This window comes from Rhizobium mesoamericanum STM3625, assembly GCF_000312665.1.
Taxonomy (GTDB): domain Bacteria; phylum Pseudomonadota; class Alphaproteobacteria; order Rhizobiales; family Rhizobiaceae; genus Rhizobium; species Rhizobium mesoamericanum.
The window spans coordinates 1,720,753-1,778,423 of the sequence record NZ_HF536772.1 but is presented as its reverse complement, the minus strand read 5'-3'; the positions used below and the strand labels follow the sequence as shown (position 1 = coordinate 1,778,423).

Genomic DNA, 57,671 nt, shown 5'->3' with positions numbered 1-57,671 from the left:
CTGGGACGTACACCACGGCAATGGTACGCAGGACATCTTCTGGGACGACCCTTCGGTGCTCTTTTGCTCCACGCACCAGATGCCGCTTTACCCCGGCACCGGAGCGAAAGAGGAGAGCGGCAAGCACGGCACGATCGTCAACGCGCCGCTCTCGCCCAATGTCGGCAGCGATCACTTCCGTGAGGCGTTCAAATCGCGGGTTTTGCCGGCACTCTTCGACTTCCGCCCGGACCTGATCATCATCTCCGCCGGCTTCGATGCGCACCACCGTGATCCGCTGGCGCAGATCAATCTCGTCGGAGAGGATTTCGACTGGGCGACCGGGCGATTGCTCGAGGTGGCCGACCAAAGTGCTGCAAACCGGGTCGTCAGCCTGCTGGAAGGCGGCTATGATCTCGAAGGCCTCGCCGAGTCGGCTGGCCTGCATATTCTTAGAATGATGAAGGGTTGAGTATGACTGACAGCGCCAAGCCGGAGGTTTCCGGTCTTTCCTTCGAGAAGGCTGTTGCCGAACTCGAAAGCATCGTGGCCCGACTGGAACGCGGCGACGTGGCGCTGGACGAATCGATCGAGATCTACGAGCGCGGCGAAGCGCTGAAGAAGCATTGCGAAACGCTACTTTCGGCCGCCGAAAACCGCATCGAGAAGATCCGCCTCGACCGCGCCGGCAAGCCGCAGGGCGTCGAGCCCCTGGACGGCGCATAAGCAAAACTCCAGCCAAACCGTTATCATCCTGAAAAGAGCGTGGCTGTTCGGGCGATAAGTTTTCCTGGTCCGCCATCATCAATCGGGCTAGCGTAGAACCAATGCTCATCGGAGATCTGCGATGTCCTTTTTCCCCGGTAAAGACCCTCTGCCCGGCGACGCTTTCAGCTGTGACGCGATCGAAAATCTCATCATTCCGCGCACCAGTGACATCGGCGGTTTCGAGGTGCGGCGAGCGCTGCCGACGCGACAGCGGCGGTTGGTCGGGCCGTTCATCTTCTTCGACCGCATGGGGCCGGCGATCCTGAAGCCGAACGAGGCCCTCGATGTGCGGCCGCATCCGCATATCGGGCTTTCGACGGTGACTTACCTGTTCGACGGCGAGATCCGGCACCGGGACAGCCTAGGCACCGAGAAGGTCATCCGCCCTGGCGACATCAACTTAATGACGGCAGGACGCGGCATCGTCCATTCGGAGCGCACGCCAGACAATTTGCGTGGCCATCCGCTGTTGATGTCTGGCCTTCAGACCTGGCTTGCGCTGCCCGATGACAAAGAGGAGATCGACCCCTCCTTTGCGCATACCGAAAAGAGTGACATGCCAGTCATCGACGAACGCGGGGTGCGCGGGCGCGTCGTCATCGGATCGTTCGAGGGAATGTCATCGCCGGTGAAGGTGTTCTCGGACACTCTCTATGCCGATGTCAGTCTGGAACCCGGCGTGAAGTTTCCCTTCGCGGCGGGCCACGAAGAACGGGCCGCCTACGTGCTATCAGGCGAAGTGGTGATATCCGGCGATAGATTTTCCGCCGATCAGCTGCTGGTTTTCCACCCCGGCGATGCGATCACGCTCGAAGCCGGCAGCAAGGGATGTCATCTGATGTTGTTCGGCGGAGCGGCGCTGAACTCGAAACGCTACATCTGGTGGAACTTCGTTTCCTCCTCTAAAGAGCGCATCGAAAAGGCAAAGGAAGAGTGGCGAACTGGCAGGTTTGACATTGTTCCGGGGGACGAAGAGGAATTCATACCTTTGCCAGAAGGCTGAACTCCTTTAGAGAGGAATTTCAGCCGTTCTTGAAATCGACTTTTTTCACCGCAATTTATGGCTTAAAGGCATCCTGCCCAAGAAAGACAAGAAAGAGCGCCCACCCGTGACACAACCGCCGAAGACGCCGCTGCTGGACAAGGTTTCCTATCCAGCCGACCTCCGAAAGCTGGAGGATCGCGACTTGCCCCAGCTTGCGCGCGAGGTTCGGGATGAAATGATCGATGCGGTATCCCGCACCGGCGGTCATCTTGGCGCCGGCCTTGGCGTGGTGGAATTGACGATTGCGATCCATAGCGTCTTCAACACGCCCGATGATCGGCTGATCTTCGATGTCGGGCACCAGTGCTATCCTCACAAGATTCTGACCGGACGTCGCGATCGTATCCGTACGCTGCGACAGGAGGGCGGTCTTTCGGGCTTCACGCGGCGCGCGGAAAGCGAATACGATCCCTTCGGCGCCGCGCATTCCTCGACGTCGATCTCCGCTGGCCTCGGCATGGCGGTTGCTTCCGAACTCGACAAGACCGACCGCCGCGTGATTGCCGTGATCGGCGACGGCGCGATGTCGGCCGGCATGGCCTACGAGGCCTTGAACAACGCGGGTGCGCTCGACGCCCGGCTGATTGTCATCCTCAACGACAACGACATGTCGATTGCGCCGCCCACCGGCGCGATGAGCGCCTATCTCGCGCGCCTCGCGTCCGGGCGCACCTATATGGGCTTCCGGGATTTCGGCAAGAAGCTGACGGCCTATCTCGGCAAGAACGTCGACCGCGCCATCACCCGCGCTGTCGAACATGCGCGGGGCTACGTGACCGGCGGGACCATGTTCGAGGAGATGGGTTTCTACCACATCGGCCCGATTGACGGTCACTCCTTCGAACATCTGCTGCCAGTGCTGCGCAATGTCAGGGACAACGCGAACGGCCCGGTGCTGATCCATGTCGTGACGCAGAAGGGCAAGGGCTATGCGCCAGCCGAAGCTGCGGCCGACAAGTATCATGGCGTCAACAAGTTCGACGTCATCACCGGCGCGCAGGCGAAGGTGAAGCCGAACGCACCGAGCTACACAAGCGTATTCGCCGAAGCGCTGGTACAGGAAGCCGAGCTCGACGACAAGATCGTCGGCATCACCGCCGCCATGCCGAACGGGACCGGCCTTGACAAGCTTGCAAGCGTCTTCCCGTCGCGGTGTTTCGATGTCGGCATCGCCGAGCAGCATGCGGTGACGTTTGCCGCCGGCCTAGCTGCCGAAGGTTTCAAGCCGTTTGCCGCTCTTTACTCAACCTTCCTGCAGCGCGCCTATGACCAGGTAGTGCACGACGTTGCGATCCAGGGCCTGCCGGTTCGCTTCCCGATCGATCGTGCCGGTTTTGTCGGTGCCGACGGGCCGACCCATGCAGGATCGTTTGATACGACGTTTTTGGCGACACTGCCCGGCTTCGTAGTCATGGCAGCGGCCGATGAGGCCGAACTGAAGCACATGGTGCGAACGGCGGCGGCCTACGATGCCGGTCCAATTTCATTCCGATATCCACGTGGCGAAGGCGTCGGCATTGAGATGCCGGTGCGCGGCGAGATCCTGCAGATCGGCAAGGGCCGCATCGTCAAGGAAGGCGCGAAGGTAGCACTGCTGTCCTTCGGCACACGCCTGGCCGACTGTCTGCTTGCCGCCGAAGATCTTGATGCAGCGGGTCTTTCAACGACGGTTGCCGATGCGCGCTTTGCCAAGCCGCTGGATCATGATCTGATCCGCCAGCTTGCCCGCCACCACGAAATCCTGATCACCGTCGAGGAAGGTGCTGTCGGCGGCTTCGGCAGCCAGGTCATGCAATTCCTGGCCACGGACGGTCTGCTGGACAATGGCCTGAAGATCCGCTCGCTTGTTATGCCCGATATCTGGATGGAACAGGCAAAACCTGAGGTAATGAACGCCCATGCCGGGCTCGACCGCGCTGGGATCGTTTCGACCGTCTTCAAGGTGCTCGGACGTCCGGCAGCCTTTGGTGTCGGCGCGACCGGCTAACCCGATCACCTTCATCAAACTGGAAAGGCCCCGGAAACCGGGGCCTTCTTTGGTTTGTTCCGTGCCTTCAGCTCAAAATTCCGTCCAGTCTTCCTGAACAGCGGCGGCCGTTGCAGCCTTGCCGCCAAAGGCCTTGGCGACGGTGCGCGTCAGAGCGCGAGCCGGCGAAGCTACGGGGCGCGACGCCGCACCGGCAACCGCAGCCTTCGGTGCGTCGGTGCGTGCACGGCCGAGATTGAACTGAGCTAGCAGATCGTCGAGAGCTGCTGCCTCTTGCGCGAGTGAGTGGCTGGCCGCCGTCTGCTCTTCGACCATGGCCGCATTCTGCTGTGTGCCCTGATCCATGTTATTGACGGCCGTGTTGATTTCCTGCAGTCCAATCGACTGCTCCCGCGTTGCGGTCACAATTGCACTGACGTGCTTGTTGATCTCCTGCACGGCACCGACAATCTCTGCGAGCGCCTTGCCAGTTTCGTCGACGAGCGACACACCGGCATTGACCTGCGTGCCCGAGGTGTTGATCAGCGCCTTGATCTCCTTTGCGGCATTCGCGGAGCGCTGAGCCAACTCGCGGACTTCTTGCGCCACGACAGCAAACCCCTTGCCCGCCTCACCTGCACGGGCTGCTTCGACACCTGCATTCAGCGCCAACAGGTTGGTCTGGAAGGCGATGTCATCGATCACACCGATGATGTTGCTGATCTCACCGGACGATTTCTCGATTTCCTGCATAGCAGAGACGGCCTTGCGGACGACGTCGCCGGACTTTTCGGCGCCGAGGCGCGTGCGCTCGACAAGTTGACCGACATCCTCGGCGCGCTTGGCGGAGTCGCGAACGGTCGTGGTAACCTCTTCGAGCGCTGCCGCGGTTTGCTCGACGGCAGCAGCCTGCTGTTCGGTGCGGCGTGCAAGGTCGTCGGCAGCCGAGCGGATTTCACCGGCGCCGGCATTGATGGCGGATGCATTACGGCCGACGGACTGAAGCGCGCCCTGCAGCTTCTCGACGGCGTTGTTAAAGTCGTTGCGCAAGCGATCGAATTGCGATGAGAACGGCGTCGTGATGCGAACGGCGACATTGCCGTTGGCGAGATCCGACAAACCGCCGGCAAGGCCTTCGATCGCGAAGCGAAGTTCGGCTTCCTCACGCGCCTTCTGTTCGTCGCTCATCTGGCGTTGACGCTCGGCATCGCTGCGCATGCGATCCGTTTCATCGGAGAGGCGAAGCTTCTCAATGGCCGCGTCCTTGAAGACCAGAACCGACTGCGCCATGCGGCCAACCTCGTCCTTTCGGTCCAGGGCCGGAACGTCGATATTGATCTCGCCGCCTGAAAGGCGACCCATCGCCGAGGTCATGCCGACGATCGGCCGGACGATGCTGCGCGACAGCATCCAGGCAAGCAGGACGGCAGCAAGGCCAGCGGCGACACCACCGACTAGCAGCGTGGTGGTGAGATCGCTGCTGGCGTCCGCCTGAATGGCAGCAAGGGCGTCTGAGTCTTCGCGGGCAGCAGCCTTGATCTTGGCGGACGCCTGGCGGAAGCCATCGAGCTGGCCCTTGGTTTCGTTGACACCGATCTTGACAATCTGGTCGACCGGCATGTCGGTTTCCTTGCGAGCCTTGGACTGCGGCTCGGCAAGCTCATGGAAATAGAGATCAGCAGCCTTCTGCATGCCATCGATCTGCTGGATGAATTCGCTCTTACCGGCTGCGGTTTCGCGTGCCGCAGCGATCGCCTTCAGCATGCGCTCGCGGTTGGCAAAGATGTCGCCATAGGTGCTGTCGCTGCGGAAAAGCAGGAATCCCCGCAGGTTTACCGCCTGTTCGAGCATGGCTTGCAGGGCGTCATCGATCTGATTGACCAAACGCTCGGATTTCTTCTGACGCTCGGAAGCGGCCGCAACGGCGCCTGCTTTCGAGTAGACAAAGGCGGAAACGGACAGAAAGATAAGGATCAGCACTGCGAATGTCGCAGCGAGCTTACCATTTAGGGACATGCGGCTAGCAAACATCAGTCAATCTCTCCTGACGGCCCACGGCCATGGGGAAACGGCACGCCAAGGCATGCCCGAAAAATTCGGCGGATGGGAACATGATCGGCAAATTGGGGAGGAAGCCATCATGGCGGGGAAGCGGCCTCACGAGCCACTGCAATCCGCCCGACCCTATGGCGGCAGACTTTAAATTTGCTTAAGGTTGTGCGACGCGGCATCGTTCTCTTTGCTGAGCGGCTGCGAGGTAGTTCAACTCTAAATTACCAGCCGGATCTTCACTTTTCTTCCGAGGGTGTATCAGGCCATTGGGAGAGTGTTTATGCGTGTCCTTATTGGGGTTACCGCGATAACGGTGACGATGGCCCCGGGGGAAGCAGCGGAAAAGATGACCGGCAAGGAACTGCCCACGCTCCTTGCCAAGGTAAGGAACTGACCGTGGAAATGATGGTTGCCAAGAGAGACCTCGGAACGAATTCTTGGAACTAGGCCTCGCCTTCGCCGGCTTCCAACAAAAGGCTTGCAACTGCTGGCGTTGCCCGTCATGGACAGCGCATGTCAGATCAGAACACGCAACGCCTCGACCAGCTTCTTGTTAGCCTTGGTCTCTTCGCCAGCCGCTCCCGCGCGCGCGATGCCGTGCAGCGCGGCACCGTAAAGGTCGGCGGCAAGGTGGTGACGAAGGCCGGCGCGCTGTTTGGCGAAGACTCCACCATCGAAATCGACGATCCGGCGCAGGACTATGTCTCGCGCGCTGCGTTGAAGCTGGCCGCCGCGCTGGATCATTTCAGGCTCGACCCGTCAGGACAGCACTGTCTCGACGTGGGCGCATCAACCGGCGGCTTCACGGAAGTTTTGCTGGCGCGCGGTGCCGAACACGTCACTGCAATCGACGTCGGACATGGCCAGATGCATCCTCGTATATCGAACGATCCTCGCGTGACCAACATCGAAGGACTGAACGCTCGCAACCTGAGAGCCGAAGACCTCGCGCACGCGGTCACCTTCGTCGTGTCGGACGTCTCCTTCATCTCGCTGAAACTGGCGTTGCCCCCTGCCCTCAATCTTGCGGAAGAGGGAGCCGTCGCAGCTCTTCTCGTCAAACCACAGTTCGAAGCCGGGCGCTCTGCAATCGGCAAAGGCGGGCTTCTCAAGGACCCGTCTTCGGCGCCTGATGTCGCAGCAGAACTCGAGCGTTGGTTCGTCGAGGATATGGGCTGGAACAGCCTTGGTCTCATCCCCTCCCCGATCGCCGGTGGCGACGGGAACCAGGAATTTCTACTCGCAGGAACGAAACCGTGAGCACGCAAACAGTTACGATCGAAAAGCTTGGCGCCCAGGGCGACGGGATCGCGCATGCAGACGGAGGGCCGATCTACGTGCCCTTCACCCTACCGGGTGAAACCGTCGCCATCGCACGCCTCAAAAGCCATGGTACGCTAATGTCCATAGCAACTCCATCGGCGGATCGTCAGGACCCGCCGTGCCGCCATTTCGGCCCCGACGGTGTAAACGGAAGCTGCGGCGGATGCAGCCTGCAGCACATGAACGATGCGACCTACCGCCGCTTCAAGCGGCAGCTCGTCGTCGATGCGTTGAAAACAAAGGGGCTGACGCCTGACGTTGCCGATCTAGTCGCCGCACATCCCGGCGAGCGCCGCCGCGTCGTCTTCGCTGCGCGGCGGACTGAAAAGGACATGCTGATCGGTTTCAATCAAGCTGAAAGCCACCATATCGTCGCTATCGACGAATGTCCCATCTCGTCGGCGGGCATCATGGCCAAGCTGCCGGCGATCAAGGCGATTGGGGCAGCACTTGCCATTGGCGCCGAAGCGTTCCGCATTACCGTATTGGAGACCCTTTCGGGCCTCGATCTGGCGGTCGACGGCATCAAGAAGCTCACCGACCAGCAACGTCGCAAGGCAATCGAGACCGTACTTTCCCTTCGGGGTATCGCCCGCGTCTCGCTCAACGACGAGATCCTCGTCGAACCGTCCAAGCCGATTATCGATTTCGGCGGCGTCAACGTCGTCCCCCCGCCCGGCAGCTTCACACAGGCAACCAAGCCGGCGGAAGATGCAATGGCAGAGTTGGTACTGGCGCATGTCGGCAAGGCAAAACGCATCGCCGATCTTTTCGCCGGCGCCGGCACATTCTCGCTCCGCCTTGCCCGCGTCGGTCGCGTGCATGCGGTGGAGAGCGAGGACAAGCCGCTCTCAGCACTCGATCATGCCGCCCGCAACACGCAGGGGCTGAAGCCTGTCAGTGTTGAGAAACGGGACCTTTTCCGGCGACCGCTGATGACCTCGGAGCTGAAGGTCTACGACGCCGTGGTCTTTGATCCGCCGCGCGCCGGCGCCGAATTTCAGTGCAAGGAACTGGCGCGCTCGAACGTGAAGAAAGTCGTGGCGGTCAGCTGTAATCCCGTGACGCTCGCCCGCGATCTCGCTCTCCTCGTCGAGGGCGGTTATCGGATCACCGGTGTGACGCCGATCGACCAATTCCTGTGGACGCCCCATGTCGAGGTCGTGGCTACGCTGGAAAAATAATAACCGGTCGCCGTGCGCCCAGGGCCAACCGCAACGTGGAGGAAGTCGTGATCTTTGCAACAAGATCGCCGGCTCTGGAAGCTCCCCGTCATCCCTGTCGCGAGCCACCTAATTGGGGACATTCCAGTATCAGTAAAAGGCCCAGCATTTCTAAACTGACCTCGAAGATTTTCCAACTTTCGGGGGCAGTTCATTCTCGGACGCTTTTGTGCTGAGCTTTACGTGCGTCAGGCGGCGCGATTGCTATGGGCGGCAGCCTGGGACGCGGTCTTCAGAGTGAACTGGCGGAGCAACTGCATCAGCTTCGCCGCTTCTTGTGCTAACCCATGGCTCGCTGCAGTCTGTTCCTCAACCATGGCGGCATTCTGCTGCGTGCCCTGGTCCATCGTGTTGACGGCAGTGTTGATCTCGGCAAGTCCGGTCGATTGCTCGCGGGTCGCGGTGACGATCGCATCGACATGACGGCTGATCTCCTGGACCTGGCCGACGATCGCCTCCAACGCCTTTCCGGTGTCGCCAACGAGCGCGACGCCCGACCGGACCTGAGCGTTGGAGGCGCTGATCAGGCTCTCGATTTCCTTTGCGGCCTTGGCCGAACGCTGCGCCAGTTCGCGGACTTCCTGAGCGACGACGGCAAAGCCCTTGCCGGCTTCACCGGCACGTGCAGCCTCAACGCCGGCGTTCAGCGCCAGCAGGTTGGTCTGGAAGGCGATGTCGTCGATCACGCTGATAATATTGGCGATCTTCTGCGACGACTGCTCAATCTCGGTCATCGCGATAACCGCCTTGCGAACGATGTTGCCGGACTCTTCCGCGCCGGAGCGTGTACGGGTGACCAGCGTGCCGGCTTCTTCCGCGCGACGAGCCGTGTCCTTGACGGTCGTCGTGATCTCTTCGAGTGCTGCTGCCGTTTCCTCGATGGAGGCGGCCTGCTGCTCGGTGCGGCGCGCAAGACCGTCCGCGGCCGTACGAATTTCTCCGGCGCCTGCGTCGATCGCATGAGCATTGTCACCGACCTCCTGTAGAACCGCCCGCAGCCTGGCAATGGAAGTATTAAAATCGCTGCGCAGGCGATCGAGATGATCAGCGAAAGGTGTCTCGATCGTCTGCGTAAGATTACCGTCGGAGAGCGCGCCCAGCGCCTTCGCAAGCGCATTGACGGCATGCTGGATTTCCGCGGCTTCGCGAGCTTTCGATGCTTCGTTGCGCGATCGCTCCTGCTGCACCTGTTCGCGGGTGTGCTCGGCGCTGCGTTCGAGGTCGAGGCGTGCGAAGGAGTTGTCGCGGAAGACTGCAACGGCGGCCGCCATGTCGCCGATCTCATCCTTGCGCCCCGCATAGGGAACGGCGGCATCGAGCTCGCCGTCTGCCAGACGGGCCATGCGTGTGGCGATTTTCGAGATCGGCTGTGAAATACGCTTCCAGGCGAGAAAAGCGGCAGCGACTGCGACGGCCAGCGCGACAGCGAGGCCACCGACGATTGACAGGACGCCTGCGCTGTAGTTGCCGGCCGCGGCGGCGAGCGCCGCATCGGTCGACTGCCGGTCCTTTGCCAGCATTCCGTCAACGAGGGTCTGAATGTTGTTGGCGGACATCGAGAGTTCGCCACGATAGAGAATGTTTGCCTGGCTGCGCTTATTATCAAGCGCAAGGGCAATGATCTTGTCGGCAAGCGCGGCATCATTGGCGAGCGCCTTCCGCAGCCTATCAAAATTCTGGCTCATGTAGTCGCTCTTCGGCTGCTTTTCGAACACGTCGATCGCCGTGGCTAAACGCTGGCGGCGGGCCTTTAGCGTCGTTTCTGCATTGCGGAAGTCCGTTTTGCCCGTGGCAAGGAGGTAGTCGGCGTAGCTGCGACGAACGTCGTTCAGCGTCGTGACGATCGCATGAAGCCGCTCGCTGTTCGGAATGTTCTGCGCACCAATCTGCCGGGTATTGGCTTGCAGATTGGTCAGCGAGAACGCCGCGATCGCACCCTGTACCAAGGCGATGAAAACAAGAGACAGGAAGAGTAGTGGAAGGAGCGTTTTTATCTTTATTTTGGACATGGGGGCGGTCTCGCGCGGCCAAAGTGACAAGGCCCAACCGATCTGGATCGATCGCTTGCGTGTCACTCGCCTTGGTGATGGACGATATCGGTCCTGCGTCATGCATTGGATCTCACTAGAGACGAAGATCCGTAAAATTTGATTAAAAGTAATATTAATGCGAGCGCGTTCGCCGCGTAGCTGAGCCGCTGGCCTCATGCAAACAGAAATGCCCGCGACAAGCGGGCATCCGATTAGGTCCTGACGTTCAAACTTTCCGGCGTTAACGGCGCATGAAAGCTTCGAACGCGGCCCTCGCTTCAGTACTGTGGAGACGCTCGAAGAAATGCCGTGCCTCATCATCGATGCGGGCAATGATCTCCTCGCGGTCGCCGCGGATCAGGTTACGAGCTATCTTGAGCGCTTCCGGCGGCTTGGCTGCAAGCTTGGCGGCGGTTGCGAGCGTCGTGGCTTCGACCGCATCGGGTGCTGATACCTTCCAGACAAGTCCCGCGTCGCGTGCTTCCTCGCCGGAGAACCCCTCGCCAAGAGCCAGAAGCGCGAAGGCGCGCTGATGCCCCATGATACGCGGCGCAAGGAGGCTGGACGCAGCTTCCGGAACGAGGGCGAGATCAACGAACGGGGTGCGGAAGTGGCTGCGCGCTGAGGCGATCGTCAGATCGCAATGCATGTGCATTGTGGTTCCGATACCGATTGCCAGCCCGTCGACACCGGAGACGATCGGCTTTTCGGAACGGACCATGGCATAGAGAAATTCGACGATCTCTCGGGGCATCGCGCCGCCCATCGCAGCAGCAAGGAAATCACCGAGGTCATTGCCGGCCGAAAAACAGCCTTCGGTGCCGAGAATGGCCGTCGCCTTAATCGTCGCATCGGCATTGGCGGCAACCAATGCGTCTGTGATTTTCCGATACATCGCGCGGGTGATGGCGTTCTTCTTTTCCGGCCTGTTGAGCCGGATGATCTGGATGCTGGGGTGAGGGGCATTCTGCTCGACGATAACCTGCTCTGTCATGGTGGTTCCTTAGGCAAGAATGGCTTTTGCGGCCGCTAAGCTTGCCGCACCATTGATGACGCGGTCTTTCAGCGCCGTTACTTCCGAAAGAAGGTTTTCTGCAGCAAAGCGGCAAAGCGCGATGCGCCCTTCGGCGCCACCATCTAGCGCCTGAGCGAACCCGCCCTTCGCCAGGTAGCAACCGGTCAGAACAAGGCCGAACATCCGTTGATATGGCGTCGCGCCGGCCAGCGCCTCTGCGACCTTGCCCTCGCGAACCTGCGCCAGCAGCCAATCGGTCGCTTCACCAAGGTCCGTTATGGCGGCATCGAGTCGGTTCGCCGTCGCGCTGAAGCCGTCCAGGTTGGTATGGCGAACCTCATCGGCGATCTGCTTCAATTCGGCGAGGAAGGCGTGCACCTGCTCTCCGTTCGAGAGCGTCAATTTGCGGGTGACGAGATCGATTGCCTGAATGCCGTTCGTTCCCTCGTAAATCGGCGCAATGCGCGCATCGCGCAGGTAGCGCGCCGCCCCCGTTTCCTCGATGAAGCCCATGCCGCCATGGACCTGAATGCCGAGCGAGGCAACGTCGACGCCGACATCGGTGGAAAAGGACTTGGCGATCGGAGTCAGCAAGGCAGCGCGCTCCTGCCAATGCTGTTTGCGGTCCGAAGCACGATGCGACATGTCGATGGCATGGGCGCAGGCGTAGGAAATCGCGCGCGCGCCCTGAGTCAGCGCCTTCATCGTTAGAAGCGTCCGAATAACATCGGGATGTTCGATGATCGGGCTCATGCCGCCGCCCGTCCAGCCCGGTGCCCTCCCCTGAGTACGCTCTTTCGCATAGGCGGTGGCCTTCTGCGTTGCCGCTTCGGCAACGGCCACGCCCTGCATGCCGACGGCAAGGCGAGCGTTGTTCATCATCGTGAACATGCAGGCGAGGCCCTTGTTCTCTTCGCCGACAAGCCAGCCGATGGCGCCCTTCTCGGAGCCGAACCTACCGTCGCCATAGATCATCGTGCAGGTTGGCGAGCCGTGGATGCCGAGCTTGTGCTCCAGCGAATGCGCAAAGAGATCGTTGCGAGCGCCGAGTGATCCGTCGGGATTGACGAGAAACTTCGGCACGAGAAACAGGGAGATGCCGCGCGTTCCGGCCGGCGCATCCGGAAGACGGGCGAGAACCAGGTGAACGATGTTATCAGCGGCGTCGTGCTCGCCCCAGGTGATAAAGATCTTCTGGCCGAAGATGCGGTAGCTGCCGTCATCCCGGCGTTCCGCCCGCGTCTTGAGCACACCGAGGTCGGAGCCGGCATGCGGCTCGGTCAGGTTCATCGTACCTGTCCATTCACCGGAGACAAGCTTCGAGAGGTAGGTATTCTTGAGGTCGCCGGAGCCGTGACTGTTGATCGCTTCGATCGCTCCCATGGTCAACGTCGGGCAGAGCGCGAACGCCATCGATCCGGAGTTCCACATTTCGAGCGCCGCTACGTTCAGCATGTGCGGCAGCCCCTGACCGCCGAACCCCTCCGGCGCCGTCAGGCCGTTCCAGCCGCCAGCGATCCATTTCTGATACAGGTCCCGCCAACCATCCGGCGTCACCACCTTACCATCAACGAGGCGCGAACCCTGACGGTCGCCAGTCTCGGCAAGCGGTGCCACTTCATCCGTGGCGAATCGTCCCGCTTCATGAAGGATGGCATCGACGAGATCTTCGCCGAGATCGCCCAACAAGCCTGCCTCTATTGCACTCCCCAAGCCGGCAACATGCTTCAGGGTGAACGCAATCTCCTCGACGGGCGCCTTGTACATCAGTGATCTCCTCGTATTGCAGACCGTCGAGCGGCAACGCCCTCCGGCACCTCCAGGCGCAGAGCTAATTGATTTTTACGTAAACGTCAATTTCAAACTTTCCGAGACACAATGCACGGGATAGTAATGCATGCCCTGCATTATTGCGCACTTGCACAAACAACCGTCATAGAAAATCTCTATGGACACTGACCGCGATCGCAAAGAGGACCGGCGTACCAATGGATACTTTGCCCGCCAATATTCCCGGACTCGTGTGGGCATACCGCTTTCCGCCAGAGGGCGGCAAGGCAATACGCCTCCCAAACAGCGCGCCACAGGCCGAGCTGACCAATGGCGGCGGCTTTTACTGGCTGCATCTCAACCTTGCCGATGCCCGCGTTCCCGGTCTGCTCGACAGCATTGAGGGCTTGAACGACGATGCCAAGGCAGCCTTGATCACCCGCGACACGCATGCCGCGATGACTGTCGACGAACAGATGCTCTACGGCACACTTGTCGATTGCCAGCGGGAGTTCGATCACGAGACCGCCGATCTCGGCTGGCTGCACTTTGCGATATCGGATCGCTTCATCATCACGACGCGGCTGCAGCCACTCCGCAGCATCGAACGTGCTCGCGCACTTCTGGAAAAGAACCCGGCAAAATTCGAACGGCCCGTCGACCTATTCGAGATCCTGGTGATCGAGTTCCAGCGAACCCTGATCTCCATCGTCATGGAAATGACGGATGAGCTCAACGTTATCGAGGACTTCGTCTACGACAACTCGCCACGCGACGAGCGTCGGCGGTTGGCGCCGGTCCGACGCACGGTCGTCAGATTGCACCGGCACCTGAGAACCGTGTTGGCCCTGATGCGTCGCGCCGCCGCCTCGCATGATGACGAAATGCCCTTCGGCTTCGATGATGTTGCCGCACGACTGACGAGCCGCCTCGAAACCGTCGATCACGATATCTATGCACTACAGGATCGAGCGCGTTTGCTGCATGAAGAGATCGATTCGAAACTGTCTTCTGAGACGAACCGCCATCTCTACATACTGTCGATCATGACGGCGTTCCTGCTGCCGCCAACCCTGGTGACGGGTTTCTTCGGCATGAACACCACCAACCTACCTTTTGCCGAAGGCAGCGGTGGCACGGAATACGCCGTGGCCCTCATCATTGCGTCTATCCTGCTAGCATGGTGGCTACTGAAACGCGTTCGCATTCTTTGAATGTAGAAGACCCGGCGTTGCTGCCGGGCCCTGAAATGCGAGCCTGTGTCATTCAATAGTACGGTGAAACGCACGGCTGACGTGGGCCATTGTATGGCTGGAAGGGATTGTCATAGATCCGATAGGAACGATGGCGTCGCGCTTGGCACCACGCCACGTGGCCCGATGCCCGCGTGGGCACCGGCGCAGGAGCGACATAGGTCGGCTGCGAGGCGATCGCACTCCCGATCACCGAACCGGCACCAAAGGCAGCAAGCGGGAACCAGTATCCGTTGTAGTAGCGGCAACCGCTTCGATAATAGGAATAACCGCGATAGCCACCATACCAGCCAGGCGGTAGGCTTGGCGATAACGTGGATAGTAACCGGCGCGATAACCGGGACAGTAGCCCGGCCGGTATCCGGAACGACAACAAGGGCCACGGCAGTACTGTACGTTCAGGATGTCGCCAGATTGTTCTACCTTCGGCGACACAGGCATCTGCTCCGCCTGCGAGGGCATATAGCCAATTGCGAGCGCGACGAAAGAAACGGCAGCGATCGCTATCTTCTTAAAAAAATCAGTTATGGCCTCTCCACGTCCAGGTTGGAATTCGCGCACGATAAGGCCTAAGACTGTGAAAACGTTCCGATGACCCGTTTTCATATGGTTGGCGCGACTTTCTGTTCTTAAGTGATCGCGAATTAACTGGACTTTAACCGCCTTTCACCACGCTCATTCCATGAGGCAATCCTGGAGAAATCTTCTGCTTCGTGTAGTGGTTCCGGCGCTTGCCATGGGAGCGCCGGTTCAGGCCGCGGCCAACGACATCCTTCCCTGGAAGAACCCCAACAATGCGCTCATCATCGATGCGTACGAACTGAACACGATCGATTGGGATTCCCTACTCTCAGACAAACGAATCGCCGCCTTTATTTCGAAAGCTTCCGACGGACTCCCGGAGAGCTACTCTTGCACCGGCGACCATGCAGGAGACACGGTCGCGCATTGCAAGACCATGTGGCGGAAGTATGCGGTGAGCCGCGAGCTCTTTCAGACGCGCCGACTCGTGGCGCGAGCGGCGGGACTCCTATGGGGCTCCTATCACCTCGCACGCCCCGGCAATCCTGTCGACCAGGCCAACCATTTCCTTGAATACGCCGACCCCAAGAACGACGAGATGATGATCCTCGATCTCGAGGGGATCGATCCCGAAAAATTCATGTCGTTGGAGGACGCGCAAATATTCGTGGGCCATATCAGGGCGAGAACCGGACGTTACCCGGTTCTTTATACCAATCATAACACCGCCCGATACATCGCCGCCTACCGCAAGGACTATCCTGTGCTGGCACGACTGCCGATCTGGTATGCGCGGTACAAGCCCGACGTGAAGGGCGTATTCCCGATGGGAAACTGGGACAACTACCTAATGTGGCAGTTCTCGTCCGGCGCGAACTGCAGCAAGCGCCACTGCCCGTACCGGGTGCCCGGCACCCTGACCGATATCGATGTCAATGTCGCACCCATGAGCCGAGCGGAACTGGTAAGGGTATGGGCTCGGGGCACCCTTCTGCCGGCCCGCGAACCCGACCCGCCGCTCATTCTCGCCAAGATCGAGATGGAACCGCACGCAAGGCCGGGGACCGTGAATACCGCCGCCATTGCCACGGACGCTATCGTTACCTCCTCGATCCCGCAGAGTGCAGTGGTCCGTACCCGTCGGGACTTCTGAGGCGCTTTCCTCAAAAAAGATCGGATGATAGAGGCCCGCAGCGGCCTCCCTGCACTGAAGTAGCGGGATATCGGTCGCCGTCCCGTTCAGGGGACGAGTGGGCAGGTACTCCCGAGGCGGGGCTGGACGTCAGCTCAGGCTGGCAGTTTCGGAAAAAAGATGGAGGTGACTCTCCATCCGACCCGATCATGAAGCGGTCGCGCGCCGACTTCGAAGAGAAGCTAGACCCCTGGCGGGCACCCATCATCTCCCGGGGCTCAAAAAACCGTTATTCGTCAACCATCAAGACAACAACCGACGCCGCACCTTGCAGCCTCGGAGAGAATGTTCCTTGCTTGACAAACCCAACCCAAAAAAGAGAAGACCCCGCCTCTCTAGGAGACGAGGTCACTCGGGAGACAACTTTCTCAGGTCAAGCGACGACGGAAAGCTTCGCCTGGTCACCCTGCAGGCGATTGACCATGAAGTTTGAGTACCATTCGAGGAACTGCATGACACCGCCCTCGTGCAGCATCGAATAGGGGCCGGGCTCGTAGGCCGGCGAATGGATGCCGAACGCGTTCTCCTCGACGATGCGACGGTCCTGATCGTTGGTTTCGGTCCACACGTGCGTGAGTTCGGCGAGGTCGTAATCGACGCCCTCGACTGCATCCTTGTGGACAAGCCACTTCGTCGTGACTGCCGTTTCATTGGCGCTCAGCGGCAGCACGCGGAAGGAAATCGCATGATCGCCAAGAATGTGGTTCCACGTCGTCGGGTAATGGAACAAGAGCATGGTACCGATGCGATCGATCGTCACGTCTTCCGAGAGAGGTCGCTGGACAGCGCGCTTGCCGGACATGGTGTAGCTCTCTGCATCCTCAATCAATGGCATGCGAGCCGTTCGGAACTGACCATCGGGCGATATCTGGAATTTGCTTGGCAGTCCGGCCGCCTCGCAGCGCGCCCAATGGCCTGATATTTCTGGATCGTCGGCGCCACCATCGGTACCGGTGACGCTCGGCGCTTCCGGGTAGGTGCGGCAAAGCTCGGGATGGTTGGCCGCGCAGTGATAGCACTCGCGGTTGTTTTCCCAGACGAGCTTCCAGTTGCCCTTTTCAATGATGGTGCTCTGGAAGGCGACCTTCGCCTCGCTCAGGTGATGGGGCAGCATATAGGGAGCCGCCATGTCGCGCACCGGCTGGAAATCCGGCGCGTTCTGGGCAAGACAGATAAAGATGTAGCCGCCGAAGCTCTCGCAATGAACCGGCTTCAGGCCATAGCCGCTCTTATCAAAGTCGTCCCCCATATGACGAGCGAAAGCGAGCTTGCCATCGAGATCGTAGGCCCACTGATGGTAGGGGCAGACTAGGCGTACCGAGGTGCCGTGCTCCTTCGTGCAAACGCGCGAGCCGCGATGGCGACAGCTGTTGTGGAAGGCGCGGATGACGTTGTCGCGACCGCGAACGATCACAACGGGGTAATCACCGATCTGAACGGTGAAATAAGCGCCAGGCTTCGGCAGCTCGCAGTCATGACCCATGAAAAGCCAGTCGCGATAATAGATCATTTCCATATCGAGCTTGAAGTAATCCTCGTCGATATAGAATGGCTGCTCGAGACTGAAGCCTTCCTGGCGGGTCTTGAGTTGCCGCAATACGTTGCTGCGAATATCCATTTGCATATCCTCGTATGGTGGGGCCGCCGATCGAAGTCGAGAGCCGCCGGAAGCTTCGCTCCCTCTCCGTCAGGAGACTTTCTTGATAGGCATTTAAACACCGCCGGCGCGCGGCGTTTGGTTGTAAAGCGACATCGGCTTCGAAAATGACGACAGCCGGCAAAGGAGCACGGAATAAGACGTGTCATTCCGCCTCAACCATCCCCCTTCCTGGCAATCAAGGTCGATTGCGGCATGCGCGCAACCTCTTCACGCCTGGGGAATTCAGGGCGTCGCTGCCAGCGGTATCGCAATTGCGACATGACCACATTGACCGGCTCCTGCCAACCTACGACGGAGGCTGCGGTTAACACACCATTAAGCATGATTGCCTATCCTTGCCATATTAGACACGCATGCGGATACGCACCATGGCGAAGCTTCGCTATTTCGACGCCAGTACCAGCCTCAACGCCCGCAACGCGGCGCCGGTGGCTTCGCATTCGGAATTCCTGCGTACCGGAAAGATCACACGGACAACCCGGGCGCACTGGCTCGCAGAGGAACGGCGCTATCTCACGCATGACGAAGTCGCCGAGAGGACCGGTCGCAAACTCGAGAATGCGGGCGCCAAGACGCACCAGCATATCAATGGCTTCCACCGCTCGATCCAGTTTCCCAAGATGCTGTTCCATCGCACGCTGCAAGACAGCCCGCATCTCGGCTATTGCCATGTGACGGCGTCCCGGACGAAATTCGCCCGTTACGAGGAAGTCAGCTGGGCCTTCTACATCGCGAATTTCTATGCCGACATCGGCGATAACGACAATTTCTTCCACAAAATCGATGTGAAGTACTCGCGCATGTACTTCGCCGTCGCCATCAAGCCCGGCGAGCATACACCGGAGAAGATGACGATCGACCGCTCGGTCCGGGGCAATGGGGTGCTCTTCCGCACCGACGATCCGCAAATTGCCATCAAGAACGTGCTGCTGCTCGGCGCGCGCAACGAGCAGCTGCGCGAGATCATTCGTCAACTCTGATAGCGATCATTCCTCAACTCTGATTTGCGTCGTCAATCCGCTCTGATATTGATCCAATCGCCGGGAAGGCATAAGGACTGCCGGACAGCAATCCGGGCAGCGCATGGCACGATCAATCGACATCACGAAGGACAGGCAGCAGGCTGTTGAAGCCGGTTGCACAGTGCTTGGCGAAGGCTTCCCGATCGCGATCCCGACGGAAACCGTCTACGGGCTCGCCGCCGATGCGACCAACCCGATTGCGATCACTCACATTTACGAGACAAAGGGCCGCCCCCGGTTCAATCCGCTGATCTGCCATATGGCCGATCTCCCCATGGCTGAGAAGCACGCGGAGTTCGACCCCATTTCGCGCGCGCTGGCCGAAGCCTTTTGGCCCGGCCCGCTGACACTCGTGCTGCCGCTGAAGCAGGGGAGTACCATTCACTCGCTGGCGACGGCAGGTCTCGACACAGTCGGTATCCGCGTTCCGCAGGGTTTTGCGGGCGAACTGATTCGCGCCTTCGGGCGGCCGCTTGCGGCACCCAGCGCCAACACGTCAGGCAAGATCAGCGCGACCAGCGCCGACCATGTCGATGCTGATCTTGGCGAGCGCATCAGACTGATCCTCGATGCCGGTGCAAGCACCGTCGGAGTCGAGTCCACGATCGTGAAGGTGGAGGACGGCAAGCTGAAGCTCCTACGGCCAGGTGGCTTGCCGGCAACTGAGATTGAGCGCGTGGCGGGGCAAAAGCTTCTAAGATCGAAGAAGGCTTCCGCAGCTATCGAGGCGCCGGGGATGTTGGCGTCTCACTACGCGCCCGGTGCAGCCGTCCGGCTGGACGCTACGTATGTCGGTGCCGACGAGGCGTTGATTGCCTTTGGCAAGACCGCAATCACCGGTACTGATGACGCCAGGATCGTCCTCAATCTCAGCCACGACGGGGACCTTGCGGAAGCAGCGGCGAACCTCTTCGACTATATGAAGAGAGCCGATGCCAGCGGTGCCAAGACGATCGCCTTTTCAACCATTCCCGACGAGGGCCTTGGCGAGGCAATCAACGATCGGCTCCGCCGCGCCGCAGCTCCACGCGAGTAAGCAAGAAGGACCATGTTTCGATGAGCAGCCTTGCCCCTGAACTTCTCGACCGTTTCGCCGCTATCGTCGGCGAGAAGCATGCGCTTTCGAGCGAAGCGGATCTCGCGCCCCATCTGGTCGAAAACCGCGGCCTTTACCACGGCTCCTCGCCTCTCCTCCTGAAGCCCGGGTCGGTCGAAGAAGTGTCGGCGATCCTGAAGCTCGCGACCGAGACCGGGACAGCAGTCGTGCCGCAAACAGGCAATACCGGTCTCGTAGGAGGCCAGACACCACGGGAGGGCAAGTCCGACATTCTCATTTCGCTCGAACGCATGAACAAGGTGCGCGACGTCGATCCGGTCGCCAATGTCTTGGTTGCCGACGGCGGCGCGATTCTCCTGGATGTGCAGAAGGCAGCAGAGGCGCATGGCAGGCTGTTCCCGTTATCGCTTGGCTCCGAAGGTTCTTGCCGGATCGGCGGCAATCTCTCGACGAACGCCGGCGGTACCGCCGTGCTTGCCTATGGCAACATGCGCCAGCTCTGCCTCGGTCTCGAAGTGGTGCTGCCGACCGGCGAAATCTGGAATGGCCTGCGTCGCCTGAAGAAGGACAATTCGGGATATGACCTGCGCGACCTGTTCATCGGCGCAGAAGGCACGCTCGGCATCATCACCGGCGCGGTGCTGAAGCTCTTTCCGCAGCCGCTTGGAAAGCAGGTCGCGTTCGCGGGCCTCGGCTCGGTCGAGGATGCGCTTGCGTTCTTCAATCTGGCGTCCAGCCGTTGCGGTACCTCGCTGACCGGCTTCGAGCTCATGCCGCGCTTCGGCGTCGAGATTACCGCTCGCAATATCGAGGGCGTACGCGATCCTCTGGAATCGGCACATCCCTGGTACGTCCTGGTCGATATTTCCACATCCGACTCAGCCGAAACCGCGGAGCGGATGATGACGGCCCTGCTCGAACAAGGCTTCGAAGCCGGGTTGGTTCAGGACGCGGCGATCGCCTCCTCGGTCGCGCAGCAGACGGCGCTCTGGCACATGCGCGAGAGCATGTCGGACGCTCAAAAGCCGGAAGGCGGATCGATCAAGCACGACGTTTCGGTGCCGGTTTCGGCGATCCCGGCTTTCATCCACGAAGCCGGCGAAGCCGTCATGGGCGCCATGCCCGGCGCCCGCATCTGCGCATTCGGCCACATGGGCGACGGCAATATTCACTACAACATTTCCCAGCCGGTCGGCGCCGACAAGCAGGCCTTTTTGGCGCGCTGGCGAGAGATGAACCAGATCGTCCATGGCTTCGTGCTGGCGCATGGCGGATCGATCTCCGCCGAGCATGGGATCGGTCAGCTGAAGCGCGATGAATTGGCCTCGATCCGTCCGGCGATCGAAATTGACCTGATGCGCAGGATCAAGCAGGCCTTCGACCCGGGCGGCATCATGAACCCTGGCAAAGTCATCAGCGTCGACTAGAAATATTCGAGATCGTCAGCTCGACTTGCCGCCAGTCAAAATCGTCATTGCGGGCGAGCTGCTGGTGTTGTTCTTCAGATCGTACATGGCAGTAAACCGCTTCAACAACTTGTCGACCTTCTTTGAATCCTGGAGATCGTCGAGATTGACGAACTTCTTCAAGAGATCGACCTGCTTGTTGACGTCCATGCTCGATATGCCGCTCGGCAGGCTGAACGTTGTCGTAATCACCTGGAACAAGGCCTTGTCGCCGAGGATGCTGTAGAGAGAGGTAATGTCAGGCGCCTTACGGGAAAAATAGAGGGCAAGACGAACCCCATCATTGCTTTCGCCCTGTTGTGTTTCGAGCGTTTGCTGAAGATAGTTCTGCTTGGTGCGGTCTTCCGCGCCGGTATTCTGGATGGCCCCGATCTTGGCGCGCGTCAGCTCGCCCTTGCTATCGAAGTTGAAGTCGGCGACGATTTCCTTGAACTTTGCGTCTGCCTTGGTGTTCAAGTAGCTCTTCGAATCGGACGGGTCCGACGTGAAGATCTTCTTAAGGGTTGCCTTGTCGTATTTCTTGGGATCGAGACCGTTCGCTTTCAGCACGAAGCTGGTCAGCTTGTCGTTCTTCAGAAAGTCGTCAAGTGACTTCACCTCGGCCATGCCCTTGGCGAAATCCTTGACGGCGGTCGTCGCATCCTTTGCGGCCTTGTCCTTGAGAGACCCGTCTGCCATGCCCATCGTTGCGCGTGACTTATACTCCGTTGCGTATTTGGCCATGACGGCGGCCGGCAGGGCCTGTAGCTCCGACGTGATCTTGCCGTCACTCCCAAAATTGAAGGCCCGGACGAGATTGGTAATGCGGTCATCCTTGAACGAGGCGACGTAGCCGTTCGGATCGTAGGGGTCGCTCTTCAACAACTTTCGCATCGTCGATCGCGGCACGTCCTGTTCCGTGAGCCCATAGGCGCGCAGCGCCATCTGATAGGGATCAGGCAGATCGTCGTTCTTCTTGTTCAGATCTGCCGCAGCATTGGAACGGAGGAAATCGTCCACCTTCTTGATGTTGTCGTCGCTCATCCGATCCTTGTAATTGGCGACGGCCTTGTCGATTTCATCTTTTTGAACGTCATCATAGCGTGCATTGTAGTTCTGGGTGGTTAACAGCAATTGCTCGCTGCTTTGCGGGCCAGAGGCCGCTGTTGCCGATCCATCGGAGGCGAAGCTGAACGCCGCATTGACATTGCTGAAGCCCTGGGTGGAGGCAAAGCTCGGATCGGTCAAAATGCTCTTGAGAGCCGCATCACTGATATCGGCGGGTATCTGATAGGCCGCCTTGATAAGGCTCGTCAGCTTTGGATCCGCGATCAGTTGATCGACGTTGGAGATAGACCCGATCTTGTTTTGAAAATAGTCAAGATTTGCCCTTGCGGCGGAGCTCGTCGATCGAGCCTCGGCAGTGCTCTGCGCACCGGCGCCGGAGACTGTCCCGTCGGCGAGGAAATTGAAGGCCGCATGAACATTGTCGTAGCCAAGCGCCGCAGCATAGGTCGAATCCGTGAGCACACTCTTCAAATCGGCGTCGCTCAGGGTTTGCGGGAGGGCGTAGGCGTTCTTGATGTAGCGCGTCAGCTTTGGGTCGGCGATCAGATCGTCGACATTGGTAACCGTTACGATCTTGGACTGATAGTAGCTCGACGCCGCGGACGCCATGCCGGCCATCGCGCCCATCTGCTCGGACGTTTGTGCGGTGTACGAGGCGGCGGCGGAATCGATCGTTCCGTCCGAATTAAAGTTGAACGCGCTGTGGGCGTCGCCATAGCCCAATGTATTCGCGTAGTTGGCGTCGGTAAGCACCAGCTTCAGGGCGGCATTGCTGAGGTCACCCATGCTGAAAGCTGTTCTGACATAAGACGCCAGCCTGCTGTCGCCTACAAGGTCGCTGACATTCGTGATCGTTCCGATCTTGGACAGGTAGTAAGCCTTGTTATAGTCGGCTGCCGCTTGCGTCACTGTCGACGGGACTGTCAGGTTGTACTGTTCCATGACGGTGCTTTTCTGCGCGGCCGTTTGGGCCGCGCCGTTCACCGTGCCATCCGCATTGAAACTGAACTGTGCAGCGAGTGCTCTGTACTTGTCGTTGCCGTTGACGTTCACGAAGCTGTTCGGGTCGTTGACGTCGCTCGTCAGGACCTGCGTCAGGAAATCCTTCGACACGTAGGTCGGATCAATGCCGTAGGCTTTCAGCACATAGGCCCGGGCACGGCTATTCCCAACCAGATCCGAGACGTTTTGCACTGTATCGATGGCTTTGCTGTAATAGCTCGTCTCACTGGCCGCCGTCTTATTCTCGTCCGCAAAGGATTGAGTGTAGAGACCAATCAGATCGTCTTCCTGTGCATCGCTCTGGGCGTCCGCAGCGGGGGAATTGAAATTGAACGCCGCAGCGAACTCCTTGTAGCGGGTATCGGTGAGCTTGTTGGCGAAGCTGTTCGGGTCTGTCAGATCGCTTTCCAACACCTTCTTCATGAACGCCTTGGCATATGTCATGTCGTCCAGGCCATAGGACGTCATAGCATAGCTGTAGAGCCGATAGTTTCCGAGGAAATCATCTACATCTTTGACTTTGTTGATATTGTCCTTGTAATACTCAGCATCGCGCTTGACCGTTGCTTGGGAGGCAACTCGATCCAGGCTCTGCTTCATATTGCCCGTCAGCATGTTATAGGCCATCGAAGCAGAGATCATAATGCGCCCTTTTCCGGCAAAATCTTCAAAGTACGACAGATTGGTTTTGGGTCATTTTGCTATAAAAAGCTTACCCGAGACTTACCCGTGCCGCGTTGCAATATGGCACACCACCCGTTCACCCTCCGGAAACCTTGCCGGCTTCGGTTTTGATAACCATCCAGGGAGGCAAAGTTTTCTTAACCGCGATTTTTAAGCTGTCTCGAACAGGCGGCGCCTATTGTCGAGCCATAGAGGGCGAAAAGCCCCGAGGAGAAGACCGGAAACCGGCTCTCAGGTAAGACAAGGGTAGAATGAACATGAACAACACCGTTATGAAGCCCGTATGGGCTGGAACGACACTGCGTCTCGATCCGTCTCGCTTTCCCCAGCAGGTCAGCTACGCCATCCATGACTCCACAAGTGACGTCAGCATAACGATCGACGAACGTGGCGCCATCCTGCGCAAGGTTCTTCCCTCAAGCGGGCTGCCGCTTTCGATCGCACTTCCCAAACGCGCCTTCAAGGGCGTTGCCGCCCGCGCCATCGACCATGGCGACGGCGAAGTCACCGTGACGCTCGAACTTCACCACGAAGACCCCGAGCTCTGCGTACCGCTGCTGGTCGCTCACGACCTGGCGGATATTGCCGCCGACTGGCGCAGCTGGTCGGAAGCCTTCCGCATTCCGATGCTGATGGTCGAGGCCGATGGCGTTGCACGTGCGCTGGAAGAGCATCTCGGCGACCTGCGTACCAGCGCATTGAAGCCACGGCGCCGCCATTCCTACTTCGCCAATCGCCGCCCGCGCTTCCTCGTGCGCCGCACGACCGGCAAGCTCGGCGTCGCCATGAAGATCGAGGGCAAGGAAATCATCGCTCGCAGCTGAGTGTCCGACCAGTCAGGAACAAAACCCGGCCACCGTGCCGGGTTTTTCGTTTTTGTCTCCCGTATCTGATCTGGGCTCTAAGGCAAGATGACGAGCAGCGACAAGAAAAGGCCGAGGAAGATAATCAGGCCGACGCGATTGTTCGACTTGAACAGGGCCAGGCATTGATGGCCGTCGTTGATATCCAGCGTTACGATTTGCCACGCAAACATACCGGCAGCAACGAGCAGGCCGAGATAGGCGAACAAGCCGACCCCGGCGACCACGAAGGCGCAGAAGGCAAGCACGAGCGTCAGGCCATAGAGGCCTACGAGCCACTGTTTCGTCTTGTCGCCGAAAAGCCGCGCGGTGGAACGAACACCGATCAGCTCGTCGTCTTCCTTATCCTGATGGGCGTAGATAGTGTCGTAACCGATCGTCCAGACTACAGAGGCGACGTAGAGGAGAACCGGGGCAAGCGAAAGGCTGCCGAAGATCGCCGCCCACCCCATCAACGCGCCCCAGGAGAAGGCGAGGCCGAGGAAGAATTGTGGCCAATCCGTGAAGCGCTTGGCAAAAGGATAAAGCGCCACTATGGCAAGTGAAACGATACCGAGGATGACCGAGAACCAGTTCAGCTGCAGAACGACCAGCAGCCCAACCAGCGCCTGCAGGGCGATGAACACCTTGGCCTGCGTTCGCGTCACCCGACCGGATGGCAACGGCCGCGAGCGAGTGCGCGCAACTTCCATGTCAATCCTGTGGTCGACGAGATCGTTATAAGTGCACCCTGCCCCGCGCATCGCGACAGAACCAATGAAATAGAGCACAAGATGGAACATCAACTGGGTGCCGGAGAACCGCCCGAGAGGGACGGCCGCATTGGCGGCCATCGCCGCCGACCAGAAGCAGGGCCACATCAGTAGCTGCCAGCCGATCGGCCGATCCCAGCGCGCAAGCTGCGCATAAGGCCAGAGCCAGTGAGGCAGGATCCGGTAAACCCAGTTGTTCGAAGGCGCGTCCGCAACGCGCCCGTTTATTCCACCGATCTGTTGCATGCCGCCATCTAGCGATCGGGCAAGGCGCGGGTCAAGCCGTCATGCAGCCGCAGCATCAAACTCCGGAGCACCTTGCTCGCTGGAAATGTAGTCGCAGGCAAGGACAATCGCAGCATAGCTCACGCCGAGCGCCTGAAGAAATGCGGCGGCAGCCGAGATCGCGAACATGACGATATTTGGTTTTCCATCGACCAAGAGCAATGGCGAGGCCTCGAACTGAGACGCAACCACGACGAGCAGCATCGACAAAATCGCAGGTAGAACCATCCCCGCAACGAGCCGGCCAGACGTTGGGAAAAATCGAACTGCGCCACGCCGGAGAGCATCCACAAGGGAGGTCCCGCGGCCGGTGATGCTCGAGGTCGGCCAAGTTCCCAAAAGTGACAGTACCAGTGCATAGGCGACCAACAGAGCGAAAGCCAAGATCAACACGCTCGGAGACACACCCAACTCCGAGGGCAAAAACATGAATAGGGGCAGCGATATGACGAGCGCTGCGATGAGAAGGGCCAGCGTCTTGAGAAAGTAAGGAAATGTTCGTGCGAAGCCCGCGCGCCTTCCGACCTCGGCAAACGGGGCGTCGTAAATAACCGCCCCTTGAACACACATCGAGACATAGCTCCACACAAAGCTCGTTGCTCCACTGGAGGTCGTTTTGCCCGAGAGTTCGTCGAATAGGGAAAGGGCGATAGTACCCACGACGACAACCACATACATGGACCGGTTTTTGCCGATAATGCTGAAAGTCTCGCGTAGCATCCCGCCCTCCGGCCGTGCGTCTTGCCACGCACTCAATCTGAGTCGGAGCCACTCGTCAAAGTCGCAGTTTAAATTCCATTCCACCGTCGGATGACTGGCTCTGTCACATCGTGCTCGTAGCCGAGAACGCTGATGCTCGTCGTGTCCAAGATGAAGCGCGCGCCGTCCGTCGGTGGCAGGCCGAGCCAGCGGGCACCCAGGACGCGCAGAAAATGAGAGCTGGAGAAGATCAGGATCGGGGCATTTGCCTGCCGAAGCTCCGATATGATCCGATCTGCCCGTGCACCGACATCGACTGCCATCTCACCGTTCGGACAGCCATCACGAAATAGCTGCCAGCCAGGTCGACTCGCATGTATTTCCTTGGAGGTGATGCCTTCATAGGCGCCGTAGTCCCATTCGGCCAGGGCGTCCTTGATCACCGCGCCGGCACCGAAGCCGGAGAGTTCACAGGTGTTGCGGGCGCGCTGCGACGGGCTAGACCATATGGCGTCGAAACTCTTGCCCGCGAGACGCGGACCGACGCGGCGCGCCGCCGCCTCACCGTTTTCGGTCAAAGGAATGTCGCTGCGGCCGGTGTGCCGGCCGGACAGGCTCCACTCGGTTTCGCCGTGGCGCACGAGATAAATCTCGGGAAATTCATTGCTCATGTGTCGACCCCTCTCGATAAGGAAGGCACGGTTTCTGCCGCACCTTCCCGGCTGATCAGAGTATAACCTTTTCGAGCGGCGCGCGCGTCGCCTCGAACTCTTTCAGCTTCGTCTCCGCCGCAGCAATGTAGTTGCGATTATCAGGCGTCGAATACTGGTTCTTCGAAATCTGGATCTGCATGATGAAGAGTTCGTCCCAGCGGAACCCCATTTCCGAGCCGGCCAGATAGAATTCCCACATGCGGAAGAAGCGTTCGTCATAGAGCGCGACAGCCGCGGCTTTGTTCGCCACAAAACGCTCGCGCCAGTGACGGAGCGTATAGGCATAATGCAGCGGCAGGACTTCGACATCCCGGATCAACAAACCGGCCCTCTCAATCGGCGGCAACGTTTCGCCGATAGAGGGAATGTAGCCTTGGGGGAAGATGTACTTCTCGATGAAGGCGTTGGTCGCAAAACTTGGTTTCGGTCGAGCGATTGAATGCAGGACCATGACGCCGTCATCAGCCAGGAGTTCGTGCACCTTCTTGAAGAACTTGTCGAAATTGCCAATGCCAACATGCTCGAACATGCCGACCGATACAATACGATCGAACTTCTGACCGGTCATCGTCCGGTAATCCTGCAGCTCGAAGCGGACGCGATCGGTCAAACCGCGCATTTTTGAACGCTGCCGCGAGATTTTCAGCTGCTCCTCACTGAGCGTGATGCCCGTTAGATCGAGGCCGGGGGTCGCTTCAGCTAGGTACATCCCCATGCCACCCCAGCCGGAGCCGATTTCAAGAACGCGCTGGTTCGGCTGCAAAAGCAGCTTCGCAGCGATGTGCCGCTTCTTGGCGACCTGCGCCTCCTCCAGACTAATGCCCGGTGGGTTGTAATAGGCACAGGAGTATTGCCAGTCTTCGTCGAGGAACAGCTCGAACAGACGTTCCGACAGGTCGTAGTGGTGAGCGACGTTGCGCTTGTTGCGATTGACCGGAAGGCGGCTTTTCAGCTGCTGAAGGGCAATGCGACCGATCAGAAGGGCGGCCATCGGGATATCGAAGATCTCGTTGGTGGTGTTTTGTTTCACCATCGCCAGAAAATCGTAGATGTTGCCCTGTTCGAGAATGAACCGGCCGTCCATGTACATTTCGCCGAGTTTGAGGGTCGGGTCGCGGCGGATCAGTCTTTCCGCTTCCTCGTCGGCAACGCGGACGGCAACCAGTTCACCGCTGCCGTCTCCAACCATATGCGTTTCGCCATTGGCGAGAGTGAGTTTCAAATTACCCGTACGGACGATTTTTTTGACAATCGATAAGAAAGCCGACGCCATAAGTTAGGCCTCGCAATGTGACAGGATCGTCCGATCAACTTAGTATCTCTCATCCGCCTTACAAGCGCCATAATTCGCACCCCGGCGACATGGCCGCCGAAGTGTGACATTTTTGCAAATCGCGACTGCTAAGCTCTTATTTTCGCTTCATGGCCTCGGCCAATGCTGCTCCAAAAGCACCTTGGCTCTCCGGTTTTAAAGGACCTTTGCTGGGGTCTTTTTGGCCGCGCACCGGCTGGTTTCCGCGCGACTCGCCACGCGGCGCCGAAGGCTGCGAACCGTCGTCCTTTCGCATCGACAGACCGATGCGTTTGCGCCTGGCATCGACCTCCACAACGCGAACCTTGACGACGTCACCTGCTTTCACAACTTCATGAGGATCTTTGACGAAGCGATCGGCGAGCTGGGAAACATGAACCAATCCGTCCTGATGGACGCCTATGTCGACAAAAGCCCCAAAGGCAGCAACATTCGTGACCGTGCCCTCCAGCATCATGCCTGGCTTGAGATCCGAGATTTCATGAACGCCCTCGGCGAAGGTCGCAGTCTTGAAGCTGGGGCGCGGGTCGCGGCCGGGCTTTTCCAACTCGGCTAGAATGTCCTTCACCGTCGGCAAGCCGAATTTTTCATCGATGAACTGACGCGGATCGACGGCCTTCAACGCCGCGCTGTCACCCATCAGCGAACGCAGGTCGCGACCACAGGCGGCGACAATCTTCTTGGCGACACCATAGGCTTCGGGGTGAACCGAGGAAGCGTCGAGCGGCTCCTTTCCATCGCGAATGCGCAGGAAGCCGGCGCATTGCTCGAAGGTCCGCTGGCCGAGGCGGGCAACCTTCAACAAATCGCGGCGGGTTTCAAAGCGGCCTTCGCTGTCACGATGCTTGACGATCGCATCGGCGATCGAGGCGCCCAGGCCGGAGACGCGCGAGAGCAGCGGCGCCGAGGCGGTGTTGAGATCGACACCTACTGCATTCACCGCGTCTTCGACGACCGCGTCGAGCGAGCGCGAAAGCTTCTGCTGATCGACATCGTGCTGATACTGCCCGACGCCGATCGATTTCGGCTCGATCTTCACGAGCTCTGCTAGCGGATCCTGCAGGCGGCGCGCGATGGAAACGGCACCGCGAAGAGAGACGTCAAGATTGGGGAACTCGAGGGCGGCGGTCTCCGAGGCGGAATAGACCGACGCCCCGGCTTCCGAGACGATCACCTTAGTCGGCTTCGGCGCGGGCAATTCGGCGAGCATGTCGGCGACGAGCTTTTCGGTCTCGCGGCTGCCGGTGCCGTTGCCGATCGAGATCAGTTCGACATTGTGCTTGCGGATCAGCGATGCAAGCTCGACCTGCGCGCCGCGCACGTCGTTTCGCGGCTGGAAGGGATAGACGGTAGAGGTCGCAACCAACTTGCCGGTCGCATCGGTGATCGCGACCTTGACGCCAGTGCGGATGCCCGGGTCAAGCCCCATCGTCGGTCGTGAACCGGCCGGCGCTGCAAGCAACAGATCCTTGAGGTTACGGGCGAACACATGGATCGCCTCCTCTTCGGCGCGTTCTCGAAGCTCGCGCATCAGGTCGAGCGACAACGACACGGAGAGCTTGACACGCCAGGTCCAGCTTGCGACCTCCATCAGCCAACGGTCGCCGGGACGGCTCGCGCCGATCTCATAGGCGGCGGCGATCATGCGCTCGACCGGCTTGTTCGGAGAGGCGGTCTCGGCATCGGCCTCGATGGTCAATGTCAGCACTTCTTCATTCCAGCCACGCAGCATAGCCAGCGCGCGATGGCCGGGCGCGGTTGCCCAGCGCTCGGAATGATCGAAATAGTCGGAGAACTTCTCGCCCGCTGCCTGCTTGCCGTCGACCACCTTGGCCTTCAGCAGAGCTGCGCTGCGCATATGGGCGCGCAGCTTGCCGAGGAGGTCGGCATTTTCCGAGATGCCTTCAGCCACGATATCGCGTGCACCTTCAAGCGCCGTCTTCACGTCGGGCACATCGACGGTGATGTAACTTTCCGCCAAGGTCGCCGGCTCCTTCGAGCGATCCGCGAGGATGGTCTCTGCCAGCGGCCCAAGACCACGTTCGCGAGCGATCTCAGCGCGGGTGCGACGCTTCGGCTTGTAGGGGAGATAAAGATCTTCGAGCTCGGCCTTAGTCTCGGCCTTGGAAATTTTCACCATCAGCTCGTCCGTCATCTTGCCCTGGCCGGTGATGGACTCGACGATCGTATTCCGGCGCGCTTCGAGTTCGCGCAGATAGACCAGCCGTTCGGCCAGTGTGCGCAGCTGCCCATCGTCCAGACCGCCTGTCACTTCCTTGCGGTAGCGGGCGATGAAGGGCACGGTCGCCCCCTCGTCCAGCAGCTCGATCGCCGCCTTTGCTTGGTCGGGTCGGGCGTTTATTTCGGAGGAGATGACAGCGGCGAGCGAGCGGAGGTCAGCGGCCATGAGAATTCCTGCGTTTCACAAAAGTTGCGGGACCATAGCGACGAAAAACGACAAGGCAATGCCCGATGACCCAATCCACAGCAACATAGCACGGCTGGGAGCCGTTTTTTGCGGTTGTGCAGATGCGGCATTCTTTGCTAGCAGAGGCGACCGTTTTTAGCCCCGCCTTCGTGGCGCCTTCCCCAGAGAAGGCAAGGAAAGTGACATGCCAGATCTGCTCCTAGAACTCCGCTCCGAAGAGATCCCGGCCCGTCTGCAGCGCAAGGCTGCGGGCGACCTGAAGAAGCTCGTGACTGATGCGCTTGTCGAGGCAGGACTTTCCTACGAGGGTGCGCGCGAATACTGGACGCCACGTCGGCTGACGCTCGATATTCGCGGCCTGACGGCGCGTTCCGCCGACGTGCGCGAAGAAAGGAAGGGCCCCCGCACCGACGCCAACGAGAAGGCGATCGAGGGCTTCCTGCGTGGTGCCGGTCTGTCCTCCGTTTCTGAGGCGCAGATCCAGAGCGACCCGAAGAAGGGCGATTTCTACATCGCCATCATCTCCAGACCGGGCCGGGCCGCCGAAGAGATCATCAGCGATGTCATGCCGGGCATCATCCGCGATTTCCCCTGGCCGAAGCCGATGCGCTGGGGTGCGGCCTCCGCACAGCCGGGTTCGCTGCGCTGGGTCCGCCCGCTGCAGTCGGTCGTTTGCACGTTCGGAACAGAGCATGAAGAGACGGTCGTCATCCCATTCTCCATCGACGGCATCGTCGCCTCCAACGTGACCTATGGCCATCGTTTCCACGCGCCCGGTGCCATCACAGTCAAGCGCTTCGACGACTACGTCGCGAGCCTCGAAAGGGCCCAGGTGATTCTCGACGGCGAACGCCGCAAGGACATCATCCTCCACGATGCCCGTGACATCGCCTTTGCGAACGGCCTGGAGCTGGTCGAGGACGAAGGCCTGCTCGAAGAAGTCTCCGGCCTCGTCGAATTGCCTCAGGTGCTGATGGGCAGCTTCGAGGACGATTACCTCTCTATTCCGGCGGAGATCATTCGCCTGACGATCAAGACAAACCAGAAGTGTTTTGTGACGCGCCCGGTCGGCGGCGACACCTTGTCCAACAAGTTCATCCTCGTCTCGAACATCCAGGCGAGCGACGGCGGTAAGGAGATCATCCACGGCAATGGCAAGGTCGTGCGTGCGCGCCTGTCGGACGCGCTACACTTCTGGAAGCGCGACCAGGGCGATCTTCCGGATCTGGAGACGCTGCAGGCTTCGGCCGCAAAGTTCAACCTTGACCTCAAGAAGCCGCTCGACCAGCGCATGGCGAAGCTCGATGCGCTTGATGTGACGTTCCATGCCAAGCTCGGCACACAAGGCGCCCGCGTAGAACGCATCCGCGCATTGGCGGCCAAGCTCGTGATGCAGATTGGCGCTGACTACAAGCTGGTCGACAGGGCGGCGGTGCTTGCCAAGGCAGATCTTCGCACTGAGGCCGTCGGCGAGTTTCCGGAACTCCAAGGCCTGATGGGCCGTCGCTATGCGGCGCTCCAGGGCGAGGATCCTTCGGTCGCCGCAGCGATTGAGGACCACTGGAAGCCGATGGGTCCGACCGACCGCGTTCCGGAGGACAAGGTTGCGATCGCTGTCGCACTTGCCGACAAGCTCGACACGCTGACGGGTTTCTGGGCCATCGACGAGAAGCCGACAGGCTCGAAGGATCCCTTCGCGCTTCGCCGCGCAGCACTAGGCGTTATCCGCATCTTGCTCGAGCGCAAGGTCCGCATCCCGCTGCTGACACCAATTGCGTCACATATCGCGCGGATTGATAGCGACCTTGGCGTGAAGAAAGCCTCAAACACAGAGCTCCAAAACGGGGACGACCTCGTCTCACTCGGTGCTGTCGAAAGCGAATCGTCACGCGAACTCGACCTCCTTTCTTTCTTCCATGACCGCCTGAAGGTCTATCTGCGTGATCAGGGCGCGCGTTACGATCTGATCGATGCCGTAGTTACACCCGAAGCTGACGACCTCCTGATGATTGCCCGTCGCGTCGAGGCGCTGACTGCCTTCATCACCTCGGAAGACGGCAAAAATCTGCTGGTTGGTACCAAGCGTGCCACGCAGATCCTGGCTGCCGAGGAGAAGAAGGGCACCGTCATCGCTGACGGCATTTCGGAGAATCTGTTCCGGCTCGCTGCCGAAAGAGAGCTCTTGGCCGCGATCAACAAGGCCTCAGCCGAGTCTTCGGAGGCCGTCGACAAGGAAGACTTCCGCTCAGCGATGGAAGCACTCTCCAGACTGCGCGCGCCTGTTGACCGCTTCTTCGACGACGTGCTGGTCAACGACGAGGACGCTGCCATTCGTGCCAACCGTCTGGCGCTCCTGCGTCTGATCCGCGAGGCGACAGGTACGGTCGCCGACTTCTCCAAGATCTCCGGCTGAGGTAAGGCGCCGCGCCTCGGCTTGATATGCAGATGGCGCCTTATCAGCCGAGATTGTTTACAGAATTCCATTCTTGTTCAGATCTTGATTCAAGGATGGAATTTTGCCCCCGGTCAGCTCATGATGCCGAGGGTTGCGGCTGAAAGGACCGCATAACGCGCCGCCTTGGCGATCGTCACCATCAACAGGAACGTCGGAAACGGCTCGCGCAGCACGCCAGCGACAATGGTAATCGGGTCGCCAATGACTGGCATCCAGCTTAAGAGCAACGACCACTTGCCATGGCGGCGATACCATCGCTGCGCCTTGTCGAGTGCAGGCTGGCTGGCGGGAAACCAGCGTTTGTGGCGATATCGTTCGATGCCGATGCCTAGCAGCCAGTTGACGGTCGAGCCGAGGACGTTGCCTGTTGTCGCCACTGCTACCAGGACGAAGATCGGATATTGCTTCGTCACAATGAGGGCGACGAGGCCGGCTTCCGACTGCATCGGGAAAATCGTGGCTGCCGCAAACGCCACAAGGAAAAGGCCGGCATAGACCGCAAGATCAGTCATGGCCAACGCCAATGCTTCGCCGCACCCTGTTTCCCTTCAGCACATCCAATGGCGGACTGGAACTATCACGTCCTTGCGGCTATGCCAAAGCGATGAAGAAGATTCTTGTCAGCGCCTGCCTCATGGACCATGCCGTCCGTTATGACGGCCAGTCGAAGGCGCTCGCTCATCCTGCGATCGCTCGCTGGATTGAGGAACGCAGGCTGGTGACGATCTGTCCCGAGATGTCTGCAGGAATGCCGGTGCCACGCCCGCCCGCGGAAATCGAAGGCGGGGCAACTGGCGACGATGTGCTGGCTGGCAATGCCCGCGTCGTTCAAATCAGCGGCGGCGATGTGACAGAAGAATTCACGCAGGCGGCCTTGAACGCCCTCGCGCTCGCCACCGAAACCGGCTGCCGCTATGCGCTGCTTATCGACGGCAGTCCTTCCTGCGGCCCGGGCTTTGTCTATGACGGCACGTTCTCCGGGCGGAAGCTCGTAGGGAATGGCGTGACGGCCGCGCTTCTCAAGCAGTCCGGTATCGCCGTCTACTCTGATCGCGATATCGAGGCGCTTATCGCCCGGATTGCGGCCGACAAGGAAGAGGCGATCGGCTGACAGAGCACCACATCCCTCAATGGGAAACGGCCGCCGGATCGCTCCGACGGCCGTTTTCTCGTTTGATGCCTGACCTCAAGCAGCGCGGCGAACCTGTCCCGTGTCGTCGTGGCCGCCGCCAACACGGAAACCGCGAATGAGGTTGAGGAGCTCATCCGTATCATTGGCGAGCGACTCGGCCGAAGCGGTTGTTTCCTCGGCCATAGCAGCATTCTGCTGGGTCGCGGCGTCGAGCTGGTTCATCGAGGACGAGATCGAGCGCAGCGTGGTGTCTTGTTCGGAGGCGCTGTGGGCGATCTTGGCAACGATCTCATTGGCGGCCTTGATCTGATCCGAGATGCGCTTCAGCGCCTCACCGGCTTCGCCCACCAGACGAACGCCCTGATCGACCTGACCGGACGAGCGGGCGATCTGGTCCTTGATCTCCTTGGCAGCGGCAGCCGAACGCTGTGCCAGTTCGCGAACTTCTTGAGCAACAACCGCGAAGCCCTTACCGGATTCGCCGGCACGCGCAGCTTCGACGCCGGCGTTCAGCGCTAGCAGGTTCGTCTGAAACGCGATCTCGTCGATGACGCCGATGATCTTGCCGATCTCGGCAGACGACTTTTCTATACCGCTCATCGCGTCGATCGCTTGTGAGACAACCGCGTCGCTGCGGCTCGCCTCCCCGCTGACGGCATGAACGCGCTTGCTGGCCTCATGGGCGCCTTCGGCGGTCTGGCGGACAGCAACGGTCAGCTCATCGAGGGCTGCGGAGGTTTCTTCCAGGCTTGCAGCCTGGCGCTCGGTGCGCTGCGAAAGATCGTTGGAGGCGCGGCGGATCTCTTCCTTGCTGACGGCGATGTCCCCGCCCTTGGCACTGACTTTGGCCATTGCAGCCTCGAGATGCGACAGGGCATCGTTGAAGTTGTCGCGAAGGGCAGCGTACTTCTGGCCGAGATCGGCGCAACGGACCGTCAGGTCGCCTAGTGCGATCTGCTCGAGCGCCTGGCCGATGGTCGAGACGACGTGGTTCTGGGCAATCGCTTCCTCGTGCTGCAGACGCAGGCTGTTTTCGCGCTCGCCGTCGAGGGCCATCTGCTGGGCTGCCTCGCGCTCGGACATGGCGTGACGCTCCTTGACCTGCTGCTGCAGAGACTGCGTCGCCTTGGCCATCATGCCGACTTCGTTGTCCATGTCGGTGTGCGGGATGACGACCGTGACATCTTCATTGGCCACAGAGCGCAATGCATCGTGAATTCGGGTCAAAGGCGCGGAGATGCTACGGACGACGTAGACGGCGGCGGCGGTCCCGAGCAGCAGCACGACAATACCGGCCGAAATCGCCTTCCAGATCGTCGCCTGGACCTGTGCATCGAGATCATCCATGTAGACGCCGGTGACGACGACGATCTTCCAGGGGTCGAAGGCCAACGCGTATGCCGTCTTGCGATAATCTCCCGCCGCCTGGCCAGGCTTCACTGTGGAGTAGTACTCAACGAGACCACCGCCCTGCTGCCCAACCTTGACGAGTTCTTCGCGATAGAGCTTGCCTTTGCTGTCCGGCTGCCCCTTGTTGAACTGGCCAACCTTCGAGCTGTCATAGTGGAACATCATCTGGATGTCGTAGCTATAACCGAAGAAGTAACCATCGGGATCGTATTTCATTGCGCTGAGCGTAGCGTAGGCCTGCCTCTGGGCCTCTTCCTGGGTCATTGCGCCGGCGGTCGCCTTCGCCTGGTACTGCTTTAGAATGGAGACTGCGGACTGCACCTCAGAACGCAGCATATCGTAGCGTTCCTTATAGATGGCATTGACCGAGGATCGAACCTGGATGGTGGTTCCGATCGCAAACGCCACCATCAGGCCAACGACCAGCAAAATAAGCTGTCTGGAAATCTTCAAATTCTTCATCATGCCTCGCAACAGAGCTCGGTTGGGATATCCGGCGCGGTTTCCTACCGCGTATACGAGGGCTGATTGGCCCCTCTTGCTGCGAAATTGACATGCGGCTACCGGTCTGCGCTAAAACTGGCCAGTTTATTCTAAGGAATGCTTAACCTGTCTCTAGATGTTCCTGTGATGATGAAATCGGGAAGTTTTGAACAAACACAAACAGAACAATGCCCCTCATCGTTGAAGTTGGAGTGAAGGAACCAACAATTGCCGAGCCAGCGCATTTCTTGCAGTCAGCGGCAAGGTATGCCGGACGGCTTTCCGACTTTAGCGCTTGCGTTATACTTTCTGCATGATTGAGACGTCGCATGCTTTCGGAGAATTTGTTCTCGATCCCGGTTGCGGCCTGCTGCGGAACGGGCGTGCCGTCGCGCTCGGCCAGCGCGGTATCGCTCTTCTAGAAGCGTTGCTTGAAGCCCGTGGAAACATTGTTTCCAAGGATGCGCTGATGGCGCGCGTCTGGCCCGGAGTTGTCGTTGAGGAGAGCAACCTGACCGTTCAGGTCGCGGCACTGCGGAAGGTGCTTGGCCCTGCGCCCGATGGGCAGGAATGGATCGCTACAGTGCCGCGCGTCGGCTACCGTTTCGTCCGGACGATAACGGAAAGGAAACCCTCTGCGCCGCCCCCAGAACTGCGGCCGGCGCTGGCGGTCCTCCCGTTTAGCAATCTCAGCGGCGATCCAAGGCAGGACTATTTTGCCGACGGGATCGTCGACGATATCATCGCGGCATTGAGCCGGTTCCGAAGCTTTGCTGTCGTCGCGCGGGACTGCTCTTTTGCCTACAAGGGCAGCGCAATTGATGTCCGCAAGATCGCAGCGGAACTCGGGGTCACCTACGTGCTCGAAGGCAGCATCCGGCAATCGGGTAACCGGTTGCGCATCGTGGCCGAGCTTGTCAAGGCTCAAAGCGGCACGCATATGTGGGCGCAGACCTTCGATGGCACTTTTGACGAGATATTCGATTTCCAGGATCGCATCACCGAGCGCGTGGCGACACTGATCGAACCATTGATCCAGACCGCCGAGATCGAGCGATCACGGCGGGAACGGCCCGGAAGCATCGCCACCTACGACATCTACCTGCAGGCATTGGCGAAGATCTCGACCGAAATCGAAAGTGACAACGCGGCCGCCTATGCGCTGCTTATGCAGGGGCTGGCCATCGAGCCTGACAATGCGCAGTTGCTTGCCCATGCCGCATGGGCGCTGGAGCATCGTTACACGATGGGTTGGCCGGCACTCACGGATGACGATGTGGAAGCGTGTGGCGCACTGGCGCGCAAAGCGCTGGAGCACGGTGCCGGCGATGCCATGGTCATGGCCCATTGCGGTGTCGCCTTGATGCAGACGGTTAAGGACTACGATTGGGGTCCCGCAGTTCTGCAGGCAGCCGCCGAATCCAATCCTAACAATCCGATGGCCGTCGTCCGGGCGGGCCTAGGGCATCTTCATTGCGGTAATGTCAGCGACGCGCTCAGTCACTTCCACAGAGCCAATCGACTGACCCCCGGTGAGCGCGGCGCACATTTCTCACATTGCGGGATCGCACATGCCCACGTGATCCTCGGAGAATACGAGCTGGCGGTGGCCTGGGCTTCGAGAGCGCTGGCCAGCAATCCGAATTTCGAGCCAACACTATGGGTGCTCATTGCTGCGAGCGCGCATCTCGGGCGCATGGAGGAAGCCCATCGCCACCTTGCGGCGTTAAGACGACTGACGCCTGATATAACCCTCGAGCGCATCCGCGCCGGTCAACCTGGCAAATATCCGGATCGGATTGCTGCTCTTCTCGATGGGTTGAGGTTAGCGGGTATGCCCGAGCGCTAGTTTCGGATCGTTTCGGAACTTTTCCCTGAGCATTTCAGGACCGGAAGGCCTCAACCGGCAGAGACTGCCTCCCAGCAAACCGCAAGTTGGAGACGGCCATGATTACGACGCTGACCATCCTTTCCTTCGACCAGGGACGCATCTACGCCTCTTCGCCTGAGCCAGTTCCCGGCCAGATGGCTGTCGAAAGCAAAGCAGAAGCAGCCGCTGTGGCAGAGGCAGAGGAGACCAGAGGCCATCTGCGTTGGTTGGATGTTTTGATTGGGTTGCGCACACTTGCGCGTCTGCTTGCACCGACGTTCGGAAGCACCCCTTTCGGCAAGGCGCATTAAAAACGAAAAATGCGCCCCTGCTTCTCTCAGGGACGCATTTTATCCACCTCGGGGGTGGACCCCGGTCGACCAAACTTTGGTCGGGCTGGGGCAGGGAACTTGAAATCAGGGCCGAAGCTCAAACTTGGAAACGTCGAGCGGCGACGTTTGTTCCGTCACCACGGCCGCCACGCCCGCGGCTTTCGGCTTGACGTCACCGCTGATGACAGCAGCCGTCGTCGATGTCCGGTCGATGTTGTCGGCCGGCTGTGTCACAGCCGTCATGGACGCAGCCGGAGCCTTGGTAACGAAAACGATGGGCGAGCCACCCATCCAGCCTTCGGTGCGATATAGCTTCTTCTCACCGTTGACGTCGCGAATTTCCGAAGACTGCAGCGAGCCAGGCGCCAGCGTCGGTACGGTGTAGTCCTTCTTGCGCTCGACGGTTTCAAGTGGCGGGCAGCTTTTGCAGCTTTCCAGGGTGATGCTCTCGCCATTGGTACGCGCGTCCTTGCCGACCACCTCGATCGACGAGGCAAAGGCAGATCCTGCCGCAAAAACAGCTATCGCACCCCAAATAAGCCGACGCATGGAACACTCCGTCTCACGTTGAGAAGAGACTAGCGCGGCTTTGTTTCCATCCCGTCAGGGGAAAGGGTAAAAATTTAGAGAACTGACCCGATTTCGGGTTTGCTCACGCTTTTTCGCGTTCGACGGCGCGCCAGCCGATGTCTCGGCGGCAGAAGCCGTTGTCCCAATCGACCTTGTCGAGCAGCGCATAGGCACGCGTCTGCGCCTCGCCGACTGTCTTGCCCGTCGCAGTGACGTTCAGCACGCGGCCGCCGGTCGCAACCAGCGCTCCATCCTTCAGGGCTGTACCGGCATGAAACACCTTGGCGCCCTCGCCCGCTTCCGGCAAATGGCGGATCAGTGTGTTCTTGTCGTAGGAGCCCGGATATCCCTTCGATGCCATGACGACAGTCAGGGCCGGATCATCAGTCCATTCTGCAGCCACCTCGTCAAGTGTGCCATTGGCCGTGGCAAAGAGGAGCGGCAGGAGATCGCTTTTCAGCCGCATCATCAGCACCTGGCATTCGGGATCGCCGAAGCGGACATTGTATTCGATGAGCTCGGGGCCCTTGGCGGTGATCATCAGCCCGGCGAAGAAGACGCCGGAGAAAGGATAGCCGCTTTCGGCCATGCCGCGCATGGTCGGTTCGATGATTTCCTTCATCGTGCGCTCGACCATCTCAGCCGTCATGACGGGCGCCGGCGAATAGGCGCCCATGCCGCCGGTGTTGGGGCCGGTGTCGCCCTCGCCCACCCGCTTGTGATCCTGGGCTGTTGCGAGCGGCAGGACATGCTTGCCATCGCAGAGACAGAAGAAGCTCGCTTCCTCGCCATCGAGATAGGCTTCGATGACAACCTCGGCACCGGCAGCACCGAAGGCACCCTCGAAGCAATCATCGACGGCAGCGAGCGCTTCGTCGACGGTCGAGGCAACGGTCACACCCTTGCCGGCAGCAAGGCCATCGGCCTTGACGACAATCGGGGCGCCCTGCTGGCGGATATAGGCTTTGGCCTTCGGCGCGTTATTGAAGCGCTGGTAGGCGCCGGTCGGAATGGCGTAGCGGGCACAGATATCCTTGGTGAAGCCCTTCGACCCCTCGAGCTGAGCCGCGGATGACGATGGGCCGAAGACGGCAAAGCCAGCCGTGCGTAGCTTGTCGGCGATGCCAGCGACGAGCGGTGCTTCCGGACCGACGACGACGAGGTCGATCGCTTTGTCCTTGCAGAGGGCAACGACGGCATCATGGTCGTCGACATTGAGGGCAACCAGGGTCGCATGCTCGGCAATGCCCGGATTACCGGGCGCGGCATAAAATTCCGTCATGAGTGGCGATTGCGCTAGCTTCCAGGCCAATGCGTGCTCGCGTCCGCCCGATCCGATCAACAGAACCTTCATGCCTGTTCCCTTTCACGTTTCCGTCTGGCGGTTAAGGGGAGAGCGCCGAAAGGTCAAGCGCGAATGCTCGCCCGGGTCAAGCAAGAATGCTTGAGCCCAAAGCCTTACCAGCCGCCGCCGCCGCCACCACCACCACCGCCCCCGGAGAAGCCACCAGACGAGCCGCCGCCTGAAAAACCGGAGGACGAACTGGACGGTGGCGCCGGAATGGTGGACGCGATCGTCGAGGCCATCGAGGAGGAAAAGCCGCCAATGCGATCGGAGAAGTTGCCGCTCCCGAAATTGCCGGAATACCACGAAGGAGCATAAGCAGCAGCAGCCCCCGCCGCCGCTGCGGCAAGCCATGTCTCGAAGGCGCGCGACCAGGGCTTTTCAACGCCGAGCGCCACCGCGTAAGGCAACAGCTTCTCGAAATGCTGGGGCGACATCTGAGGGGCGCCCGCCATGTTCATGCGGTCCTTCTCGGCCAGCATCATGTACTGGCGCAGACCGTCGATGCCATCCATCAGCTTAGCCCCGAGCGGGGTCGGCGCCCCCATGATGAAGACGTAGAGCAGGTTCAGCAGGATGATGCCGCCGATCGCAAACAGCATCGGCGTCTCATGCAATTCGACCAGCGAGGAGAACAGCGCCAACGCCAACGACGACACAATGCTGAAGCCGACGAAGGCGGCAATTGCAATCGCGATCACGGACATGATCTTTGCGCCGAGCGACCTGCCGGGGCGAATCGAATTGGCGAAGCCCGCGACGAAGATTGAGATGAAGACGATGACGACAACAGGAATGATCATCAGGGCGATGGCATCCGGTTCAAGCGTTCCGAAAACAAAGAGCGCCATCAATGATGCGGCGCTGAGCGCGATGCCACCGGTCGTGTAGCCGGCATTGGCATTGTAGTACTTGCCGCGATGCTCGCGCTCGATGGCTGTGCGGAAGCTGTCGCCGACCGACTTGACCCGCGTTCCGTTCGACTGATCGATCGTCAGCGAGCCCTTGGCTCCAACTGCGTTGAGCAGGCTGGCTTCCCCCGCTTCCAGCCTTTCCTTCCCGACCAGCTTGTCGGTGCGACGGATGATGATCGAATTCTTGAGATCCTCCAGCACGACATAACCGCGCACCGCAAGATTGAGGGCCGTGGCCGAGAGCGCCGTCCAGCCTTGGCCGGAGAAGCCGCGATTGTCGATGTAGTTCACCAGCGCCGGCGAGATGCCGTCCGGTGGATCCCAGCGCGGCACCAGCACACCGCGGGCAGGATCACGGCCGACCTTCAACCAGGAGCGCGTATAGTAGAGGAAGACGAGAATAAGCCCGCCAAAGCCGAGAAAGTAATCGCGGTTGTCGCTCAGCCACCAGCGCCGCTCGTTGTCGGGGCTCGGCGGATCGATCGAACCCTTCGGCATCTTGACGGCTATCGTCAGGCCTTCGCCTGCATTGAGCGCCCGGGTCGTCGAAAACAGCAGCCGACTGTCGCCGCCGGAAACCTTTGCATTCCTGTCCGTCGCACCCTGCGGGCCGGTGAAGAAGGCCGCGTCGATCGCGTTGGCCCCATCCGGTAGGTTCACTGTCGCCGTCGCCGTCAGGATCGGGAAGATCCAGCCGTTTCCGGTAACATTCCAGTAGAGCTCGTCGTGATCGTCGAAGTAGCGGATCTGCCGGTTGGTACGGTAGGTGAAGACGTATTCGGAGCGGCCATAGCTGACAGTGACGTCTTCCGAACCGGCATAGATGCGAATGCCGCCGCTCTTGGACTCAGTATGCCAGGGCTCGTCGCGGCCATCGCGCTTGACTGAGATGACGTCGAAATCAACCCGCCGCAGGCGGCCTTTCTCATCCCTGTAGGTCAGCGGAAAATCGCGGAAGATGCCGTGACGGATGCGTTTGCCTTCGGCATTGACGGAGACCGTCTCCGTCACCGTCATCGCGCCGCTCTTCTCAAGAACGATGTTTGACGCGAAGGCGTTGATTACCTCCGCAGCGATGGCGCCATGCGCCGCAAGCATCAGAAACAGAACGAAGCAAAGGCCGAAAAGCCGTCGGTTCATCAAACCCCTCGCCTGCGGCGCCGGCCGCATCAGATAATGTCAGCCCTCATCGGCATAGGTTACGCCGAGCCCAGCCAGCGTCCGCCAATAGGCCGGGAAGGTTTTGCCGACGCAGTCCGGATCGAGGATCGTAATGCCTGCGATCTTCAGACCAGCAAGCGCAAAGCTCATGGCAATGCGGTGGTCGGCGAAGGTGTCGATGTTGGCAGGCAAGCGCTCTCCAGCAAGCGATGGGTCAGACTGGACGATCAGGTCGTCGCCTTCTTCATGAGCAAGACCCGGGCGGATCTGCGTGAGACCGCTCGAGAGGGCGCGGATGCGATCGCATTCCTTGACGCGCAGATTGGCGATGCCGACGAAGCGGACCGGCGTCTCGTTGAACGCGGCAAGCACAGCAAGGGTCGGAACCGCATCCTGCATCTGCGAGCCATCGATAACGGCCGGAAGATGGGGAAATTGGGCGATCAGATCATATGCCTTCGCGTCGGGCTGCGTGAACGCGCCGTTCGCGACACCGAGGTCGATCTTGCCCGATGTCAGCACTTCGGCCGCCCAGAGGTAGGTCGCGGCCGATGCGTCGGGCTCGACCACAAAATCGGCTGCCGTGTAGCCGGTCGGCTCGACCCGCCACGTCACGGGGCTCGTCTTTTCGACCTTGGCGCCAAAGGCGCGCATCGCCGCTGTCGTTAGATCGATATAGCCAAGGGCACCGATGTCCTCGCCGAGCAGTTCGATCGTCACCGTCTTGTCGCCTCCAGCAGCCATCATCAGGAGCGCCGAGACATATTGGCTGGACAGGCCGCCATCGATCTGGATGCGGCTCGCTTCGAAACGGCCGGTACCTCTGACGGTGACGGGTGGGCAGCCGGTTTCGGTCGATGCGTCGATGCCAAGCGAACGCAGGGCATCGACGAGCGGGCCGATGGGGCGCTTGCGCATGTGCTGGTCGCCATCGACGATAACGGTGCCATCCACCAGAGCGGCTGCGGCCGTCAGGAAGCGTGTCGCGGTGCCAGCGTTGCCGAGGAAAAGCGGCACTTGCGGCGGCAGGAGCTTGCCGCTGCCCGTGACAACGAAGCTCGTATCATCCGGCTCTTCAACGATCACTCCCATGGCGCGAAGAGCGCCGGCCATATAGCGCGTATCATCGCTCTTCAAAGCGCCAGTCAGGCGACTGGTGCCCTTGGCGAGACCTGCCAGAAGCAGCGCGCGGTTGGTGATCGATTTCGAGCCCGGCGGGACGGCACGACCGATCAGCGGCTTGCCGGGCGGGATGATGGTGAGCTTGTCTTTACTCATTTCCTTGTCTTTTCCGTCTTTGCGCGAAGGCCATGTCAGACCACGATCATGCCCTGCTCATAGCAGCTTTTACGCAAAGGCAAATGGCAGATGTCAGAACTTTACCGTCGGGACGGCGCGATCCGCTTCGTTAGTGATTTCGAAATACTGACGCTTCTGGAAGCCGAACTGGCCAGCAACCAGATTGGACGGGAAGGTCTCGACTTTGACGTTCTGATCACGCGCGGCACCGTTGTAATAACGGCGGGCCATCTGGATTTCGCTTTCCATGGTCTCGAGCGAGGTCTGAAGCTCGCGGAAATTCTCGTTCGCCTTAAGGTCGGGATAGGCTTCGGCGAGCGCCAGCACCCGGCCAAGCGCCTGGCCGAGCAGGCCTTCCGCCTGGGCGCGGCCTGCGACGTCTCCGGGAGGAACCGATTGCGCCTTGTTGCGAAGGGCAACGACCTCTTCCAGCGTCGTCTTCTCGTGCGCGGCATAACCCTTGACCGTCTCGATCAGGTTGGGGATCAGGTCGGCGCGGCGCTTCAGCTGCACGTCAATGCCGGACCATGCTTCCTCAGCCATCTGCCGTGCACGAACGAGGCCGTTGTAAATAAAGACGGTATAAAGTGCGATGAGGATGATTAAGCCAAGAATAACATACATTCGCGAATCCCCCACAACGCCCGAAAATATGTCCGGAGACTATGCGGGTTGCGGCAGATTGTCATCCTGCATTTGCAGCCCTTTCAGCGCGATCAAATAGACTGCGCTATTGAGAATGACGATACTATCGTGGCGGACTGCCGCTCATCAAGCGGCAGTCTTTGCCAGGTTCACCCCGCCAGCATCAGTCAACAGGAAGGCCTCACCGCAGGCCTTGGCAAGCGTCCGCACCCGTAGAATGTAGCTCTGACGCTCGGTGACGGAGATGACGCCGCGAGCATCCAACAGATTGAAGACGTGGCTTGCCTTGATGCACTGGTCGTAGGCCGGGAAGACGCACTTGTGCAGCAGTTGGTTCGCATTGTCGCCCGGTGCGCCGGCAGCGAGAAGCGCCTGGCACTCCTTTTCCGCATCGATGAAGTGCCGATGCAGCATTTCCGTGTTGGCATATTCGAAGTTGTGGCGCGAATATTCCTGCTCAGCCTGCAGGAAGACGTCGCCGTAACTGATCTTTTCATCGCCTTCGCGGCCGTTGAAGTTTAGATCGTAAACGTTGTCGACGCCCTGGACGTACATCGCAAGGCGCTCCAGACCGTAGGTCAACTCGCCTGAAACAGGCGAGCACTCGATACCGCAGACCTGCTGGAAATAGGTGAACTGTGAGACTTCCATGCCGTCGCACCAGCATTCCCAGCCGAGACCCCAGGCGCCGAGCGTCGGGCTTTCCCAGTCGTCCTCGACGAAACGGATGTCGTGCAGCAGGGGATCGAGGCCGATGGCGGCCAGCGAGCCGAGATAGAGCTCCTGCAGGTTCGACGGGTTCGGTTTCAGGATAACCTGATATTGATAATAGTGCTGCAGGCGGTTCGGGTTTTCGCCGTAGCGGCCATCCGAAGGGCGGCGGGACGGTTGCACATAGGCAGCCTTCCACGGCTTGGGACCGAGCGCGCGCAAGGTTGTTGCCGGATGGAACGTTCCGGCACCGACCTCCATGTCGTAGGGCTGCAGCACCGCACAACCCTTATCCGCCCAATAGTTATGGAGCGTCAGGATCAGCGCCTGGAACGAACGCTTCGGATTCATGTGGTCGGGGATGTTCGTCATCGGTCGACTGCCATTCAATTGAACTGTTGGCGCGACTGGTGCCACGAACAGACCACAAGGGTCAAGACTCGTCGGCCCGATGTCGACCGCGGCAGGTTACCGAAGCGGATTGAGACTGTCAGATGCTTCTCAATGACCAACCGTCATCAGACCCTCGGAATAAAATCGCGCGCAATGCCCTTGAAGCGCTGCGGCGAGCATCGGCGCGTTATCGAACGCCGGTACAATACCTTGCGGCCAGCGCCGGCGCCGAAAGCTTCGTCAGATGATCGATTGCAAGTCCGTGAACGGACAGCGTCATGGCAACGGCTTGCCGGATCTCCGCTGCGCTTCTTCGGTCTCATCGCGGCCAATTTCGGGGGAACGATAGCCTGCAACGAGCACGACGATGTCGTCGCTTGTTTTCAATTTTGAGCGCGTCAACGACAGGGCTCGGACGGATCGTCAGGCTTTTTCCCCTTTTGCAACTTCCATCGCTCGCCCCATGATAGACATTGTCGAATGTATCTCATGACAATTGCAGGCGGCTAACAAGCTACTTATCCTCCTCCTTCTTCAGATGATATTCACCCGTGACCGGATCCTTGACCAGCGTGCCGATTGCCCCCGTCTGGCGCTCTTTCTCGGCACGGCGGGATCGTTCGGCGAGCCGCTGTGCATCGGCAATGAAGCGGCGGTAGAGAAGCCAGGCCCCGACCAGCAGCGCGATGATGATTATCAGTTGCGGCATGCTCCCAGCCTTCGCTTCCTCAGAGCCCGTACCGGCTCCACAATGCCTTCTCCTCGGCGGCCTCGACAAGCCCGGTCGCAAGACCGGCGCCGGCGCCTTCCAAGTTGGCCGACGATATACCGGGAATGCGCCTTCCGAAAAGACCGCGGGCGGGCATTACCAGCTCGAGCTTGGTTTTTGCCCCATAGCGTCGCTTCAATTCCTGGCGCATGTCGCCGAGGCCGTCGATCAGGCCTAACTCTAGACCACGCGTGCCGGTCCAGAAAAGGCCGGAGAAGACCACATCATCGCTCTTCAGCTTGCCCGCACGCCGTTCGCGAACCATGGAGATAAAGACCTGATGAATCTCCAGCTGCAGGGTCTTCAGATATTCAATGTCCCTTTCCTTCTCGGGCTGGAATGGATCAAGGATCACCTTGTTCTCCCCAGCTGTATAGACACGACGCTCCACGCCAATCTTCTTCAGCAATTCCGGAAAGCCGAAACCACCGGAGACGACGCCGATCGAGCCGACGATGGAGGTGGGATCGGCAATGATCTCATCGCCGGCGAGCGCAATCATGTAACCGCCGGAGGCCGCAACGTCCTCGACGAAGACGAGGACTTTCTTCTGCTTTTCGCGCGCAAGTTCGCGGATGCGGGTGAAGACAAGCCGCGACTGGACGGGAGAGCCGCCGGGAGAATTGAGTGAGATGGCAACCGCTGGCGCATCCTTGAAGCTAAAGGCTTTTTCGAGGACCTGCGCTGCGGAGGCAAGATTGAGTGTCGGCCTGAATTGGCTTCCGCCGCTCATGATCGGACCGTGCAGCCGAACGACGGGGATCACCACACCTTCCTTGCGGAAACGCTTCGGCAGCAACCTCTTCAAAAATCCGGCCATTTTCCATCCTTTGCGACAAGATCAGCGGAACGTCTTCCATGTATGCAACGCAGAGACAAACGCAATGGCTGACGCAGAAAACATCTGTCGGTACAATAGTTGTTGCGAATGACTTGCATTATCATTCTAATCAGACATACTGGTCGCACTGATCATAGGTGAACGCTGCATGGACATCGTAAATCCGAACACAAAGACCGGCTGGCGACATGAGCGCGAAGAGGCATCGCTTTCCGATGTCTACCGTTCCGTCCAGACGCACAAACAGGGGACACGCTGGCGCCGCATCGCCGCGTTCCTCGGGCCCGGCTATATGGTGGCCGTCGGTTATATGGACCCCGGCAACTGGGCGACTTCGCTCGCCGGCGGCTCGAAGTTCGGCTATGCGCTGTTGACCGTCGCCCTTTTGTCCAACCTTATGGCGATCGTTCTGCAATCGCTCTGTGCGCGGCTTGCGATCGCCTCCGGCCGCGACCTTGCCCAGGCTTGCCGTGACGCCTATCCGAAATACGTCTCCGTTCCGCTGTGGGCCTTTGCCGAAATCGCCATCATCGCGACCGATATTGCCGAAGTGATTGGCACGGCCATCGGCCTCAATCTGCTGTTCGGTATTCCTCTTGAACTCGGCGTCCTTATCACGTCGCTTGACGTATTCCTCATTCTCTATCTCCAGAAGATCGGCTTCCGCTGGGTGGAAGCCTTCGTGATTGCCCTACTCGGCATCATCGCGGTGTGCTTCGGCGTGCAGATTTTCCTTGCTGACCCCGAATGGGGCGCGGTCATCCGGGGCTTCTTCCCGACGGCCGAGATTGTTTCCAACCCCGAGATGCTCTATCTCGCCCTCGGCATCCTCGGCGCCACCGTGATGCCGCACAATCTCTATCTGCACTCCGGCATCGTCCAGACCCGCGCCTACGGCCATTCAGTGCCGGAGAAGCGCGAGGCGCTGACCTATGCGACGATCGACTCGACCATTGCGCTCTGCTTCGCGCTCTTGATCAACGCGTCGATCCTGATCTTGGCGGCTGCGGCCTTCCACGCCAACGGCAAGACGGATGTCGTGGAATTGGGCGAAGCATCCTCGCTTCTCTCGCCGTTGCTCGGCCTTGCAATCGCCCCGACGCTTTTTGGCATCGCACTCCTCTGCTGCGGCCTGAATTCAACGGTAACCGCGACGCTTGCCGGCCAGATCGTCATGGAAGGCTTCCTGAAGATCAGGCTGCAGCCGTGGGTGCGTCGCCTGATCACCCGTGCGATCGCCATCATTCCGGCCGCCTTCGTCACCATCTGGTATGGCGACCAGGGGACGGCGGAACTGCTGATCCTGACGCAGGTCGTACTCAGCCTCCAGCTCTCCTTCGCCGTCTTCCCGCTCGTTATGTTCACCGCAAGCAAGGCGAAGATGGGCGCGCTGGTCGCTCCGCGCTGGCTGACCGCAACCGCCTACTTGATTGCGGTCCTGATCGCCGGCCTGAATGTCAAGCTGCTGTTCGATTTTGTTGCAGGCTAGCGCCTGGTATAGGCCGCCCGGCCATTGTTGAGGTCGTCAACGAAGGGGGAGAATTTGTGCGTCCCCTCCTCGTGCATGATGAGTGGCGCGCGCAGCGAAAGCCGCGCGCGCGAGCCTTTTATGGCCGTGACGAGGATGCGGACGGCGTTCTCGCCCTCGCGAGGATGGATCGCGGTGACTTCGATGCCGCCGAACCGGCGTCCGCAGGCATCGATGATTTCGGCAATCGATTCCGGCCTCGCGATCAGGGATAATTGCCCGCCGGGGATCATGATTGCCCCGGCCGTGCGCACCCAGCTTTCGAACAGCCCATCCGTCATAGCGTGTGCTTCGGCCTTCAAAGTGTCAGGCGTCCGGCGATCGCCGGCATCGTTGAACGGCGGGTTCATGATCACATGATGGAAACTCTCATCGATTAGACCTGCTTCATTTCGCGCTTTCGCCTTCAGCGTCACATCCGCCTCGATGACTGAAACGCGGCTTGCGATATGTGCATTTTCAGGCAGGAGTATGCTGCGGCGCGCATAGTCGGCCATTTCACCCGAGCGCTCGAAGAGCATAACCTCGGCAGCCGGCAGCCGCGACGCGACGGCAAGGCCTGCCGCACCTGCACCGGCACCGAGATCCGCCACCTTGATCGGACGATCATCGGCAACGAGTGCCGCAAGCAGCATTGCATCCATGCCGGAGCGATGCCCCCTGCCCTTCGGCTGCACAACATGGAACTGTCCCCGGTGAAAGGCGTCGATCGTCTCGGCAACATCTCCCGTCATTTCAGGCTCACTTTTGAGCGCGCAGTTCGTCGCCGAGGCCGGCATCCACAAGAATGCGCCGCGCCCGGTCCGCTGCTTCGTCATCGACGAGGAGGCGGCGCGGCAGCATGCCGAGAGACCCTTCCAAAATGCTCATGCCCTGATCAGCGATGAAGCAGCGGATTCCCGCATCCTTGAGCAGACTCTCAGCATAAGAGAGCAATACGGGATCGTTGGCGCGAATAAGTTCATGCATTTGCCGGAAAATCCCTTTCAAATTTGCGCGACGCGACAATTCACCCCTTGCCGCGCCAATCGCCCCTTTCTATTGTCGAACTCGATAATTTAACAGGAGTCCGGGTCGTTGGGCGTGGTCATACCGCTTGAAGAAAGCAAAAACAAACTGGCATCCGTCAAGCCGCTGGTCGATTTGACCAAGGCGGATATGCAGCGGGTGAACCAGCTTATTCTCTCCAAGGCCGGTTCCGACGTCCAGATGATCCCCGAGGTGGCCAACCATCTTATCTCGTCTGGTGGCAAACGTCTTCGTCCGATGCTGACGTTGGCGTCGGCATCGCTGTTCGGCTACAAGGGCGAGAACCACATCAAGCTCGCGACCTCGGTTGAGTTCATGCACACGGCAACGCTGCTGCATGACGACGTCGTCGATGAGAGCGACCTTCGCCGCGGCAAGTCCACCGCGCGTATGATCTGGGGCAACCAGGCAAGTGTGCTTGTCGGCGACTTCCTGCTCGGTCAGGCGTTCCGCATGATGGTCGATGTTGGCTCGCTCGATGCGCTCGACGTTCTCTCGTCGGCGGCTTGCGTGATCGCCGAAGGCGAAGTGTTGCAGCTCTCCGTCGCCAAGAACATGGAAACCACGGAAGACGACTACCTCGCAGTCATCCGCGCGAAGACGGCGGCTCTGTTTGCCGCAGCTGCCGAAGTCGGGCCGATCGTCGCCGATGCCGGCAAATCCGGCCGCAACGCGCTGAAGTCCTATGGCATGAACCTCGGCCTTGCCTTCCAGCTTGTCGACGACGCGCTGGACTACGGCGGTAAGGCGGCCGATCTCGGCAAGAATGTCGGCGACGACTTCCGTGAGGGAAAGATCACACTTCCGGTCATCTTGGCCTATCGCCGCGGGACCGAGGAAGAACGTGCCTTCTGGCGGGAGGCCATCGAAGGCGGCGAGAGCAGCGACCAGCATCTCGAAAAGGCACTTGGGCTTATTACCAAGTACGGCACGCTAAACGACACCATTGCCCGCGCGGTTCACTACGGCACGATCGCACGCGACGCGCTCGCGCCCCTTCCCGACACGGCATGGAAATCGGCCCTGATGGAAGTCATCGACTTCTGCATCGAGCGCGTCAACTAATCGACGGTCACTGATCGCGGACTGATTTTATTGCAGGACCGCTTCAAAAAAGCCATCCTGTTGTGAGTCAGTCATTTCAACTGATTTGCAGTCGGACGAGGCCGGCTGCCCCGACAAGAGAGGTTTTCTAATGCGGCAAAAACTTGCCATCCGTCTTCTTTCGAGCGCAGCCATGGCAGCGGTCATATCGCTGGCAGCGCTCGGCGGCGTGAATGCCGAAGAGACGGCCAAGAAGGACGATGCCGCCACGGTGATCTTCGATCCGGATAGCGTCACGAGCTTCTCCGGCGCTTTTTTGGCTGCCCGGACTGCCGATGTCGATCATGACTACCAGACGGCGATTGAGCTCTACAAGAAGGCGTTACAGATCGAGCCGGGCAATCCGGAAATCCGTCAGCGTCTGATGATTTCGCTGCTTCTGAATGGCGACATCAAGGACGGCGTGAAATACGCCAACGACCTGAAGGGCGATCCGACGGTCGAGCGCATCACGACCATCGTGCGGAGCATGGATGCCATTCGCCGCGGCGAATACAAGACGGCTGAGTCGCTGCTGAAATATACCGGGCCGAACGATCTCGACCGGATGATGAACGATCTGCTCGCCGCTTGGGCTCGCGTCGGCGCCGGGCGCGGCAAGGATGCACTTGCCACGATCCAGAAGATGAGGGGACCGGATTGGGTCGGCATCTTCAAGTCCTACAATGCCGGGGCTATTGCGATCGTGAATGGCGACGTGAGGGCCGCTCGCCAGAACCTCAACGACGCCGTGCTCGACAAGGATGGCGGTGCGACCGCCCCTGATACCTTCATGCGCGCCGTCATGGCTCTCGCCCGGCTGGAAGCTTCGCAGGGGAACAAGCAAAAGGCGCTCGACGCGATTTCCGTCGGCGATAACCTGCTGCCGAACTACGCGCCGCTCAATGCACTGCGACAGAGCATCGAAAGCGGAGAAAAGCAGGAACAGCAGATCCAGACGGCCAAGCAGGGCGCTGCTGGCGTACTCTTCTCCATAGGTGGCGCGCTGAATCGCGACGGCGCCGAGGATATCGTTTCGCTCTACCTGCAGACCGCCAAGACGCTCGATCCGGATAGCGCCGATACGCTCGTCATGCTCGGTGGCATTGCCGAGAAGCAGGAACAGATGGACCGCGCGATCGCGCTCTACAAGCAGGTGCCCGAAAACTCCCCGATGCGCCGCATCTCCGAGCTGCAGCTCGGCCTCGCGCTTGCGCAGGGCGGGAAGGTGGAAGAGGCCCGCAAGCACCTTCAAAGCCTGATCTCCTCAGATCCTAAGGATATCCGCAGCTATCTCGCCTATGGCAGCGTGTTGTCGGATGCGAAAGATTACGCCGCCATGGCCGACAACTATGACAAGGCCGTCGAAGTCATTGGCCCGCTACCAGGCAAGGGCGCATGGACAGTGTTTTTCCAGCGCGGCATCGCCTATGAGCGCTTGAAGAAATGGGACCAGGCTGAACCGAATTTCCGCAAGGCGCTGGAACTCAACCCTGACCAGCCACAGGTTCTCAACTACCTCGGCTACTCCTGGATCGACATGAACCGGAACCTCGACGAGGGACTGGCAATGATCAAGAAGGCGGTCGATCTGCGCCCGGACGATGGCTACATCATCGACTCTCTCGGCTGGGCTTATTTCCGGCTGAACCGTTTCGATGATGCGGTCAGGGAATTGGAAAAGGCTGCACAGATAAAGGCCGGAGACGCGACGATCAATGACCATCTCGGCGACGCTTACTGGCGTGTTGGGCGCAAGCTTGAGGCCGTCTACCAATGGAACCGGGCGCTCGGCTCCGACCCCGAGGCCTCCGAGATCCCGAAGATCAAGGAGAAGATCGCCAACGGCTTGCCGCAGGATACAGACATCTCCAAGGCCGCTGACAAGAAGCAGCCGGATCCGGCACCAGTCGAACCGAAGCCCACTGACAAGAAGTCCTGATAGGCGATGGCCGCAGCGAGTATGCGCGATGACTTGATCGTCATCGAGAAGGCTCCAGCAAAAATCAACCTGGCCCTGCATGTGACGGGCCAGAGATCGGACGGCTACCATCTGCTCGATATGCTGGTAACCTTCACCCGGCATGGCGACCGGTTGGAATTTATGCCCGCCAAGATGGACGAGTTCGTGATGTCGGGTCGTTTCGCGGGGGCGCTTGGCGACAGCCTCGACGACAATCTTGTGCTCAAGGCCCGAGAGTTTCTCCGCGAGGCGATCACTCGTGAGGGCGGCTCTGCTCCCGCCGTTCGCATTCATCTCCAGAAGACCCTTCCGATTGCCGCTGGAATCGGCGGCGGGTCGGCCGACGCTGCAGCCACGCTTCGCGGCCTGTTGCGGCTCTGGAACGTGCCTCTACCCTGGGTAACGATCGAGGCGATCGCACTTCGGCTTGGCGCCGACGTACCGATGTGCCTGGCGAGCAGACCGCTGATCGCCCATGGTATCGGCGAGCAGATCACGCCGATCGACGACATGCCGGCCTTTGCAATGGTGCTGGCAAACCCGTTGAAAGGCGTATCGACACCCGAGGTTTTTCGAGGACTGACGAATAAGACCAATCCTCCGCTCGACGTGAACCCGCGCTCGGCATGGCTCGATACGCTAGGGTCGACGCGCAATGACCTTGAGCCGGTGGCTCGAGGCCTGCTGCCTGAAATTGCCGAGATCTCGGCGATGCTCAATGATCAGGGTGCCTCCTTCGTCCGCATGTCTGGTTCCGGCGCGACCTGCTACGGCATCTTCGATACGCTGACAGCGGCTGAAGAGGCGGCCACCGCGCTTCGCAGCGAACGGCCGGACTGGTATTTCGAAGCAACGGAAACGACGGTTGGAGGTCGCGATGCCGGGACTAGATGAAACGCGTGCCTTCATTCCTGTCGGCATTGCCGTGCTGACGGTCTCGGATACACGGACGCTCGCTGATGACCGTTCTGGCGATACGTTGGTTTCCAGGATCACGGATGCGGGCCACCGGCTGGTCGACCGCGCGATCGTCCCCGACGACCGGCAGGCCATAGCTTCGTGTGTCAAGGCCTGGACCGAACGCGACGACGTCGACGTCGTCATCACCACCGGGGGAACCGGCTTTACCGGGCGTGACGTTACGCCGGAAGCTCTAGAGCCACTGTTCGAGAAGAAGATGGATGGCTTTTCGGCGGTCTTCCACCGCATCTCCTACGAGAAGATCGGCACTTCGACGATCCAGTCCCGTGCAACGGCGGGCGTTGCCAACGCGACCTTTATTTTCGCGCTTCCGGGCTCCCCGGGCGCCTGCAAGGACGCCTGGGACGGCATTCTGAAATGCCAGCTCGACTACCGCCAGATGCCCTGCAATTTCGTGGAGATCATGCCGCGCCTCGATGAGCATCTGAAGCGCGGCGCCGGCAAGTGAAGGATGCTCCGGCAGATGGCCTGCCGCTCTATGCACCGATGCCCGGCATAGCTGGCATCGACTCCCAGCTATCACCCGACAGCAGGATACAGCTGACGCCGTGAACATCAGTGACGAGCAGCGTCCAGGTGCCGCTCTGCGCGGCATAGACCTCAAGCATGACGTTCTGGTTGATCAATCCGACTGCCGTCAGCCTCTCGGCAAAGTTCTTGTCGAGGAAATTGACGACCTCAGACCGGGCTGCGCAACTGCGCATCATCTGTGATGCTGCCGAATGCGGATGCGCGATCATTGATGTCGTCAATATGACGGCCAAGAAAAGGCTGCGGATCATATTGCGTTTCATGACGCACCTCCTTGCCGGAAACCGGCGGAAGAGGAGACTTCCGCTGACCTATTCTGCCGTCTGCCGGCATTTAATGGTCGACCGTCACGAAGCGAGGCGAGGCGCTCGGGCGGCGCCATACTGAAATTATAGCGCAAAATTGTATCGGGCGCACCTTTTGCAGGAAAGCCATGGAAACAGCGCGCGCTGCTATCGTGCCGCGCGTGCGACCCAAGATGGGATCAGTTCGCTGGAAAGCTTACGCAGCTTCTGCCCTTTCGCGAACTCGGTGAGGCGCATGCCGCTTCTTGCGGCAGCCAATGCCTGCTTCTTGGGGAGGAGAAGCCCAAGCTCCAGCGGTGAGGAGGCCCGGCCGATACGCTGCAGGAAAGGACGTCGATATCCCCGCGAGGCGGTGAAGCGCGCCGGCAGCTTGTTCAGAGCCGTGTACTCGGCAATCTCGTCGATCCAGCCGGTCTGCGGCCGCGCTCCCGGCTCGACAAAAAGCAGCCACTCACCGCGCGCCGAGCGTACGATGTCCTTGATATCCCATTGCGAATGAAAGCGGCAGCCGGCGGCGTCGGCCACCCTCGACGTCCCATCCCGCGAGTCGTGGTCCAGCACCACGACGTCACTGACAAGCCCCTCCACCGCGCCTGCAACCAACACAGATAATGTCTGCGCCAGCTCAGGCTCCTGATCCTGGCATTCAAGTACAACAGTCAACATTGCCTATTCATAGAGCTCCGCACAAACATTTGCCAGTGGCACTTTCCTCATTTTGTTCTTGCATTGTTCTCATTTTGTCGATAGGAATTTAATCACTATAACGGCGGGAAGCAAAGCTTCCGCCAGCGGAGAATCCGATGAACGAGCAGTCCCTTGCAGGGCAGGCCGCATTTGCGCCTGCCAACACGGCAGATGTTGCCGATGCGATGATCGTATCTGCCGGCCTGCGGATCGACGTGGACCGTCGCCGGGGGCGCGCGGCGGGGCTCAATCCCACCGCGCGTTTCGAGCCTATACGCCGCGAGGCGTTCGATGATGGCTGGCAGAACCTTGAGGATCTGCCGCCGTTCAAGACCGAGGTGCAGATCGAAAAGCCGCGAACGGCCATCACCCGCAACGAGTCTCCTGACATTCCCTTCGACCGCTCGATCAACCCCTATCGCGGCTGCGAGCACGGCTGCATCTACTGCTTTGCGCGGCCGACGCATGCCTATATGGGCCTTTCCGCCGGTCTCGACTTCGAGGCCAAACTCTTCGCCAAGACGGATGCTGCGAAGCTCCTAGAGCGCGAATTGGCCAAGCCCGGCTATAAACCACGCGTCATCGCGATCGGAACCAACACAGATCCCTATCAGCCGATCGAGAAGGAATGGCGCATCATGCGGCAGGTTCTCGAGGTGCTGGAAAAGGCAAACCATCCGGTTTCGATTGTAACCAAGTCGGCGATGATCATACGCGACCTCGACATTCTCTCGACGATGGCGCAGAGGAACCTTGTGCGTGTCTCGCTGTCGGTGACTACGCTCGACCGAAAGTTGGCGCGGACAATGGAACCCCGCGCCTCGACGCCAACGCGCCGGCTTGAGGCCATCCGCGCGCTCTCCGAGGCAGGAATCCAGACATCTGTGATGGCTGCGCCAATGATTCCGGCACTCAACGACCACGAACTGGAGCGCATTCTGGACTCGGCGCACGCTGCTGGCGCGACGGAGGCTGGTTATGTGCTCCTGCGCCTGCCGCTCGAAGTGTCGCCTCTGTTTCGCGACTGGTTGCTGCAAAATTATCCCGACCGCTATCGCCATGTCATGTCGCTGGTTCGCTCGATGCGCGGCGGCAAGGACTACGATGCGGAGTTCGGCAAGCGTATGAAAGGTGCCGGACCCTATGCTTGGCAGATTGCACGCCGTTTTGAGATGGCAACGAAACGACTCGGTATGACCCGCCGCAGCATGCCGTTGCGGGATGATCTTTTCGTTCCGCCCGATGGCAGTGGCGTGCAGCTTTCGCTGCTTTGATATTTGAGCTTCGCGGATGGTCGCCCTGCCCTTCCGCGATCAAGTCCTCGGCCCGCCGCCCTGATCCGGGGACTTGCAGGAAATCGGGTTGACGTGCGAGGGTCAGCCGCATGAAACCTCGCACGTCACCCGATTCTCCTATGCTTTTCGAAGATGTCCCCGTCGTGCCGGATTTCCGGCTCGAGCTGAAGGCGCGCAAGGCCGGTCATTGGCCGGTTGCCGGCGCCGATGAAGCGGGGAGGGGGCCGCTGGCCGGTCCAGTGGTGGCAGCCGCCGTCATTCTCGACCCCAAGCGCATTCCGAATGGCCTGAACGATTCGAAGCAGCTTACGGCGCAGAAACGCGAGGAGCTTTTTACGCAGATCCTCGCGAGCGCGACGGTGTCGATCGCCTCCTCAAGCTCGACGCGCATCGACGAGACGGATATCCGCAAGGCGAGCCTGGATGCGATGCGACGCGCCATCTGCGGCTTGTCGATCCCTGCAGGTTATGTGCTGACGGACGGGCTCGATGTGCCCCCTGGTCTTGCGTGTCCTGGCCAGGCAGTCGTTAAGGGCGATGCGCGTTCCGTGTCCATCGCCGCCGCCTCTATCGTCGCCAAGGTGACGCGCGACCGCATGATGGCGCGCGCCGATAGTATTTTCCCTGCGTATGGCTTTGCCGCCCATGTGGGTTATGGTACCCCGCAGCACCGTGCCGGCATTGAGAAGCACGGTCCGTGCTCGCTACACCGGATGTCCTTCAGCCCGCTGAAGAAGGTGCAGGGCGTCGAAATCGATATCGAAATTGGCATCGGCATCGGCATCGACAATCCTGTTCGTCGATGACGACT

General features: G+C 59.9%; 48 protein-coding genes and 1 pseudogene (1 of these 49 running past the window's edge). 23 read left to right on the top strand and 26 right to left on the bottom strand.

Features of this window, described 5'->3' with window-relative positions; all coding sequences use genetic code 11:
* The 4 genes from BN77_RS08590 to dxs all read left to right on the top strand — a co-directional run.
* Positions 1-451: the final stretch of a histone deacetylase family protein gene (locus BN77_RS08590; protein WP_007530602.1), read on the top strand. The gene continues 485 nt to the left of window position 1, outside the view; only the last 451 of its 936 coding nucleotides appear in the window; its start codon lies beyond the left edge, outside the window; its stop codon occupies positions 449-451.
* A gap of 2 nt (positions 452-453) precedes the next feature.
* The gene (locus BN77_RS08585; protein ID WP_003545921.1) at positions 454-705 is read left to right on the top strand and encodes an exodeoxyribonuclease VII small subunit; all 252 of its coding nucleotides are present in this window, start codon (positions 454-456) and stop codon (positions 703-705) included.
* 121 nt (positions 706-826) lie between these two features.
* The gene (locus BN77_RS08580) at positions 827-1,750 is read left to right on the top strand and encodes a pirin family protein (RefSeq protein ID WP_007530581.1); all 924 of its coding nucleotides are present in this window, start codon (positions 827-829) and stop codon (positions 1,748-1,750) included.
* Between the two features lie 106 nt (positions 1,751-1,856).
* Entirely contained in the window at positions 1,857-3,779 is a 1,923-nt protein-coding gene (gene dxs / locus BN77_RS08575; RefSeq protein WP_007530578.1) for a 1-deoxy-D-xylulose-5-phosphate synthase, read from the top strand.
* A gap of 72 nt (positions 3,780-3,851) precedes the next feature.
* Here the strand turns inward: dxs and BN77_RS08570 are convergent, their stop codons facing one another.
* Positions 3,852-5,789, bottom strand: coding sequence for a methyl-accepting chemotaxis protein (locus BN77_RS08570; protein ID WP_007530575.1), 1,938 nt, complete (start codon positions 5,787-5,789; stop codon positions 3,852-3,854).
* A 534-nt stretch (positions 5,790-6,323) separates the two neighbouring features.
* Between BN77_RS08570 and BN77_RS08565 the strand changes: the two genes are divergently transcribed.
* Positions 6,324-7,070 (top strand): TlyA family RNA methyltransferase, encoded by a 747-nt coding sequence (locus tag BN77_RS08565; RefSeq protein WP_007530571.1) that lies wholly within the window; start codon positions 6,324-6,326, stop codon positions 7,068-7,070.
* Positions 7,067-8,317 carry a class I SAM-dependent RNA methyltransferase gene (locus BN77_RS08560; RefSeq protein ID WP_007530569.1) on the top strand — a complete coding sequence of 417 codons (1,251 nt, stop codon included), beginning with the start codon at positions 7,067-7,069 and terminating at the stop codon, positions 8,315-8,317. The genes BN77_RS08565 and BN77_RS08560 overlap by 4 nt, the downstream gene beginning before the upstream one ends.
* A gap of 227 nt (positions 8,318-8,544) precedes the next feature.
* Here the strand turns inward: BN77_RS08560 and BN77_RS08555 are convergent, their stop codons facing one another.
* The 3 genes from BN77_RS08555 to BN77_RS08545 form a co-directional block, all read right to left on the bottom strand.
* Positions 8,545-10,365 carry a HAMP domain-containing methyl-accepting chemotaxis protein gene (locus tag BN77_RS08555; protein WP_040677655.1) on the bottom strand — a complete coding sequence of 607 codons (1,821 nt, stop codon included), beginning with the start codon at positions 10,363-10,365 and terminating at the stop codon, positions 8,545-8,547.
* A gap of 262 nt (positions 10,366-10,627) precedes the next feature.
* Positions 10,628-11,380 carry a crotonase/enoyl-CoA hydratase family protein gene (locus BN77_RS08550; protein WP_007530564.1) on the bottom strand — a complete coding sequence of 251 codons (753 nt, stop codon included), beginning with the start codon at positions 11,378-11,380 and terminating at the stop codon, positions 10,628-10,630.
* 9 nt (positions 11,381-11,389) lie between these two features.
* On the bottom strand, positions 11,390-13,168 hold the full coding sequence (locus tag BN77_RS08545; protein ID WP_007530562.1) for an acyl-CoA dehydrogenase family protein: 1,779 nt from the start codon (positions 13,166-13,168) through the stop codon (positions 11,390-11,392).
* 221 nt (positions 13,169-13,389) lie between these two features.
* Here BN77_RS08545 and BN77_RS08540 point away from each other — a divergent pair, with 221 nt between their 5' ends.
* Positions 13,390-14,385 carry a transporter gene (locus tag BN77_RS08540; protein WP_007530560.1) on the top strand — a complete coding sequence of 332 codons (996 nt, stop codon included), beginning with the start codon at positions 13,390-13,392 and terminating at the stop codon, positions 14,383-14,385.
* Positions 14,386-14,437: 52 nt separating this feature from the next.
* Here the strand turns inward: BN77_RS08540 and BN77_RS31975 are convergent.
* Positions 14,438-14,952, bottom strand: a pseudogene (locus tag BN77_RS31975) (BA14K family protein).
* 208 nt (positions 14,953-15,160) lie between these two features.
* Between BN77_RS31975 and BN77_RS08535 the strand changes: the two are divergent.
* Positions 15,161-16,099: a glycoside hydrolase family 25 protein gene (locus BN77_RS08535; protein ID WP_007530558.1), complete on the top strand. Its 939-nt coding sequence runs from the start codon at positions 15,161-15,163 to the stop codon at positions 16,097-16,099.
* Positions 16,100-16,511: 412 nt separating this feature from the next.
* Here the strand turns inward: BN77_RS08535 and BN77_RS08530 are convergent, their stop codons facing one another.
* Complete coding sequence (locus tag BN77_RS08530; protein WP_007530556.1) at positions 16,512-17,756, bottom strand: aromatic ring-hydroxylating oxygenase subunit alpha; 1,245 nt, start codon at positions 17,754-17,756, stop codon at positions 16,512-16,514.
* A 410-nt stretch (positions 17,757-18,166) separates the two neighbouring features.
* Here BN77_RS08530 and BN77_RS08525 point away from each other — a divergent pair, with 410 nt between their 5' ends.
* The 3 genes from BN77_RS08525 (at position 18,167) to BN77_RS08515 (ending at position 21,304) form a co-directional block, all read left to right on the top strand.
* Positions 18,167-18,778 (top strand): DUF6656 family protein, encoded by a 612-nt coding sequence (locus BN77_RS08525; RefSeq protein WP_007530553.1) that lies wholly within the window; start codon positions 18,167-18,169, stop codon positions 18,776-18,778.
* Between the two features lie 103 nt (positions 18,779-18,881).
* Positions 18,882-19,856, top strand: a complete 975-nt coding sequence (locus BN77_RS08520; RefSeq protein ID WP_007530551.1) for an L-threonylcarbamoyladenylate synthase — start codon at positions 18,882-18,884, stop codon at positions 19,854-19,856.
* A gap of 20 nt (positions 19,857-19,876) precedes the next feature.
* Positions 19,877-21,304 (top strand): FAD-binding oxidoreductase, encoded by a 1,428-nt coding sequence (locus tag BN77_RS08515; RefSeq protein WP_007530548.1) that lies wholly within the window; start codon positions 19,877-19,879, stop codon positions 21,302-21,304.
* Positions 21,305-21,319: 15 nt separating this feature from the next.
* On the opposite strand, the gene BN77_RS08510 is transcribed toward BN77_RS08515, so the two are convergent.
* Positions 21,320-24,034, bottom strand: coding sequence for a DUF1217 domain-containing protein (locus BN77_RS08510; protein WP_007530546.1), 2,715 nt, complete (start codon positions 24,032-24,034; stop codon positions 21,320-21,322).
* 299 nt (positions 24,035-24,333) lie between these two features.
* Here BN77_RS08510 and BN77_RS08505 point away from each other — a divergent pair, with 299 nt between their 5' ends.
* Positions 24,334-24,900: a DUF6101 family protein gene (locus BN77_RS08505; RefSeq protein WP_007530543.1), complete on the top strand. Its 567-nt coding sequence runs from the start codon at positions 24,334-24,336 to the stop codon at positions 24,898-24,900.
* 77 nt (positions 24,901-24,977) lie between these two features.
* Here the strand turns inward: BN77_RS08505 and ubiA are convergent, their stop codons facing one another.
* The 5 genes from ubiA to BN77_RS08480 all read right to left on the bottom strand — a co-directional run bounded on the left by ubiA (position 24,978) and on the right by BN77_RS08480 (position 31,107).
* The gene (gene ubiA / locus BN77_RS08500) at positions 24,978-25,937 is read right to left on the bottom strand and encodes a 4-hydroxybenzoate octaprenyltransferase (protein WP_007530541.1); all 960 of its coding nucleotides are present in this window, start codon (positions 25,935-25,937) and stop codon (positions 24,978-24,980) included.
* A gap of 39 nt (positions 25,938-25,976) precedes the next feature.
* Positions 25,977-26,696: a hypothetical protein gene (locus BN77_RS08495; protein ID WP_007530539.1), complete on the bottom strand. Its 720-nt coding sequence runs from the start codon at positions 26,694-26,696 to the stop codon at positions 25,977-25,979.
* A gap of 68 nt (positions 26,697-26,764) precedes the next feature.
* Positions 26,765-27,346 carry a histidine phosphatase family protein gene (locus BN77_RS08490; RefSeq protein ID WP_007530537.1) on the bottom strand — a complete coding sequence of 194 codons (582 nt, stop codon included), beginning with the start codon at positions 27,344-27,346 and terminating at the stop codon, positions 26,765-26,767.
* Between the two features lie 55 nt (positions 27,347-27,401).
* Positions 27,402-28,661, bottom strand: coding sequence for a cyclopropane fatty acid synthase (locus tag BN77_RS08485; RefSeq protein WP_040676921.1), 1,260 nt, complete (start codon positions 28,659-28,661; stop codon positions 27,402-27,404).
* Between the two features lie 136 nt (positions 28,662-28,797).
* A complete protein-coding gene (locus tag BN77_RS08480) occupies positions 28,798-31,107 on the bottom strand; it encodes a Tex family protein (RefSeq protein ID WP_007530533.1) in 2,310 nt (769 codons plus the stop codon).
* 205 nt (positions 31,108-31,312) lie between these two features.
* On the opposite strand from BN77_RS08480, the gene glyS reads away from it, so the two are divergent.
* Positions 31,313-33,541 (top strand): glycine--tRNA ligase subunit beta, encoded by a 2,229-nt coding sequence (gene glyS, locus BN77_RS08475; protein ID WP_007530530.1) that lies wholly within the window; start codon positions 31,313-31,315, stop codon positions 33,539-33,541.
* A gap of 113 nt (positions 33,542-33,654) precedes the next feature.
* Here the strand turns inward: glyS and BN77_RS08470 are convergent, their stop codons facing one another.
* The gene (locus BN77_RS08470; RefSeq protein WP_007530528.1) at positions 33,655-34,095 is read right to left on the bottom strand and encodes a YqaA family protein; all 441 of its coding nucleotides are present in this window, start codon (positions 34,093-34,095) and stop codon (positions 33,655-33,657) included.
* Positions 34,096-34,187: 92 nt separating this feature from the next.
* Between BN77_RS08470 and BN77_RS08465 the strand changes: the two genes are divergently transcribed.
* On the top strand, positions 34,188-34,694 hold the full coding sequence (locus tag BN77_RS08465) for a 2-thiouracil desulfurase family protein (protein ID WP_007530526.1): 507 nt from the start codon (positions 34,188-34,190) through the stop codon (positions 34,692-34,694).
* A 75-nt stretch (positions 34,695-34,769) separates the two neighbouring features.
* On the opposite strand, the gene BN77_RS08460 is transcribed toward BN77_RS08465, so the two are convergent.
* Positions 34,770-36,587 (bottom strand): methyl-accepting chemotaxis protein, encoded by a 1,818-nt coding sequence (locus BN77_RS08460; RefSeq protein ID WP_040677653.1) that lies wholly within the window; start codon positions 36,585-36,587, stop codon positions 34,770-34,772.
* 334 nt (positions 36,588-36,921) lie between these two features.
* Between BN77_RS08460 and BN77_RS08455 the strand changes: the two genes are divergently transcribed.
* Positions 36,922-38,457 (top strand): winged helix-turn-helix domain-containing protein, encoded by a 1,536-nt coding sequence (locus tag BN77_RS08455; RefSeq protein WP_007530522.1) that lies wholly within the window; start codon positions 36,922-36,924, stop codon positions 38,455-38,457.
* A 98-nt stretch (positions 38,458-38,555) separates the two neighbouring features.
* Positions 38,556-38,789 carry a hypothetical protein gene (locus BN77_RS08450; RefSeq protein WP_007530520.1) on the top strand — a complete coding sequence of 78 codons (234 nt, stop codon included), beginning with the start codon at positions 38,556-38,558 and terminating at the stop codon, positions 38,787-38,789.
* Positions 38,790-38,894: 105 nt separating this feature from the next.
* Here BN77_RS08450 and BN77_RS08445 read toward each other — a convergent pair whose 3' ends face one another.
* The 8 genes from BN77_RS08445 to BN77_RS08405 form a co-directional block, all read right to left on the bottom strand.
* Positions 38,895-39,359, bottom strand: coding sequence for a plant virulence effector HPE1-like domain-containing protein (locus BN77_RS08445; protein ID WP_007530518.1), 465 nt, complete (start codon positions 39,357-39,359; stop codon positions 38,895-38,897).
* 103 nt (positions 39,360-39,462) lie between these two features.
* The gene (purD, locus tag BN77_RS08440; protein ID WP_007530515.1) at positions 39,463-40,734 is read right to left on the bottom strand and encodes a phosphoribosylamine--glycine ligase; all 1,272 of its coding nucleotides are present in this window, start codon (positions 40,732-40,734) and stop codon (positions 39,463-39,465) included.
* A 104-nt stretch (positions 40,735-40,838) separates the two neighbouring features.
* Positions 40,839-42,779: a DUF2207 domain-containing protein gene (locus tag BN77_RS08435; RefSeq protein WP_040676919.1), complete on the bottom strand. Its 1,941-nt coding sequence runs from the start codon at positions 42,777-42,779 to the stop codon at positions 40,839-40,841.
* A 39-nt stretch (positions 42,780-42,818) separates the two neighbouring features.
* Positions 42,819-44,078, bottom strand: a complete 1,260-nt coding sequence (gene aroA, locus BN77_RS08430) for a 3-phosphoshikimate 1-carboxyvinyltransferase (protein WP_007530510.1) — start codon at positions 44,076-44,078, stop codon at positions 42,819-42,821.
* A gap of 93 nt (positions 44,079-44,171) precedes the next feature.
* The gene (locus BN77_RS08425; protein ID WP_007530508.1) at positions 44,172-44,723 is read right to left on the bottom strand and encodes a LemA family protein; all 552 of its coding nucleotides are present in this window, start codon (positions 44,721-44,723) and stop codon (positions 44,172-44,174) included.
* Between the two features lie 147 nt (positions 44,724-44,870).
* Complete coding sequence (locus tag BN77_RS08420) at positions 44,871-45,827, bottom strand: glycine--tRNA ligase subunit alpha (RefSeq protein ID WP_007530506.1); 957 nt, start codon at positions 45,825-45,827, stop codon at positions 44,871-44,873.
* A 535-nt stretch (positions 45,828-46,362) separates the two neighbouring features.
* A complete protein-coding gene (locus BN77_RS08410; protein ID WP_007530505.1) occupies positions 46,363-46,557 on the bottom strand; it encodes a hypothetical protein in 195 nt (64 codons plus the stop codon).
* A 19-nt stretch (positions 46,558-46,576) separates the two neighbouring features.
* Positions 46,577-47,437 carry a S49 family peptidase gene (locus BN77_RS08405; RefSeq protein WP_007530502.1) on the bottom strand — a complete coding sequence of 287 codons (861 nt, stop codon included), beginning with the start codon at positions 47,435-47,437 and terminating at the stop codon, positions 46,577-46,579.
* 169 nt (positions 47,438-47,606) lie between these two features.
* Here BN77_RS08405 and BN77_RS08400 point away from each other — a divergent pair, with 169 nt between their 5' ends.
* Positions 47,607-48,947 carry an Nramp family divalent metal transporter gene (locus tag BN77_RS08400; RefSeq protein WP_007530500.1) on the top strand — a complete coding sequence of 447 codons (1,341 nt, stop codon included), beginning with the start codon at positions 47,607-47,609 and terminating at the stop codon, positions 48,945-48,947.
* On the opposite strand, the gene BN77_RS08395 is transcribed toward BN77_RS08400, so the two are convergent.
* Together BN77_RS08395 and BN77_RS08390 are read right to left on the bottom strand one after the other, a co-directional pair.
* Positions 48,944-49,720 carry a tRNA1(Val) (adenine(37)-N6)-methyltransferase gene (locus BN77_RS08395; RefSeq protein WP_007530498.1) on the bottom strand — a complete coding sequence of 259 codons (777 nt, stop codon included), beginning with the start codon at positions 49,718-49,720 and terminating at the stop codon, positions 48,944-48,946. The two genes, BN77_RS08400 and BN77_RS08395, sit on opposite strands and share 4 nt — an antisense overlap.
* 7 nt (positions 49,721-49,727) lie before the next feature.
* Positions 49,728-49,955 carry a putative signal transducing protein gene (locus tag BN77_RS08390; RefSeq protein WP_007530496.1) on the bottom strand — a complete coding sequence of 76 codons (228 nt, stop codon included), beginning with the start codon at positions 49,953-49,955 and terminating at the stop codon, positions 49,728-49,730.
* Between the two features lie 108 nt (positions 49,956-50,063).
* Between BN77_RS08390 and BN77_RS08385 the strand changes: the two genes are divergently transcribed.
* From BN77_RS08385 to moaB, 4 genes are all read left to right on the top strand, one after another.
* Positions 50,064-51,080, top strand: a complete 1,017-nt coding sequence (locus BN77_RS08385; RefSeq protein WP_007530494.1) for a polyprenyl synthetase family protein — start codon at positions 50,064-50,066, stop codon at positions 51,078-51,080.
* A 130-nt stretch (positions 51,081-51,210) separates the two neighbouring features.
* Entirely contained in the window at positions 51,211-53,040 is a 1,830-nt protein-coding gene (locus BN77_RS08380; protein WP_007530492.1) for a tetratricopeptide repeat protein, read from the top strand.
* A gap of 6 nt (positions 53,041-53,046) precedes the next feature.
* Positions 53,047-53,955, top strand: coding sequence for a 4-(cytidine 5'-diphospho)-2-C-methyl-D-erythritol kinase (locus tag BN77_RS08375; protein WP_007530491.1), 909 nt, complete (start codon positions 53,047-53,049; stop codon positions 53,953-53,955).
* Positions 53,939-54,490, top strand: a complete 552-nt coding sequence (moaB, locus tag BN77_RS08370; RefSeq protein WP_040676912.1) for a molybdenum cofactor biosynthesis protein B — start codon at positions 53,939-53,941, stop codon at positions 54,488-54,490. The genes BN77_RS08375 and moaB overlap by 17 nt, the downstream gene beginning before the upstream one ends.
* 28 nt (positions 54,491-54,518) lie before the next feature.
* Here the strand turns inward: moaB and BN77_RS08365 are convergent, their stop codons facing one another.
* Entirely contained in the window at positions 54,519-54,836 is a 318-nt protein-coding gene (locus tag BN77_RS08365; protein WP_007530489.1) for a hypothetical protein, read from the bottom strand.
* A 189-nt stretch (positions 54,837-55,025) separates the two neighbouring features.
* The gene (locus BN77_RS08360) at positions 55,026-55,544 is read right to left on the bottom strand and encodes a hypothetical protein (protein WP_007530488.1); all 519 of its coding nucleotides are present in this window, start codon (positions 55,542-55,544) and stop codon (positions 55,026-55,028) included.
* A gap of 137 nt (positions 55,545-55,681) precedes the next feature.
* Here BN77_RS08360 and BN77_RS08355 point away from each other — a divergent pair, with 137 nt between their 5' ends.
* A complete protein-coding gene (locus BN77_RS08355; RefSeq protein WP_007530487.1) occupies positions 55,682-56,839 on the top strand; it encodes a PA0069 family radical SAM protein in 1,158 nt (385 codons plus the stop codon).
* Positions 56,840-56,949: 110 nt separating this feature from the next.
* Complete coding sequence (locus BN77_RS08350; protein ID WP_051177106.1) at positions 56,950-57,666, top strand: ribonuclease HII; 717 nt, start codon at positions 56,950-56,952, stop codon at positions 57,664-57,666.
* The last annotated feature ends 5 nt before the right edge of the window (positions 57,667-57,671 follow it).

Bases quoted from the DNA above. Each gene is read 5' to 3' on its own strand.
- aroA (WP_007530510.1), bottom strand. From the start codon at position 44,078: ATGAGTAAAGACAAGCTCACCATCATCCCGCCCGGCAAGCCGCTGATC.
- BN77_RS08485 (WP_040676921.1), bottom strand. From the start codon at position 28,661: ATGGCGTCGGCTTTCTTATCGATTGTCAAAAAAATCGTCCGTACGGGT.
- moaB (WP_040676912.1), top strand. From the start codon at position 53,939: ATGCCGGGACTAGATGAAACGCGTGCCTTCATTCCTGTCGGCATTGCC.
- BN77_RS08465 (WP_007530526.1), top strand. From the start codon at position 34,188: ATGAAGAAGATTCTTGTCAGCGCCTGCCTCATGGACCATGCCGTCCGT.
- BN77_RS08520 (WP_007530551.1), top strand. From the start codon at position 18,882: ATGGCACGATCAATCGACATCACGAAGGACAGGCAGCAGGCTGTTGAA.
- BN77_RS08580 (WP_007530581.1), top strand. From the start codon at position 827: ATGTCCTTTTTCCCCGGTAAAGACCCTCTGCCCGGCGACGCTTTCAGC.
- BN77_RS08495 (WP_007530539.1), bottom strand. From the start codon at position 26,696: ATGCTACGCGAGACTTTCAGCATTATCGGCAAAAACCGGTCCATGTAT.
- BN77_RS08435 (WP_040676919.1), bottom strand. From the start codon at position 42,779: ATGAACCGACGGCTTTTCGGCCTTTGCTTCGTTCTGTTTCTGATGCTT.
- BN77_RS08355 (WP_007530487.1), top strand. From the start codon at position 55,682: ATGAACGAGCAGTCCCTTGCAGGGCAGGCCGCATTTGCGCCTGCCAAC.
- BN77_RS08540 (WP_007530560.1), top strand. From the start codon at position 13,390: ATGGATACTTTGCCCGCCAATATTCCCGGACTCGTGTGGGCATACCGC.
- BN77_RS08535 (WP_007530558.1), top strand. From the start codon at position 15,161: ATGGGAGCGCCGGTTCAGGCCGCGGCCAACGACATCCTTCCCTGGAAG.
- BN77_RS08400 (WP_007530500.1), top strand. From the start codon at position 47,607: ATGGACATCGTAAATCCGAACACAAAGACCGGCTGGCGACATGAGCGC.
- glyS (WP_007530530.1), top strand. From the start codon at position 31,313: ATGCCAGATCTGCTCCTAGAACTCCGCTCCGAAGAGATCCCGGCCCGT.
- BN77_RS08460 (WP_040677653.1), bottom strand. From the start codon at position 36,587: ATGAAGAATTTGAAGATTTCCAGACAGCTTATTTTGCTGGTCGTTGGC.
- BN77_RS08420 (WP_007530506.1), bottom strand. From the start codon at position 45,827: ATGACGAACATCCCCGACCACATGAATCCGAAGCGTTCGTTCCAGGCG.
- BN77_RS08395 (WP_007530498.1), bottom strand. From the start codon at position 49,720: ATGACGGGAGATGTTGCCGAGACGATCGACGCCTTTCACCGGGGACAG.
- BN77_RS08525 (WP_007530553.1), top strand. From the start codon at position 18,167: ATGGCGAAGCTTCGCTATTTCGACGCCAGTACCAGCCTCAACGCCCGC.
- BN77_RS08585 (WP_003545921.1), top strand. From the start codon at position 454: ATGACTGACAGCGCCAAGCCGGAGGTTTCCGGTCTTTCCTTCGAGAAG.
- BN77_RS08375 (WP_007530491.1), top strand. From the start codon at position 53,047: ATGGCCGCAGCGAGTATGCGCGATGACTTGATCGTCATCGAGAAGGCT.
- BN77_RS08530 (WP_007530556.1), bottom strand. From the start codon at position 17,756: ATGGATATTCGCAGCAACGTATTGCGGCAACTCAAGACCCGCCAGGAA.
- BN77_RS08515 (WP_007530548.1), top strand. From the start codon at position 19,877: ATGAGCAGCCTTGCCCCTGAACTTCTCGACCGTTTCGCCGCTATCGTC.
- purD (WP_007530515.1), bottom strand. From the start codon at position 40,734: ATGAAGGTTCTGTTGATCGGATCGGGCGGACGCGAGCACGCATTGGCC.
- BN77_RS08450 (WP_007530520.1), top strand. From the start codon at position 38,556: ATGATTACGACGCTGACCATCCTTTCCTTCGACCAGGGACGCATCTAC.
- ubiA (WP_007530541.1), bottom strand. From the start codon at position 25,937: ATGCAACAGATCGGTGGAATAAACGGGCGCGTTGCGGACGCGCCTTCG.
- BN77_RS08490 (WP_007530537.1), bottom strand. From the start codon at position 27,346: ATGAGCAATGAATTTCCCGAGATTTATCTCGTGCGCCACGGCGAAACC.
- BN77_RS08455 (WP_007530522.1), top strand. From the start codon at position 36,922: ATGATTGAGACGTCGCATGCTTTCGGAGAATTTGTTCTCGATCCCGGT.
- BN77_RS08555 (WP_040677655.1), bottom strand. From the start codon at position 10,365: ATGTCCAAAATAAAGATAAAAACGCTCCTTCCACTACTCTTCCTGTCT.
- BN77_RS08480 (WP_007530533.1), bottom strand. From the start codon at position 31,107: ATGGCCGCTGACCTCCGCTCGCTCGCCGCTGTCATCTCCTCCGAAATA.
- BN77_RS08550 (WP_007530564.1), bottom strand. From the start codon at position 11,380: ATGACAGAGCAGGTTATCGTCGAGCAGAATGCCCCTCACCCCAGCATC.
- BN77_RS08570 (WP_007530575.1), bottom strand. From the start codon at position 5,789: ATGTTTGCTAGCCGCATGTCCCTAAATGGTAAGCTCGCTGCGACATTC.
- BN77_RS08405 (WP_007530502.1), bottom strand. From the start codon at position 47,437: ATGGCCGGATTTTTGAAGAGGTTGCTGCCGAAGCGTTTCCGCAAGGAA.
- BN77_RS08365 (WP_007530489.1), bottom strand. From the start codon at position 54,836: ATGAAACGCAATATGATCCGCAGCCTTTTCTTGGCCGTCATATTGACG.
- BN77_RS08510 (WP_007530546.1), bottom strand. From the start codon at position 24,034: ATGATCTCTGCTTCGATGGCCTATAACATGCTGACGGGCAATATGAAG.
- BN77_RS08360 (WP_007530488.1), bottom strand. From the start codon at position 55,544: ATGTTGACTGTTGTACTTGAATGCCAGGATCAGGAGCCTGAGCTGGCG.
- BN77_RS08410 (WP_007530505.1), bottom strand. From the start codon at position 46,557: ATGCCGCAACTGATAATCATCATCGCGCTGCTGGTCGGGGCCTGGCTT.
- BN77_RS08505 (WP_007530543.1), top strand. From the start codon at position 24,334: ATGAACAACACCGTTATGAAGCCCGTATGGGCTGGAACGACACTGCGT.
- BN77_RS08470 (WP_007530528.1), bottom strand. From the start codon at position 34,095: ATGACTGATCTTGCGGTCTATGCCGGCCTTTTCCTTGTGGCGTTTGCG.
- BN77_RS08425 (WP_007530508.1), bottom strand. From the start codon at position 44,723: ATGTATGTTATTCTTGGCTTAATCATCCTCATCGCACTTTATACCGTC.
- BN77_RS08350 (WP_051177106.1), top strand. From the start codon at position 56,950: ATGAAACCTCGCACGTCACCCGATTCTCCTATGCTTTTCGAAGATGTC.
- BN77_RS08545 (WP_007530562.1), bottom strand. From the start codon at position 13,168: ATGTACAAGGCGCCCGTCGAGGAGATTGCGTTCACCCTGAAGCATGTT.
- BN77_RS08565 (WP_007530571.1), top strand. From the start codon at position 6,324: ATGTCAGATCAGAACACGCAACGCCTCGACCAGCTTCTTGTTAGCCTT.
- BN77_RS08445 (WP_007530518.1), bottom strand. From the start codon at position 39,359: ATGCGTCGGCTTATTTGGGGTGCGATAGCTGTTTTTGCGGCAGGATCT.
- BN77_RS08380 (WP_007530492.1), top strand. From the start codon at position 51,211: ATGCGGCAAAAACTTGCCATCCGTCTTCTTTCGAGCGCAGCCATGGCA.
- BN77_RS08390 (WP_007530496.1), bottom strand. From the start codon at position 49,955: ATGCATGAACTTATTCGCGCCAACGATCCCGTATTGCTCTCTTATGCT.